Below are 57,671 nucleotides of genomic sequence, written 5' to 3'. Positions count from 1 at the left end.
GTTAAATGACCACCATGGCTTAAATTCATACCTAATACAGTATCACCATGTTCTAATGCTACTAGATAAACTGCCATATTTGCTTGTGACCCAGAGTGTGGCTGTACGTTAATGTGTTCAGCACCAAAAAGTTGTTTGGCACGTTCGATAGCTAATGTTTCAGACACATCCACGTATTCACATCCACCATAGTATCTTCTGTTCGGATAGCCCTCAGCATATTTGTTCGTTAATACTGAACCTTGCGCTTCCATAACTGCTTCCGAAACAAAATTCTCTGAAGCAATCAGCTCGATATTGTTATTTTGACGGTTAAATTCATTTTGAATCACTTCATATATTTCTTTATCTTGCTCTTGAATAAATGACATAGGTAAATCCCCCTCGTTCTGTATTAGTTATATTTTGCTCTTTCGCCACCAATTTTCTTAGGTCTTGAAGAAGCGATTGTAACAACTGCCTCACCAATCTGTTTAACACTTGTACGTTCTGGAATGGCTACATGCGCAATATGCATGCCAATTAATGTTTGACCAATATCAATACCTTTTGGCACTATTATTCGTTCAACAACCATTGGATCTTGCATATGTTGGTAAGCATAAGTTGCTAAGCTACCACCTGCATGAACATCTGGTATTACAGACACTTCTTCCATCGTAAGGGGGTTGAACTTAGACCTTTCAATTGTTATTGCTCTGTTAATATGTTCACAGCCTTGAAATACAAAAGAAACATTTGTATCATTCTCAATTTGCTTTAATGCTTCAAATATTTCTTGTGCTACATCCATAGAACCTACACTACCTATACGCTCACCAATTACTTCGGATGTAGAACAACCAATCACACATAATTCATTTGCTTTAAAGAAAGATTTAGTCTTTAATTCATTTAACAATAACTTTAGATCTTCCATTCTCCCACCCCTTTTAAAATAATGATTTTAAAAAAGTATTTAAACACCTCAATGCTATGAGACATACAAGATTAGACGATAGCAATTTTGCTATACGTATTTTATTATAACGTATTTAGCTACTCACTCATACTAATTTAACAAAATTATTACTTTAATATTTTATTTTTTAAAGTATCTATCAACAAATTTAATTCATTATATATTTTATTATAATCATATAACGATCCACCATATGGATCAGTGATTTCTCCTTCTCGTTGAACATATTCATTGATAGTAAAAATTTTCTCTGTCTCTCCATATACTTGTTGTATCGTTTCTTTGTGAGATTGTGACATTGTTAATATTAAATCTGCATTTAAATCCTCTGCTGTAAAACGTTTAGCATTACTAGGTGATGGTAAATGATGTTCATTTATAATACTTAGTGTATTCTGAGACGTAGGCTGACCATCTTGAGCAAAAACACCTCGTGATTCTATGATATATTCAGGCATTTTCGCTTTGGCAATACTTTCAGCCATCGGACTTCTACACGTATTACCAGTACAAACAAATATTATTCTCATAGTTGGTCTCCTTTAACAATAGTTTGACTTGCAGCTTTCATCATTCTATTCATAATCGCTATGGTATGGTCAGTAATATCAAAACCATAAATATATGCTGTTTTAATTTGTTCATCTTGATCAATATGATGCAATATTTTATAAAGGTTATGATTTGCCCCTTTAATATCATTTTCATTTTTACATAATTCTATAAAAATAGACTCGTCAGGCACGAAATCTCGCTTATCACTTGGAACGATAAATGCTGTTTGGCTCCAATCTTTTTCTTCTGAAGGCTTTATATTGAATGCTTGAACAATTTGTAACGGTGTATCTGGCGCATAATGTTTATATTTCATCCCTGGTGCAATTGGCTTATCGCTATCCAAAGTCTTTCTTGTAGATACACTATGAGGTAACACCGCTTCAATCATCGGTTTCGTAATTGAACCAGGTCTAGCAATTCTAAATGGAAACTGTGTGCAATCTAATACAGTGCTTTCCAACCCTTCTTCACTTTGATCACCATTTACCATACCATTAATACGACCATTTAAATCTGAATAAACGTGTTCAAATGTTGTAGGTGACGGTCTACCACTTAAATTTGCGCTCGGTGCTGCTATGGGTATATCTACGAATTGCAAAATTTGTCTGCCGATTGAATGACTTGGCATTCTAACAGCAATTGATGATAAACCACCACTTACACTTTCACACAAATATCCCTTTTTAATCGGTAATATAAAAGAAATTGGTCCAGGCCAAAAATGCTTCATCAATAATTTAATTTCGTCTGTTATATCATGTGTAAAATGCTCTATTTGTTTTAAATCATGTATATGCACAATCAACGGGTTATCTGAAGGTCTACCTTTCGCTTCATATATCTTTTTGATCGCTTCTGCATTTCTCGCATCTGCACCAAGACCATATACTGTTTCCGTTGGTATTGCAATCAAGCCTCCTTGTTCGAAGATGTGCTTGATTTCATTTATATCCGGAAATTGATTGATTTCATTTTTATACTGTCGTAAATCCCAAATCTTCGTTTCCATTTAGCCCCGCCCTTTCTTCTCATGATTTTATTTTAGAATAAAATAAAAAGTTATGCACTCTCATGATTTATCATGTTCAGTACATAACTTCTTATTACCACTCGAAAGAAATAATTCTATCGTTATTATTAATATCTTTTATAATTTGAACATCTAATGAAGGATATTTAGATTGTATTTTTTGCTTCAATGTTTGACCTTGTTTATAACCAATTTCAAAAACGACCTTTGCATTCGGCAGAAGTACTTTTGGCAATTGGTTTAATATTGCATCATAAACCTTATACCCATTATCTTCTGCAAATAATGCAGAATGTGGTTCATATTTCAATACTGTGTCATCCATCAGTACAGCCTCATTATCATCAATATAAGGCGGGTTAGAAATTAGACCATTCACTTTTATACCTCTTTCTATTAAAGGTGCTAATGCATCACCCTGCAAAAAGTTAATATCTACTTGATGGCTAAGGGCATTTTCTTGTGCTACGGCTAATACTGTAGCATATAAATCTGTAGCATAGACAGTTAATGATCGATTCATCTTTTTTAGTATAATTGGAATATTACCACTACCTGTACCAATATCAACAATTGTATCATCAGAATGAATCTCGTTATAAAAGTGTAACATGACTTCCTCAGTTTCAGGTCTAGGTATTAAACAATCTTCAGTCACCTTGAATGTCTCACCGTAAAATGATTGGCTTCCAACAATATACTGAATCGGTTCACCTTTTAACATTCTAACTTCAGCGTCGTTATATAATTCTAAATGTATGTCCGACATTACCTCATCCTTATGCATCAAATAATCCGCTTTACTCCATTGCAATAAATCTAACATTAACCATTCTGCTCGAGTCGTTTCAATATCTAGTTCAATGCATTTCATTTTTGCATTAGAAAGTCGTGTTTTATAATTCACCATTGTTAAGTTCTTTCAATTTATCAGTTTGTTCAGCTAAAGTTAATGCATCTATCACTTCGTCTAATTTTCCTTCCATAACTTGATCTAACTTCTGAATCGTTAAACCAATACGGTGGTCAGTCACTCGACTTTGAGGATAATTATACGTTCTAATACGTTCTGAACGATCACCAGAACCTACTGCTGATTTACGTTGGGCAGCATATTTTTGTTGCTCTTCTTGTAATTTCATATCAAATAAACGTGCTTTCAAAACTTTCATAGCTTTTTCACGGTTTTGAATTTGTGATTTTTCTGAAGACGTAGCAATGATTCCGGTCGGCACATGTGTGATACGTACAGCTGAATCCGTAGTATTGACATGTTGTCCACCCGCACCACTAGAGCGGTAAGTATCTACTTTAATATCTTCATTTCGCACTTCAATTTCTACATCTTCAACTTCTGGTAATACTGCAACTGTAGCAGTCGATGTATGAATACGTCCACCTGACTCGGTCTCAGGTACACGTTGTACACGATGGGCGCCATTTTCATATTTCAACTTACTGTAAGCACCTGATCCTGAAATTGAAAAACTGATTTCTTTATAACCACCATGGTCACTTTCAGCGGCTTCTACAATTTCTGTTTTATAACGTTGTGCTTCAGCGTATTTAGAATACATTCTAAATAAGTTCCCAGCAAAAATTGCAGCTTCATCTCCACCAGCAGCAGCACGTATTTCCACGATAACGTCTTTCTCATCGTTAGGATCTTTTGGAATAAGTAAAAATTTAAGATTTTCTTCTAGTTTCGGAACTTGATTGTTAAGTGATTGGTGTTCTTCTTTTAACATTTCAATTTCATCACTGTCTTTTGTTTCTTTTAACATTTCTTCTATTTCAACAATGTCTTCTTTGACTTGTTTATAATTACGGTATACTTCTACAGTTTTTTGTAGATCTGATTGTTCTTTTGAATATTTTCTTAAGTTATCTGGATCACTTACTACATCTGGATCACTTAATAATTCATTTAATTGTTCATATCTTTCTTCTACGATATCTAATTGATCAAACACTACATTTCCTCCTTCATATTATTACTTGGTGCAACAATATGATGCGCTCTGCATCTTGGTTCATAACTTTCATTTGCACCAACTAATATAACTGGATCATCTATTTTTGCTGGGTTACCATCAATCAACCTTTGTGTGCGGCTTGAAGATGCACCACAAACAGCACAAACAGCTTGTAGTTTAGTCACTTCTTCACTTACTGCTAGTAGGTGTGGTATAGGTTCAAACGGTTCCCCTCGGAAATCCATATCTAGTCCCGCTGTAATGACTCTATGGCCTTTTTTGGCTAATTGTTCAACAATATTAACTACACCTTCTTCAAAAAACTGCACTTCATCGATGCCTATAACATCTGTATCTGACAAATCGTGCTTAAGTATTTCAGCCGCTGTTGAAATATTAATTGCTTCAATAGCGTTGCCATTATGAGAAACAATCTTATCTTTATGATAGCGGTCATCTATAGCCGGTTTAAATACAACTACTTTTTGCTTAGCATAAAGGCCTCGTCTTAATCGACGAATTAACTCTTCAGATTTACCACTAAACATGCTTCCAGTAATACATTCAATCCACCCGGAATGATAAGTTTCATACATTATGCGTTCCACCTTTTTCAAAACATAATCGATTCATTATAGCATATTTTTTTAATTGAAATATGCTATTTCTTCAAGATATTGAGTTATTTTTATGTATAAAAACTATTAAAACTGTAATATTCTCAATTAGAGACTTATATTTCTAAAAACAAAAAGGCATTCTCATATAATGAGAATGCCTTATAACAACGATTACTCGTCGCTTGATTTGATTCCGAATTTTTTGTTGAAACGTTCCACACGGCCATCCGCAGCAGCGAATTTTTGGCGTCCTGTGTAGAATGGATGTGAATCAGATGAAACGTCTAAACGAATAACTGGGTATTCGTTGCCATCTTCCCATTCCATAGTCTCTTTTGAAGATTTTGTTGAACCACTTAGGAATTTAAAATTCGTAGTTGTATCTAAAAAGATTACACTGTGATATTCAGGATGAATATTTTTTCTCATTATTTTCAGCTCCTTTGCCCTGAACCATCTGGAACAGAGTTGTTTGTGAGTTTTTACCCAATACTTGATAATTATAATTGCTTTAAAACCAAAACGCAACCCTAAATCATATATTAGCTTGATAACACTTTGCTAATTTCAACTTAAATAATTGGTTTACCTGTTTTAGTGCTTTCTTTAGCAGCCTTTTGTAATTGTTCAAAAAATTCTTGGTTATTTTCTGTACGTTTTAATTTGCGTACAAATCTTTCTGTAAAATCAATTGAATCTGTAAACATATTACGTAATTGCCATAATGATTCTAAATCTTTTGGAGAAATAAGTAGTTCTTCTTTACGCGTTGAACTACGACCGATATCAATAGCTGGAAATACTCGGCGCTCTGCCAATTTACGATCTAGGTGTAATTCCATGTTACCCGTTCCTTTAAATTCTTCGTAAATCATATCGTCCATACGTGATCCTGTATCAACTAACGCTGTAGCTAGTATCGTCATACTGCCACCAGCTTCAATATTTCTTGCAGCTCCGAAAAATGCTTTTGGCTTGTGTAATGACGCAGGGTCTAAACCACCAGACAATGTGCGTCCACTTGGTGGTATGACAAGGTTGTATGCGCGAGCTAACCTTGTAATTGAATCCATTAAAATAATGACATCTTTTCCTACTTCAACAAGTCTTTTTGCACGTTCTAATAAAAGTTCTGCAACTTTAACATGGTGTTGTGGTGGCTCATCAAATGTAGAGTGCACAACTTCAGCAGATTCAACAGAACGTTCAATATCTGTTACTTCTTCTGGACGTTCTCCGACTAATAATACAAATAATTCTGCATCTGGTTTGTTGATAGCAATAGCGTTAGCAATCTCTTTTAATAGAGATGTTTTACCTGCTTTTGGTGGTGCAACAATAAGTCCACGTTGGCCCAAACCAATTGGCGTAATTAAATCCATAATACGAGTCGAAAAATTTTGCTTCGTTGTTTCTAAAACGATTCGTTCTTCAGGATATAATGGCGTTAACGCTTGAAAGTGAGGTCTTTTTTTAACTTCTTCTGCATTCTCGTCGTTAACAAAATCAACTTGTAGCAAACCATAATACTTTTCATTATCCTTTGGTTTTCTTACTTTACCAGTAACTTTATCGCCGCGTTTGATTTCAAAACGTCGTATTTGACTGGCAGAGATATAAATATCTTTTTCACCTTTTGAATAATTAACTGTTCTAAGGAAACCATAGCCATCTTGTTGGATGTCATCTAATACACCCTCCATATAATAGTTACCGTCTTTTTCCATTTGCGCTTCCATAATTGCAAGAACAAGTTCTTTTTTATTAAGTTTACTATAATTTGTTAGTTTTAGAGATTTTGCTTTTTGAGTGAGATCTTTTGTAGTGTAATTTTTGTATAATTCGTGGAACGATTCATACTGAGGTGATGTTCGTACTTTATCAGGCATTATCTTGCACCCATTTCATAAATAAGTTTTTAAATAACGCAACGTACTACGCTACTTACTTTTATAACTATAGCAAATTTCTTATTTAATTACAAAATGTATTTCAGTTTTTATAAATTATAAAAGCAAGACAGTTAAACTGCCTTGCTTTTATAATTTATTTAATTACTGCTAAACTTTATTATTTATAATAGCCAGCAATGGACTTAACTTCTAGGAATTCTTCGATACCGTAGTCGCCCCATTCGCGTCCAATACCAGATTGTTTATAACCACCAAATGGTAAGTCCGATTTACGGCCAGCTTCATTAATTTCTACTGTACCAGCTTCAATTGAACGTGCTACTTTGTGTAATGTGTCTTTATCATTACCGTATACATATCCAGCTAAGCCATATTTAGTATCATTTGCAATTTTAATTGCTTCATCTAAATCATTGTAAGTGATAATTGACATCACTGGGCCAAAAATTTCTTCTTGCGCGATTGTCATACTATTATCAACATTATTAAATATTGTTGGGCGAGCAAAGTAACCTTTTTCTAAGCCTTCAGGTTTGCCAGGTCCACCATAGAATAATTCTGCACCTTCTTCAATACCTTTATCGATATATGATTGTACTTGGTCAAATTGTTTTTTACTAATGATTGGACCAACTTGAGTGCCTTCTTCGCGTGGATCACCGACTTTAACTTGACTGAATTTTTCTTTTACAGCTGTTAAGAATTCTTCTTTTAGACTTGCTGGTACTAATGTTCTAGTACCTGCTGTACAAACTTGACCAGTATTGCTAACAACTTTACCAGTTGCTGCACTTGCTGCACCATCAATATCTGAATCATCTAAAATAATATATGGTGATTTACCGCCCAATTCAAGTGACACTTTTTTGAAATCTTCAGCTGCTTTTTTCATAATGCTTGAACCAGTTGGACCAGAGCCAGTGAACGACATCATTCTTACTTTCGGATGTTCACTTAATGGATTACCTACACCTTGTCCATCACCATTCACTAAGTTAAACACACCTTTTGGCACGCCTACCTTATCAAAAATTTCAGCCAAAATAATTGCGGCGAATGGTGTCTCTTCAGATGGTTTTAATACGACTGGACTTCCTGCTGCAAAAGCGGCAGATAATTTCAATGAAGTTTGATTCGTTGGGAAATTCCAAGGTGTGATTAAGCCAGAAACACCAATAGCTTCCTTCACAACTAAATCATCACCACGACGTTCTTCAAATTCAAAATTATCTAATGCATCACGTGCTGCTTCAAAGTGATCTAGTCCCATTTGATAATGTACTTTTTCTGATACTGATAAAGGCGCACCTAATTCGTCTGTAATTGCCTCTATAAGATCATCTTTTCTATTTTTATATTCTTGTACTATTTTATCTAATAATGTTCTTCTTTCTTCTATTGAGCTGTGTCTAAATTCTAGATACACATTTTCTGCAGCGTCTACTGCCTTATCAACATCTTCTTTATTACCTTTCGCAATTGTACCTGCTACTTCTTCTGTCGCTGGATTAATAACTTCTAGTGTTTCTCCACTAGTGCTTTCAATCCATTCTCCGTTAATATATTGTTTAGTGAAATTTCTCATCAATAATTCACTCCCTAATTTGTGTTGATAATTATATTTTAACCGAGATTCTGTATTTTTAAACATTAATGCTCACGTTATATGACGACAAACGTTGTTATTAAGCGTTTTCTAATCATTTCACATTAATAATTAGTCCCAACAAAAACCTTGAACCTCACAATTTATAAGCTAAAAAAAATATATATTTTCTTTTTTTAAAAACAAAAAAAGAAGTCTATGACATGTCATAGACTTCTTCTCTTATTATAACGCTTTAAATCTTCGTTCATAGACATTGATATTATTGATTTTCAAGTTCAATAAAATCTTGCGCCCACTTTTCCATTGGTACTAATGCTGCCGCTAGTGCATCACCTTTATCCGTAAGTTGGTATAATATGTTCATCGGGCTTGTAGATACTATTTTTTTCTCTACAAGACCCCATTCACTTAGGTCTGTTAATTTTATACTAAGTGCACGTGGTGTAATTGTTTTCAAATCACGTTTCATATCCGAAAAATGAGCAGATTTTTCTGGACACCTAGACAAATAATTAATAATTAGACCATTCCAACTTCTACCTACTATTTTAAAGGTCTCTTCAAGATAAGGGCAAACCTCCATGGTCATCACCTCATATCGTTTTTATTCTATAATCTGAGTTACTAAAATATATTTCAAGTACTTAGTATATTTAGTATACCACATTTTCTAAATTTCTTCAGTCCAAATATCTGCACCTAATGATTCTAAAGTACTCACAATATTAGTGTAGCCACGATAAATATGTTTTACGTTGTAAATTGTAGTAACACCTTCTGCTAAAAGTCCTGCAACAATAAGACATGCGCCTGCTCGTAGGTCACTCGCATATACTTCTGCTCCTGTTAATTTAGATGGCTTAATAGTTGCCGTACCATCATCTGCATTGATATTGGCACCCATGTTTTTTAATTCATCAACGTGTCTAAAACGCGCTGGGTATATTGTTTCAGTCACAAAGGATACACCATCTGCCATAAATAATAGCGGTGTAATAGGTTGTTGTAAGTCTGTAGCAAATCCAGGATAAACTAAAGTTTTAATGTCGACGCTTGCATAAGGCGCACTACGTTTAATTTTAGCACTATCATCGCCAACTTGAATATCCACGCCTAATTCTTTTAACTTTACAGTTAATGGTTCAACATGTGTTGGGATAATATTATTAATTTGAATATCCTCACCACAAGCTGCAGCTATACACATATACGTACCAGCTTCTATTCTATCTGGAATAACTTGATGATGAGAACCGTGAAGACGATCCACACCATTAATCTTAATCGTACTTGTACCTCCACCTTTTATATCTGCACCTAGACCAATTAAATACGTTGCTACGTCTACAACTTCTGGTTCTTTAGCTGCGTTTTCAATGACAGTATGCCCTTCAGCTCGTACAGCTGCAAGCATAATATTAATTGTTGCACCAACGCTCACAATATCTAAAAATATATTTGCACCAGTTAATTTGTCAGCTTCAATTTTCATAGAAGTCTCACTTGATTCATCAATCTTCGCGCCTAAAGCTTTAAAACCTTTGATATGTTGATCAATAGGTCTTGGTCCTAATGGACAACCTCCAGGTAAACCAATGACACATTTTTTAAATCTACCTAACATTGCACCCATCATATAATAAGAGGCACGTAAAGACTCGACTTTATTATTAGGTAATGGTGCATTTTCAATGTCAGTAGGGTCGACCTTTAATGTCATACCATCTAATTCTGTTTTAATATTTAAATCCCCTAATAGACTAACCAATGTTTCTACATCAGAAATTTCTGGAAGACCTTCAATTGTTACTTTATCTTCAGCCAGGATTGCTGCAGGTATAATTGCTACTGCACTGTTTTTAGCACCGTGGATATCCACTTCACCTTTAAGTGTTTGTCCACCTCTAATTTTTATCACTTCTTGAGCCATTCGCTTGTTCTCCTTTGACTTTCAATCATTATTTGCATTATAAATTACTTTTTCCAGTTTGCAAAGTACATCAGTCTACTAAAACTTTTTAAAATTAAAATTAAGTGATGCAAGTTACATATAAATTATTTACTATAGTTTTTATTTCCCATTATTTTTGTTTTAAATCATAATTATATATATTTTGTTTGAGATTTATGTAAATAGTTTGGATTTAATAATAACCTCTTTACCAAACGATAGCAATTATAACATAAAAAAATAAGACTGGGACATAATTACATGTCTCAGTCTCATTTGTAATATAGATTAAATTATTTTGCTCGGTTAGATGTACCAAACTCTTTAATTTTACCAATAACTGTTGCTTTGATTGCTTCACGTGCTGGTCCTAAATATTTACGAGGATCATATACTTCTTTATCTTTGTCTAAAGCTTCACGTACTGCTTTAGCAGAAGTGATTTGGTTTTCTGTATTAACGTTAATTTTTGCTGTGCCGAAAGGAATAGCTTTTTGGATATCTGTAGTTGGGATACCAGTACCACCGTGTAATACTAACGGTAATCCTGTAGAAGCACCAATTTCTTCCATTTCTTTAAATCCTAATTTAGGTTCACCTTTATATGGTCCGTGTACTGAACCTAATGCTGGTGCTAATGTATCAATGCCTGTTCTTTCAACAAGTTCTTGACACTCTTTAGGATCTGCATAGATAACACCTTCAGCGATAATATCGTCTTCTTGTCCGCCTACAGTACCTAATTCAGCTTCAACTGATACGCCATGTTCATGCGCATATTCAACTACTTTTGAAGTGATTTCAACGTTGTCTTCAAATGAACCATGAGAAGCATCGATCATTACTGATGTAAATCCAGCATCAATTGCTTCTTTACATTTTTCAAAGCTTGAACCGTGGTCTAAGTGGATTGCAACAGGGACAGTGATTTCTTTGTCGTGCATTAACCCTTCAACCATTTTAACTACCGTGTAGAAACCACCCATATAGCGAGCAGCACCTTCAGACACACCTAAAATAACTGGAGCATTCTCTTCTTGTGAAGCTTCTAAGATAGCTTGTGTAAATTCTAAGTTATTTAAGTTGTATTGACCAACTGCGTAACCATTTTCTTTTGCGTCTATTAACATTTCTTTCATTGAAACTAAAGGCATGAAAGTTCCTCCTTGGTGCTTTAAGCACATATTTTTACAATCTAATTATATCAAAATTAGAAACCTTTTGCATTCTTCTAAACAATTGTAAGCGTTTTTAATTGTTTTTTTCTTTTTAAAACCTTAAAAATAGACATTTTTCTTCTAATTTTTGTAAATTTGTTATACTATACATCTTATTTTACAGTAATTATAAAAATATAATTATGAAATCGTTTGAATCAAATAACACGAATTTTGAAACCTTTATAAAAAATTCAATTATCGTTAATGTATAATGACATTTAACAATTAAGGATATAAAAAAGACGCATTGCTAACTGTAACCTTTAATTACTTAGCTAACATGCGTCATTTTTATTTTATTTAGATTGTTTATTTTTTAAAGAAGCTTCAATAAACGCTTTGAAAATTGGTTGTGGACGGTTAGGTCTTGATAAAAATTCAGGATGGAATTGACAAGCTACGAAAAAGTCATTTTCAGGAATTTCCACCATTTCAATTAAGCGACCATCAGGGCTCGTACCTGAGAATACCATACCGTTTGCTTCTAATTGTTCTCTATATTCATTGTTAAATTCATAACGATGACGATGTCTTTCTTCAATATCAGTTTCATTATAAATTGAGTGTGCTAATGTACCCTCTTTAATATGGCAAGGATAAAGTCCTAAACGTAACGTACCGCCTAAATCTTCAATATCTTTTTGTTCAGGTAGTAAATCAATAATTGGATACGGCGTTTTTGGATCTAATTCTGCTGAATGTGCACCTTCAAGGTTAAGTACATTTCTAGCAAATTCAACTGTTGCTAATTGCATACCTAGACAGATACCAAAGTACGGTACGTTATTTTCACGTGCATATTTAATCGCAGAAATTTTTCCTTCACTTGCACGGAATCCAAATCCACCTGGGACTAAAATACCATCTACATCTGATAATATTTCTGACACATTATCATCTGTCACTTCACTAGAATCAATCCATCTTACTTCAATATCTTTTTTAAATGGATAACCTGCATGTTTTAATGATTCAACAACCGATAAATAAGCATCTTGAAGACTTACATATTTACCAACTAAACCAATTGTCACTTTGCCATCTAAATTATTCACTGTGTCTAGTAAATATTGCCATTCATCTAACTGTGTTTCGTATTTTGGATTAAGTTCTAAACGATCAATCACTATGTTTTCCATATCTTGTTTGCTTAACTGTAAAGGAATTTCATATAGTGATTCTGCATCACGACATTCGATTACACTTGCTTTGTCGATATCACAGAATAAAGCGATTTTATCTTTTAAATCTTGTGTTAATTCATATTCTGTACGAACCACAATCAAATCAGGCTGAATACCTAAACCGCGTAATTCTTTTACGCTATGTTGTGTTGGTTTCGTTTTCATTTCTCCAGCAGCTTTAATATACGGTAATAATGTACAGTGTACATACATTACATTTTCGCGACCTAAGTCACTGCGAATTTGTCTAATAGCTTCAATAAATGGTAATGATTCTATATCCCCTGTTGTTCCACCGATTTCAGTAATAACAACATCAGCATTTGTGCTTTCTCCTGCTAAAAGTAAACGTTCTTTAATTTCATTTGTGATATGCGGGATAACTTGTACTGTTCCTCCTAAATAATCACCACGACGTTCTTTCTTCAATACGTGAGAATACACTTTACCAGCTGTAACATTAGAATATTTATTTAAGTTAATATCTATAAATCGTTCATAGTGTCCTAAGTCTAAGTCTGTCTCTGCACCATCATCAGTAACAAAAACTTCACCATGTTGATATGGACTCATCGTTCCAGGATCTACGTTTAAATATGGATCGAATTTTTGGATTGTTACTTTTAGCCCTCTATCTTTTAATAGTCTTCCTAAAGATGCTGCTGTGATACCTTTTCCTAATGAAGAAACAACTCCACCAGTTACAAAAATAAATTTTGTCATGTTCTGCCTCCTAGTTATTAAAACAGTTTTTTCAATCAATACCGATATTGACATCGAATTTTTAAAATCAATTGCTTAATTTTTTGTGTAATAGCGTGTTTTACATATTATAATTATCATTTATTATTTTCATATGTATAAATTATTGCTCTAAGCAATTACCTAATTTCAAAGAATTCATAAATTTTTTATAGTCATTTAAATAAAAAAATCGCTCCCTCTCACATCGTTGTAAGGGGGAGCGTATAATATTTATACACGTCGTCCTAATTAAAGGAGCCCGAATAAAATTTTATCATTTTCACGAGAAAAGTCAATTAAATCTCAAATAATTATTTTTCAGTTTCTTCCTCGGCTTCTTCGTCTTCATCTTCTTCTTCGTCTTCATCATCAAAGTCTTCATCATCTTCATCAATAACAATGCCTTCTTCTTCAACTTCGTCTTCTTTTGGTTCTTCAGGATCATTCAAAGTTTCTTGGTCATCAGTTACAGCTGGGATGTCATCATCGTCATCAGTTTCATCTTCACCAAGTAATTTTAAATTTTTATCTTCTTCTGGGTCATCATCCAATATATCGAATTTTTGAATTGTTGGCGCAATTTTTTCTTCAATATCATCTACTGAATACCAATCACGTAATCCCCAGATATTTTCTCCAACGTTTAAAAAACGACCGTCAGTATTTAAGTCTGTATAGAATTGTACAATTCTATGTTCTACTTCATGGTCTTCATAATGTCCAAGTGCTTTAAATTCATCGATGATATCGTATAAATTCATAGTACTATTTTTTTCATTTAATAGCGTATAGGCCATATCGATAAATGATTTCTCATCAACCATTTCTTTTGTATAATCTTGAATTCTCATTATTTATTCTTCCTTTCAAAGGCATTTATCCAAATCCGTACTAAGTTCATCTTAAGTAATAATAACAAATGTAAATTATAAATGACAATTTGTGATTTCGCAATCTCTATTAATAATTTATATGCTTTTCAAATACTTTAAAATCATCCGCAGACTCGATTTCAACAAAGTTACTATTGATACATAACGGTTTTAATTCATTATTCTCACCATATAGTGTAATTGTCAACAGACTGACATCATCAAAATACTTTCTGATATATGTAGAAAGTTGTCTCAAAGCACTTTCCGCAATACCATTGTGTCTTTTTGATTTATTAACCTCTACAGAAGAAATATTCATACGTTGTTCATGTTTTTCTACTGCAATAAACCCTACTTTGTTTCCATCTTTAAATAAATCAATAATATGAATGTTGAACGGCACATCTTCCGTATTTGGCTTTAATTTCAATGATGATACATGGTTTGAATCTAAGTCTAAATAATATAATCTTTCTTTTCCTAGTGGTCCTTCTTCTTTAGTTGCAGTGTGCATGAAACCTGCACGTTCATAAACATTCCAAGCACTCTCATTTTCCGCATCAACGACTAAATATAAGTGGTTGAAATCTGGAAATAAAGATTGAACATATTGTGGAAGATACATCATCATTTTAGTACCATAACCATAACCTTGAAAATTTTGGTTAACAGATAGTGATCTAACATAAATCACTTGTTTTGGTGTATCGTAGCCTTCATGTTGATAATACTGATGCAAAACGAAAAATCCTACAACTTCCCCTTTTTTATTTAATGCGATGTTTGCAATTCTATCTTTATCGTGCAACGCATCTTCTAAAACATCACTCGGCAAAGATGAATAAATTTGTTGGCGTTCATTCAATTTAAAATTATAAAGTGCATCTTTATATTTATCTTCATACACTTGAACTGTAATTCCTTCAAATTGTTTTTTAATAAACATATCCTATCCCCTATTTAAAACTTAGTAATTATTTATTAATACCACTTTCTAACTAATTATAACCTATATTAAACCGTTTAGTTTAAAAAGCAATTCATGAGCCAATTCACACCAAATTGATCTTTAACTTGACCATGCATAGCATTGAAAAATGTTTTTTCAAGCGGCATATGTGGATCACCTAATTTACTCAAAGCGTTATATACTTGTTGTTGCACTTCTAAATCGTCAAAGGTCAAAATAATATTAGTATTATCATTATGCCATTCTTTTCCGTATGTACTTGATATATGTAATATCACTGTTGCATTCACATGCAATTCTGTATGCAGTCGTAGTCCATTTGTTTCGTTTAATATTTTTTCTTCTCCACCAAACGCATTTTTATAAAAATTCACAGCTTCATCAACGTCGTCTACTTTAATAAACGGACTTAATTGCATCATAAAAGAACGCTCCTTTTAATTTCATATTTGATTTTCCCCTATTTTATTATAATATTAGTTATAATGTAAATTTATTTGGGGGGAAATAGAGATGAAGATTGGCATTGATGCTGGTGGAACTCTAATTAAGATAGTTCAAGACAATAACGGGGAACGTGTATACACAACAAAATCAACTACTGAAATTGATGATGTTATCTCATGGTTAAATCAACAAGATTGTGAAAGCATTAGTTTAACTGGTGGACAAGCTGCATTAATACAAGAACACTTGACTTGTCCTTCGCGTATTTTTGTCGAATTTGATGCGACTGCAAAAGGTTTAGAAATACTTTTAGTAGAACAAGAGCACTTATTAGATGATTACATCTTTACTAACGTCGGTACCGGCACTTCATTACACTTTTCAGACGGTAATCATCAACAACGTGTAGGTGGCGTTGGCGCAGGTGGCGGAATGATTCAAGGGCTTGGATATTTATTAACTGGTATTAAAGATTATAAACAATTAACTGATACAGCTCAAAATGGAAATAGAGAGATTATTGACTTGAAAGTTAAACATATTTATAAGGACAGTGAACCACCCATCTCAGGTGACCTTACAGCAGCAAACTTTGGCCATGTCCTACATAATTTGGATGCCAATTTTACAGATGCTGATAAATTAGCATCTGTTATAGGTGTTGTTGGGGAAGTTATTACCACAATGTCTATTACTGTTGCTAGAGAAAATAATACTGAAAATGTAGCTTATATTGGTTCATCTTTTCATAATAATGATTTATTAAAAAAAGTTGTTACAGATTATACAATACTTCGTGGGTTTAAACCTTATTATATTGAACATGGTGCATTCTCTGGTGCATTAGGTGCAATTCATTTATAAATATCAACATGAAAAAAGCAGCTTTCTACGTTTTTCAGTAGAAAACTGCTTTTACTAGTAATTCAAAATACAAATGTCCCAAATTTCTATCTATAGTTTCAAAACAACTCATCATAATTAATCATTATTCAAATAATATAAAAACAAAATACTAGCGCATTGAAACGCATTTAGAAATAATTAAAATGTAAGTTGGTCAATCACTTTTTGAGCAGATACAACTGTGCCTACAACACCAGATTTCAAGTCTATTGCTACAGCTTTATCATCATCTCGTAAATTATCTAACCATTCAGCGAATACTTCACCTTCGATTTCGATAATTTCACATTCTTCAAAGTCTTCGTCCCTTACCTTTTCAGCTCTACTTTTAATGCTCCAAACAGGCATGATCTGTGGTCTTTGATGTTCATCATCACTAATCAATATAAAATGCTTTTCTTTTTGATTAGATAAACCAAAGACTGCATCCTCTTTAGCAACATCATTTACAAATTCTTTCAAACGAATATTGTCTAAATCAGACATTAACTCATTTGTAATTTCTACAATATTAATCAATTCGCCATCTGTAGTACCAGTAGCATCAATGAGTACTTCTTCGCCTTCTTCAAATAAGTTATCCATTTCGTATGTTACAAAACGGTCTATATCAATTTTCTTTATATTGCTGTGGTCAATATTAAGCTTCTTCAAAAATGTTTCCGCTTTAGATTTTTCCGACCACGCACATACTACATTTTTTCCCAATACTTCATGTCTAATTAATTCTTTTGATTTTGTAGCTACGTAAAAGACTTCATTGACTAAAATTTCTTGGAAAAATGAATTTTGTTTATAAGACATCATAGCACCTTCAATTCATTTATAATATTTAACCATACTTAAAATATAAATGACTCTTATACTCTAGTCAATTAACGTCTAATGTAATTTACTAGAGAGATTCATTATATTTGTGAGTAGTTGTTCTATTTTTCTTCTAAATCATTTAAAAATTGTTGCTCCATTTTTTCCACATATGCTTCGTTTTCCCCATGCCATATGCAACCAAACCTTGATTTAACAACTTCATTATCAAACCAATCCCCATCATAATAAGATAACGGAAATAATACACCCATATTTACATACTTCATAATTGTGTTGAAAAATTTTGAATTATCTACATGTGACAAATAACTATAAAATTTATGATACCCTTCTTGAAGAAACGGTTCTAGCAATAACATACTTGTTGAGCCATTCTGTCTAAAATTCAAATCTATCGCAAAAATGTCATCGTTGCTATCTACCAAAAGGTCAAAACCAGCTATTCCAAAATAACCTTTCGAAACGCCGACTTCCATAATCTCTTTACCCGCTTGAATTACAGCATCAGGCACATCTTGTACATTTTCGTTACCATTATAATATCCATATTTATTGGTTAACTGTTCAGAAGTCCCAATATAACGCACACCAGTATACTTCGAATATGCATATTGAACACAATAATTTGCAACTGCTTCTACTTTTTGTTCGATAATCATCGTATCTGTTTCGTTTTTAGCATTTTCAATACGCAATTTTGCTTGTTCTAAATCAGCATCATTATAACAAATCATCACACCATACCCACCTGCTGTTGGTAGGTCGTCTCCAGGTTTCAATACAAATGGATACTCCCATTTTGCTACAGCTTCTACAAAATTATCTATATCAACAACTTCTCTTGTAGGTAGATATTTATGGTTTGTCCATTCTGGTATACGTGCTTTATTATTTAAAGCTACAAAAATATCCTTATCCAACGCGTAATACTTTTTATTCAAAATATCTTCACCATGAATGTATTGAAAGTAAACTTTTTTATAATCATGTGCCAAATCTTGTATCAATTGTTCATAGCTACTTTGATCTTGAAATTTAAGCGTATTGGTTGGCATAGCTTTACCAATTGCTTCAAATAGCATTTTTAATTTATCAGTTACACTTGCTTCGTGTACGATTACAGGCATCTCATTAGCAATAATCAGCTCTCTACCAGTCAAAAAATTAGATTGATGTACTTCGGGTTCCAACCAAGGATTCGATATATAAGACGGTCTAGAAGTATAAACAATATGCGAATCGTAAAGATCACTAAGTGTTAATGTAGGTCTTAGAGAGCTTTGATTTGTCATTTTTTGTGCCCCTTTGTATATTGATATTGTTCGATGATTTCTTCAAACAATGGTTTATTTTCTATGAGTTCTTGCCCCATTAAAGCGAGAATTTTCGCACCTCTAATTAATGCTTGATCACCATGGGTACTACCTGCTGCTTCACGGAAACGATGTGTATGACCAACTAAATTTCGTGAACCAATTTTGATATGAGGATGAATCGTTGGTATACAATGACTGACATTCCCAGTATCTGTAGAACCATATCCAAAATCATCATCTATAACTGCTTCACCCATTTCAGTGGCATATTTCGCAAATAAGTCATCTAATTTAGACGTTTTAATAAATTCATTAACCCCATTTTGTATTGGTCCAAATTCAAAATCACAATCTGTTTGTAGTGCTGCACCTTTTGCTATCTGTCCAACCCGCTCAGTCAAAACATCTAGCTCTTTTCGAGACGTAGCTCTCGTATAAAAACGCGCATGTGTAAAATCAGGTATAATATTCGCTGCTTTACCACCATCAAGTATTACACCATGCACACGTTGGCGTCTTTTAATGTGTTGTCTTAATTGCGCTATCCCATTAAAATAAGAAATCATCGCATCTAAAGCATTTCTCGCTTCATCTGCGTTTTCAGATGCATGCGTACTTTTACCATAAAATTTTATATCTAAAACATCGACAGCCAATGTATCAATCGTTCGATATGTTTCATTTCCAGGGTGGACCATGAGTGCAATATCCAACTCATCTATAACACCTGCTTTAACATAAGTCGCTTTAGCACTGCCATTTTCACCGCCTTCTTCTGCAGGACATCCTAAGACAATAATTTTACCACCAATCTTATCAATCACTTGTTTCAATGCAGTACCCGCTAATACACTCGCAGTACCTATAATATTATGACCACAAGCATGTCCTAAACCTGGCAAGGCATCGTATTCTGCTAAAAATCCAATCGTGGGCCCTTCTATACCTGAGTCATATCGTGCAATAAATCCTGTTGCATGTCCTGCTATATCAGTTTCCACATCAAAATCATGTGCTATTAGATCCTCAATCAAAGTTCTCGAAGCAAAAATCTCTTCATTTCCTAATTCTGGTCTTTGGTGTATCTGATGACTTATCTCTAAGTATTTATGATTTTCATTTTCTATATAATCTAAAATAATTTGTTTTTTCTCCATCGTTTGCACTCTACCTCCTGAATTACCAAAACACTTTCAACTTCCATACACTATGCATTAAGTAATTTTATAGATAACACCACATATCATGCTAAATATTTATATCGTGTTTAATTATTATTTATTCTATCGGGTTTCTCGTCTTCTGTCATTCCTTTTCTGAATTTTAAATAAATTAGTATTTTAGCACTTTGTATTTATACCCGTTTCAGAAATTGTAAATACATTGCGGTCTTGTTACAATTAACTTACTTATAAATTAGGAGGATATGACATGCCAAAAATGAACGTTGAAAGCTTCAATTTAGATCATACGATAGTATCTGCACCATTTGTCAGACTAGCTGGTAAAATGGAGGGCGCTAACGGTGATGTTATTCATAAATATGATATCCGTTTCAAACAGCCAAACAAAGAGCATATGGAAATGCCTGGTTTACACTCTTTAGAACATTTAATGGCAGAGAATATTAGAAATCATTCAGATAAAGTAGTTGATATTAGCCCAATGGGTTGTCAAACTGGCTTCTATGTTTCATTCATTAACCATGATGATTATGAAGATGTCTTAAACATCATCGAACAAACAATCAATGATGTATTAAACGCTACAGAAGTACCTGCTTGTAACGAAGTACAATGTGGCTGGGCAGCAAGTCATTCTCTTGAAGGCGCTAAAGAAATTGCACAAACTTTCTTAGATCAAAAATCAGTATGGCAAGATGTATACGGAGAAAACAAATAATCATACTAACCAATAATTATCTTAAGATAACTGTGAGTTCATTTATTCCTAACTTAATTATATTGCATAAAAAAGTGGCTGTTAGATTTCCAATAAGGATACTAACAGCCACTTTCTTTATTTAATTGATTATAGCTTACTAATCATTTTTATCATGATAAATTGTAATGGTAAACGGCCATACAAAGCCCATTTAGGTAATTGCTTACCAGCTAGTGGTAAATTTTTACGTGCCATATAAATATTAGCTGGGAATACAGCCCATAAAAAAGCATTTATCGTTTTTTTCAAACATGTTGAAGGCTGCTTGATTAATAATAATAAACCAAACACGATTTCAAACACACCTGTGATTAAAACTGCAGCTTTTCTAAATGGTAAATATTCAGGTACAATATTTCTGAAATTTTCTTCATCTTTAAAATGAAGCACGCCAGCTACGCTAAAACCAATGCCAAATAAAATTCTAATTATTTTCTTCATTACTCAATGCCCATTTCTTTTAAATAGCTTCTTCCGTACTCTGGTAATTTCACATTAAAATTATCAGCAATCGTTGCACCTAGCGAACTAAATGTAGCATCTACCGATAATTCATGATATTCAGCAATTTTCGGACTAAACATTAAAACTGGAATATACTCTCTTGTATGATCTGTACCTTCAGCAGTTGGATCATTACCATGGTCAGCAGTGATAATTACTAAATCATCTTCTTGTAAATGCTCGATAAGTTCAGGTAAACGCTCATCAAAATCTTTAATCGCTTGTGCATAGCCTGCTTTATCACGACGATGTCCGTATAAGGCATCAAAATCCACAAGATTTAAAAAGCTTAGTCCATTAAAATCACGTTGTACTGTTTCTATTAATTTGTCCATACCGTCCATATTATCTTTTGTACGAACCGCTTCAGTCACACCTTCACCATCGAAAATGTCATTTATTTTTCCTAAGGCAATGACATCATAGCCACCATCTTGTAATTCATTCATAACTGTTCTGCCAAAAGGTTTTAAAGCATAGTCGTGTCTATTAGATGTCCTTTTAAAGGAACCTGGTTCACCAAGATAAGGTCTGGCAATAATTCTACCAATTAAATATTTTGGATCTTTGGTCAATTCTCTTACTTTTTCACAGATATCATAAAGTTCTTCTAACGGAATAATATCTTCATGGGCAGCAATTTGGAGAACTGGATCAGCTGAAGTGTAGACTATTAAGTCTCCAGTTTTCATTTGATGTTCGCCCCATTCATCTATAATTTGCGTTCCAGAAGCAGGACGATTAGCTACTACTTTACGACCAGTTATTGACTCAATTTCATCTATCAACTCTTTAGGGAACCCTTCAGGATATACTTTAAAAGGTTGCATGATATTTAAGCCCATAATTTCCCAATGCCCTGTCATTGTATCTTTACCAACAGAGGCTTCACTCATTTTAGTGTAAAAAGCTTGTGGTTTTGCTTCTTTTTCAATTACAGGTAGTGGTTCAATATTACCTAAACCTAATTTTTGAAGATTAGGTAATGACTGATTAAAATCTTCTAACGTGTGTTTTAATGTATGACTGCCTTCATCGTTAAAAGCTTTTGCATCAGGGCCTTCTCCTATGCCTACTGAGTCCATCACAATTAAGTGTACTCGTTTAAATGGTGTAGTCATTATCTCAACTCCTATTCAGTAATAATTTTATGAATCAATGTTGGTTCTGCACCTTGTTCACTTACTGTGATACTTTGGTTCAATTTCTCTATTACATCATCAACGTTTTCGCGATTACTGTGTATTGTTAATAGTGGTTCGCCTTCATCGACTCTGTCGCCTACTTTTTTATGCAGTACAAGACCAACACTTAAATCGATATCATCGTCTTTTGTTTGTCTACCTGCGCCTAACATCATCGAGGCAACGCCCATTTCATTCGCAACAATTTCAGTTACGAAACCAGATGATTCCGCTGGTAATGCTACTTGATATTTGGCTTGTGGTAATTTTGATACGTCGTCTACCACTGAGCCATCTCCATCTTGATTCTCTAAAAATGTTCTAAAACTTTCTAAAGCAGAACCATCTTGTATTGCTTTTTCTAACAATGCACGTGCTTCTTCTAAATCTTTTGCTTTGCCGCCCACTACAACCATTTGTGAACCCAAGGTCATTACAAGTTCAGTTAAGTCTTCAGGACCTTTACCTTGTAGTGTTTCAATCGCTTCTTTTACTTCTAAGGCATTACCTATAGCGTGTCCTAAAGGTTGACCCATATCTGAAATGATAGCCATTGTATTTCTACCTACATTATTACCGATGCTTACCATAGCATGTGCTAAAGCTTCAGCATCTTCAAGCGTCTTCATAAATGCGCCATTACCTGTCTTAACATCAAGCACAATTGCATCAGCACCTGCTGCAATTTTTTTACTCATAATTGATGAAGCGATAAGTGGAATAGAATTTACTGTACCAGTAACATCACGAAGACCGTACAATTTTTTATCTGCGGGTGTTAAATTACCAGTTTGTCCAATGACAGCAACTTTAGCTTCATTAACTAACTTAACGAATTTTTCTTCACTGATTTCAACATGGAAACCTTCAACTGATTCTAATTTATCAATCGTTCCGCCTGTATGTCCTAGTCCTCTTCCGCTCATTTTAGCTACAGGTACACCTACAGCTGCAACTAAAGGTGCAAGTACTAATGTAGTTGTATCTCCAACTCCACCAGTAGAATGCTTATCAACTTTAGTACCGTGAATATCTGATAAGTCAATAACGTCACCTGAATTAACCATTGCCATAGTTAACGCAGCTCTTTCTTCATCATTCATATCTTGAAAGAATACAGCCATCGCTAAACTAGAAGCTTGATAATCCGGTATTTCACCATTTGTATAACCAGTTATAAAAAATTCAATTTCCTCTTTCGTAAGTACTTGTCCGTCACGCTTTTTTTCAATAATATCTACCATTCTCATATGAGTTGGCCTCCCCTGTTTGTCTATCATACAAACTTAATAATATATCCCTTTTTTTAAGTATTAACTATTCTAGTAGTCAGAATCGCTTTCTAAGCCTTGAATTATTTGAACGCCTGCACTCGCACCGATACGCGTTGCACCAGCTTCAAGCATCTTGTTGAAATCTTCAAGATTTCTCACGCCACCAGAAGCTTTCACTTCTAAGTCATCTCCAACAGTATCTTTCATTAATTTCACGTCTTCTGGAGTTGCACCGCCACCAGCAAAACCTGTTGATGTTTTAACAAAGTTAGCACCTGCTACTTTACTTAGTTCACTTGCTTTAACTATTTCTTCGTCTGTTAATAGACATGTTTCAATAATTACTTTAACTGTTTTACCGTTCGCAGCGCCAACAACACTTTCAATGTCTTTTTGTACGTCTTCATAACGCCCGTCTTTTAATGCACCAACATTGATAACCATATCAAGTTCAGAAGCACCATTTTTCACAGCATCTTCAACTTCAAACATTTTCGTTTCTGTAGTAGACGCGCCTAAAGGGAATCCAATTACAGTGCAAACTAATACCTCTGTATCTTTAAGTTTTTCTGCTGCATATTTTACATGTGTAGGATTAAGACACACTGATTTAAAATTAAATTCTCTAGCTTCCTCGATAATTTTGTCGATTTGAGCTCTAGTCGACTCCGGTTTAAGTAATGTATGATCTATATATTTTGCATAATTCATATTAAATCCTCCTAATTTTTGTTTACAATAAACATTCATTTCACTTATTATTATAAAGCAAAATTAAATAGATATCTTTATAAACACTCTCTTATTATCTATATTACAAAAATTCGCAATAATAATAAACAAATGTTATCTTTAAATTGATAAAAGAACATAAAGGAGAAGATGATTATGACAAAATCTACACCTCATATTCAACCCAATGGAACTAAAATTGCAAAAACAGTATTAATGCCGGGAGATCCGCTTCGAGCAAAATACATAGCTGACAACTACTTAGAAAATGTTGAACAATTCAACGAAGTTAGAAATATGTTTGGATATACTGGTACTTATAACGGGAAAGAAGTATCAGTAATGGGATCAGGCATGGGCGTACCTAGTATTGGAATTTATTCTTATGAGCTTTATAATTTCTTTGATGTTGAGACAATTATCCGTATTGGATCTTGTGGTGCATTACAAGAAAACGTTAACCTTTACGATATAATTATTGCTCAAGGCGCTTCTACAAACTCTAGTTATGTAGAGCAATATAATATTCCAGGTCATTACGCACCTTTAGCTGATTTCGATTTAGTTTTAAAAGCAAAACAAAAAGCGGATGAAATTGGGGCAACTACACATGTAGGAAACATATTATCATCTGATACATTCTATAATGCTGATCCAACGTTTAATGAAAGATGGCAACGTATGGGCATCTTAGGTATAGAAATGGAATCTGCTGCATTATACTTAAATGCAACTTACGCTGGTAAAAAAGCGTTAGGTATATTCACAGTGAGTGATCATATTTTACGCGACGAAGCAACTACAGCTGAAGAACGTCAAAATTCATTTACACAAATGATGGAAGTCGCACTCGAAATGGCTGAGTAATTGATGTTTCAAATCATTATTTAAATAAAACAGGTCCTTCAAAACAACGCATGTTTTGAAGGACCTGTTTTTTAATGAAAAATGGATAAGATATAGAAATTCTGAATAAATGAATTCACTGCGATAGTGATTATATTCATGGCCTTTTGTATAATTGTTGCGATTTTTAAATAGAAAAAGAGCGAAGAAAAATCAAAATTTGATTTTTCCTCGCTCCTACAACGTTGACTGGTTATCAGACAGCTACTATGCAATCCTTCAAAGATAACAGATTGATGCTTATAAATCTAAAATTAGATTATTTTCGCACTAGCCTATTGCTCAATCAAAATATAATATTCATATATGTGACTGAATTCTCTTATTTACCTAAATAAGATTTTAACATCCAGTTATGTTTGTCTATATTTGTTTTCATACCGATGAACATATCTTCTGTTACATCATCTTCAGCAGCTGAAGCCACTTCAATTGCTTCTTCTAATTGTTTTGTAATATTTTCAAAGTCTTTAGATAGTTCTTCTACCATTTCTTCAGCTTTATAGCCTTTACCAGCTTCATCAATGATTGCAAGGTCTAAACTTTCTTTTAATGTTGCAACTGGGTTTCCACCTGCTGCTAAAATACGTTCAGCTAAATCATCGATATATTGACTTGCTTCATCATACAATTCTTCAAATTTAGTGTGTAATGAGAAGAAATTAGGTCCTTTTACATACCAATGAAAATTGTGTAATTTAGTAAATGCTACTGTCCAGTTTGCTACTTGTTCATTTAATACTTTTACTACGTCTTTATTACTGTTTGCCATGCTAAAATCTCTCCTTTAAGTTTAATTATCATTACAAAATGACAACTCGAGCTCTTGATTACATTTATTATTATATAATAATAATTATAATCTGTAAAGGGTTTGACCTATCTAAATTAGAATTGTTTTAATCTGTGTTGTCATTTCATAATCTTTCTATATTATACCCAAATTAAGGGGGTTTAATCTAGTTCTTTTCTGTATGGCATTGCACCTTGAGCACCTAATTCAGTTACAGAAAAACTACCTGCTAAATTAGCAAAATCAACAGCTTCTTCTAAAGGTTTATTTTCAATTAGTGCAACAGCTAAAGCACCATTGAATGTGTCACCAGCACCTGTAGTATCAACGACTTTCTTTTTATATCCTTTGACAAGTTGTTGAGAATCATTGTAAAACATAGCACCTGCTGCTCCCTTAGTTACAATAAGCTTACGAGGATAAGCTTTCAGTGCTTCATCTACTCCGTTTTCAAATAGTAGTTCACTTTCTGATTCATTTGGCGTAATCCAAGTCACTTTATCTATAATTTCTTTGTCAATGTTACGATATGGTGCTGGGTTTAATATTACTTTCATATCCTGTTTCACAGCATAATCTGTCACTTCTTTAATTGTATGTTCTGGTATTTCATGTTGCATCAAAATAATATCTCCTGCACCAAAGCGCTCGAGTTTTGGTAACACTTTTTCAGGCGTTACATGATTATTAGCAGCAGGCACAACGATGATTCGATTATCATCTTCAAACAGTGTAATATGCGCTGTTCCAGATGTTTCATTTTCAATTTTATCCATAAAAGTTGTATCTACATTGTTTTGTTCTAAGTTCTCAATAATCTGTTTACCATTTTCATCATCGCCTACAGCGCCTATCATATAGACCTTATTACTCAAACGAGCTGCTGCAACAGCCTGATTAGCACCTTTGCCACCAGTAGTTGTAAAAAATGAATTACCCATAACTGTTTCACCTGCTTGTGGTAAAACGTCTGTTTTCACTACTAAATCAATTGATGAACTACCTATTACAACAATGTTCTCCATATTTGCTTCCTCCGTCTATTCAATCAATAAAAAATGATTGCTCATAAGCATTAGGCTGATGCCAATGCGTTTTCCACATTTTATCCCTATTATCAGCAAACAATTGATATCCTAAATCTCTAAGTAGTTTAGGCGTCAAATGTAGCAATATACCGATCCATTTATAATTTGTCAGTGTTGTGATTAGTGTTGTGATTGCATCAGATTTATATTCGAAATGATCCCCTTCTTGCAATATAACACTGTCATATTGTTTTGTTTCAGGATAATTTTCAAATAAATTTTGTGCTGTTTCTCCTTGTAATTCAGCAAATTGATAACGTCTTGACAAACCATTTTGTATTAGCCAAATTGCATAGTTATAGCAATATACACAATTGGCATCATAATATATTATTGGCATATACTTCACCCCTAACAGTAAAATATTATATTGTCACTTCATAAGAGAATGTGATTTCTCCACACTATTATTATATCCTAAAATTATAAAATTAAATCATTATATCACTCGTTATCCTATTTTATTGTCATTTATCCTCTAATTATAACCGATGGGACGTTTTAAACTAAATCGGACTAACACTTTAAACTCCAAAAATTTAAAAGAGCACCAATCCATTGATAAAATGCAATGAATTGGTGCTTCTATTTTAAGTATGGATATATCCATAGCTTATCTTATATTATATTATTAACTTTAAATAAGTTATGAATTAAAAATTAGTCTTGATTTACTTTCACGATTCTTGTATATTTCAAAAATTGTTCAGTATATTTTTGCTTAATTTCATTTAAGTCATCATATGTGATACCCACAATATGCCAATTTGGATTAAAATGATAAAATGAATCTTTTTTTCTAGACCATTTAACCATACTACCATCTCTATTATAGCGTGGTAATGTCATTTCATAACCTTCAAGCACATTGATATATGTTTGGAATATATCAGGATTAATACGATTAAAGTTATCTATAACAAGGTAGCTTTTATCTGTACGAGGCATAAGATTCGTTATAAACCCTTCTCTGTAGTACAGTGCACCTGTTTCATTTGGTAAATACTTCCCGTACAACATATCTTCAGAAAAGTCAGGATGACCAGAAGTTATCACTGGTTTCGCATTCGTTTTTTGTAATAAATCTTCAGCTGCCTTTAAGCCTTCTCCTTTATCAACTACGAGTAAAATAAACGGTTTTAAATCTTCAGTATGTTCATCAATCATCTGACCACTTTTAACAGCTTCAAACTGTGATTTCATACCATCATTTTTACTTATTTCACGAATCGCATCGAATTGTGTTTTTGACATGCTAGCAATAGCTTGTTTTGCGTTTTCTTGAAGATAATATAAATTTTTCAATTTAGGATGTTTGTTTAATGTACCCAATGAAACAGGGTCAATTTCCTTTTCAAAATAAACCTCAATTGCAGTACTGTTTGTTCTCCCAGGTATAGGTGCTTTTTCATGTATATGCTTACTTACTTCTCCTACACCAATGACGGACTGATCTCTATTTTTATTATAAAAAATAAGTTGATCACCTATTTCAAGTTGCGTGTAAAAATGATAACCATTTCGTTTAATACCGTTATATGTGTGCGTATATATTGTATTGTATGATTTAGGTTCGAACTCTTGTTCTTCCGCTATAAAAAAGTATCGAGGAATTTTTGTTTCTCCTTTACCTAAACTAACAATTAACTCAAATTCTTCTTGTGTTATTTGATTAAATAAAGTTTCTTTCATATTTCTCATTCTAAATTCTAATTGTTCGCTTCTTTTCAAATAATCCGCAGTTAATGGTTTAAGCTGTTCTTGTAATTGAAAATGAACACGAATTTTATTTTGAGCACCTGTTTGTACACTTGTGATTTCACCCAAACCTAATAAACCAGTATCCATTTGTACTTGATAAAAGATAACACGGTCTCCTACTTTAGCTTGTTTAAATGATCGGAAACCTTGTGAAGGATTAAATTGTGCACCTGATTCAAATAATGTCGTCTGACCTACTAATAGTTCATTATGGTTCCAGCGATTATATCCGCAGTTCAACCAAAAATAACTTGTTTCCTCTGCCATTTAGATACTCCTTATCTCATATAAAAATTCTATCTAACCTATTATATGCAAAAATTTCTTTCTGAACAAACATTACAATAAGTTTATCAACTTCATCGTAATTAAACTTGAAATAATGACGACAATCCATGTTACTAACCCAAGCATTACCGGTTTCATACCTGCTTGTTTAAATTGTTTAAAATCAACACTTAATCCAATGCCAGCCATTGCCATTGTAATTAAAAACAATGAAATTTGTTGGAATACATGTATCACTGTTGGTGAAAAATTAAAAACAGTGCTTATTAAAGATGCTACGATAAACCATACAATAAACCATGGAAATATTTTAGCAATAGATGTATCAGTTTGTTTCGCTTTTTCTTTACGTATCGTTCTATATGTAAAAAAGAGTACCACCGGTATAATCATTAAAGTACGCGTTAATTTTACAACTGTCCCTGTTTCTAAGGCTGTATTGCCATAGTTTGAAGTTGCAGCAATCACACTTGAAGTATCATTAATAGCGGTTCCTCCAAAATATCCAAATGCAGTTTGCCCCATATTTAATACGTGGCCTAATGGTGGAAATACAAATACTGCTATTAAATTAAATAAAAATATCGTAGAAATAGCGAATGCTACTTCACTTTCTTTCGCTTTAATTACTGGACTTGTTGCAGCAATTGCCGATCCACCACATATTGCTGTTCCAACCCCTATTAAAATACTTAGATGTTCATTAATTTTAAATATCTTCATTAACAAAAACACAGTGATAAAGGCAGCAAGTAAAGTAATGATAATGATTGGTAACGATTTCCATCCAATTGCTCCAATAGATTGAAAGCTCAATGTAAACCCAAGCACGATAATGCTGTAATGCAAAATCTTTTTGCTACTATACTTGATACCAGCTTCATATTTTTTAGGAATTAAAATGATATTATTGATAATAATTCCTATAATAATAGCAAAAATTGCACCGCCAATGACTGGAAATTCACTTCCTAATATTGTTGCAACCATTGCAATTACCAAGGTCATCATGATACCCCGTACTTTTTGCACACTTGCCACCTCCCAATTTAGTTTCATTTTAGCATATTTCTTTTGACATAAAACTGTAAAAATAAATATTATATTTTGCAATATTTATTTAAATATTTTCAGCTAAATTCTTACAGCACACACAAATAATTAATCATAAGATACTTCGTAAAGTATATTTCAAATTGTTTTTATTCTGTTTTTTCATAAAATCACAAAAAAAGTATCTTCTACAATAATGTAAAGATACTAAACTTATTGGCTATTACGCTACGGCAAACGCAGCCATAATCGGCATGATGTTAATCATAACCCCGCCAAGCTTTAATAAACCGCTTATCTCTTTATTAGGAATTGTAATCAATGATGAAATTATCCCAATTACCCCTATCATTACTGGAAATGCCATAGAAGGAAAAATTGGTAATTTTAAAAATATGCCTGCACCTGCTAACATTCCACAAACTAATGAGATATACAAAAATTTATACATTTCAAAACACTCCATTTTTTCTATAAGTAACTAACTATTAGTTCGTAGTCTCCTTCAAATATTGTATCTAAGTCGTCTGAAGTTAGAATAAAGTTTTGTCCATGATTTAAATCATAAACTTCGCCATCAATAATCACTTGTCCCTCACCTTTAAGTACTGATACGAGAACAAACTCTCTTGGTTTCATATAATTTAGTGTACCTGAAATTTGCCATTTCACAATTGTGAAAAAATCATTAGATACGAGTTGTGTACGTTTGTGATTTTCAATGATTTCAGTATCTGTAGCGATATTGATATTTTCATTGGCTATTTCAATGACGTCTTTAGCTTTTCCTTGGTCAAGTTCACGTTTATGCCCTGAGTCATGTTCACGATCGAAATCATACACGCGATATGTTACATCTGAAGATTGCATCGTTTCATACACTAGAATACCTGCACCTATGGAATGGATTGTACCTGCAGGGATAAAATAAAATTCTCCTGGTTTAACTTTAACTTTATTAAATAAACCATTATACTCCCCGTCATTTAATTTATCTATGGCTAACTCTTTTGTTTCTGCAGAAAGCCCATAGATAATTTCTGAATCTTCTTTAGCGTCGATTATGTACCAACATTCAGACTTTCCATATTGCCCGTTCTCTTTTTCATAAGCATACGCATCATCTGGATGAACATGTACTGACAATGCTTCCTTAGCATCAACTATTTTAGTCATTAACGGGAATTCTTTGCTTGGAAAATCACCAAACAATTCTCTGTGCTCATTCCAAACTTGATCTAAAGTTTGACCTTGGTATGGTCCATTTAATATCTCACATTTGCCATTTGGGTGCGCTGATATCCCCCATGCTTCTCCAATACAATCGCTTGGTAAATCATATCCTAATTCTTTTAATCTATTGCCACCCCATATTTTTTCATGGAAAATTGGTTTTAAAAATAATGGCATTAATCACACCTCCAAATTCTTAAGTTGCTTCATCCAAATTTTAAGTCTTTCTATATAAAATACTTTTAACGGAAATTTTTATGTATAGTTTTGTATTTTTTATTTGAGCTATAAAGATTGTATCATATAACGCTGCGCGTTATAAACGACTAGTTCAACGTTCAACGATACTAAAATCACTTGTTATTATATCAATTATTTATAAAGCATAATAGATTGTTTTGTTTGACTCAATTACATTTTTCGACATTTTAATGAACAATTATATTATTGTCGTAAATTTTTTACAAAAATACTTGCCATTATATACTTAAAAATATTATAATTACTATAGAGTCACAAAAACAGACTCTATCTGTTTTACATATAAGGTAATTAAAAGTTTATTATGATGTACTTGAAAAAGCTGATTACTTTTTCAAAAATATAAAATTTGCGATAAAGCCCAAACTTCCTTAGTTTGGGCTTTTATTATTGCTCAACAACCTAAAGTAAAAAATTTATGGCTTAAACTTAATAAAATCCAAAAAATAAAAGCACTTATTTCATTTTTTAAAATTGAAATAGGTGCTTTTTTCAATAAGACTGAAACATAAATACCTGTCGCAACCATACTGTTACATTGGCAGTAGCTGTCTAAATTGAAATTACGCTTATATTAATGCTTTTACTCCTATTTTTAAGTCATCTTTACCGACCTAACTTCACACTACAAAAGCTGTTTTAAAAATTAGATAGCTGACCCACTCCCAGATGCTTTCCAAATATTATTGCTCTTTAAAATTAGCTAAAATTGTTTCTTTAACTTCTAATAAATGTGACTCCATGGCTTTAACTGCGTTGGTAGCATTTTGTTCTACGATTGCATTATAAATAATCACATGTTCTTCATGTAGTTTATTCATTTTTTTTGTTTGCTATAAATAAATATCTTTCTTGTTTCTTCCATTGAATCTTGCATTAATTCAGAAATGTTATTTAATAGCTCAACTAGCAATGAATTTTTGGCTGCTCTTGCAATTGAAAGATGAAATTGTAAATCTGCTTTTTCCCCAGATGTGCCATCGGTTACCGCTTCACCCATTTCATCCAATGCTTTCTTTAAACTCACTAAATCTGCTTCATTACGATGTATGGCAGCCTTTTCTACCGTAGCACTTTCTACGATTTCTCTTAACTCTAAAAGTTCTGTAATTTGATCTAACGACGTGAACTTATCACCTAATTCAAAAAAGGTTGGTTCTATTTGCTTAATAAATGTGCCATACCCTTGTTTCATTTCTATAATGCCAATTGTTCTTAAAGCATTTAATGCTTCTCTCACTGATGCAACACTTACACCATACTGTTGACCAAGTTTTTGTATAGAAGGTAACTTATCACCCACTTGATACTCCCCTGATTTTATACTTTCTAACAGAATGTCAGCGATTTGTTCATAGATTTTCGTGTTTGAAATTTTCATAATTACCTCCAAACGATATCTATTATTGTATCAAATTTTTGCTATTTATTTATATTATAAGCTATATATTTCAAATAAAAAAAGAACCAATTTACACTTCTATGTAAATTGGCCCTCTAAAGTCCGCTCTAAAATCGATAATTACTTATTAAAATTTGATAAAGCGGTTGAAATTTCTTCATCGCCACTAACAATTTGGAACTCAGTATTTAAGTAGTCATCTTCAGTCAATACTTTTGTTAATACAGATGCTACATCTTCACGAGGGATTGATCCTCTACCTTCAAAAAATGCACCTACTTCAATTTTATTCGTACCTGCATCATCTAATAAACCGCCCGGATGTACAATTGTATAACCTACATCTGCTTGTTTAAGATATTCATCAGCATAGTGTTTCGCAATTGTATATGGTTTTAAACCTCCACTTGCTTCGAATGACTCTCTTCTAGAATCATAAGTTGAAACCATCACATATTGTTTTACGTTATTGGCTTCACTTGCTTTAATTGATTTAATTGCGCCATCTAAATCCACACTGATTGTTTTATCTGCACCTGTGTTACCACCAGATCCAACAGAAAAGACAACTTTGTCAAATCCTTTAACCTTTTCAGTCAATGTTTTGATATCATCCGTTTCTACATCTATTAAAGTTGCATCTATGCCTTTATCTTTTAACGCGTCTACTTGTTCTTGCTTTCTTACAGCAGCTGTAAAGCTTTCACCACGTTCTTTTAATTGATTTACTAGATGTTGGCCAACGCCACCATTTGCTCCAATTACTAATATACTCATAAATTATTGCCTCCTTAAAGGTAGTTGCTACTTAAAAGTCTACCACTTATGTAAGATTTTAAAACTAAAGTGAATTATACTTTGACAATAAAGCCTCCTTATATTAATATATGAATAAATGTTCATATATTAATATAAGGAGGCTTTACGTAATGAATGAATCTTTAGATTCACAAACAATTGATAACGTGACTGAAATTTTCAAAGCATTAAGTGAAGGCAATCGTTTACGTATTATGCACTTATTATCGCATGGCGAAAATAGTGTCGGTCATATTGCTCACAAATTAGAGATGAGTCAATCAAATGTTTCTCATCAATTGCGTGTACTGAAACAAGCTCATTTAGTGAAAGCTAAACGTGATGGTCAATCTATGATATATGCCATAGATGATACGCATGTTACTACCCTATTAAAACAAGCGATACATCACGCAACACATCAATAATAAGGAAGGTGGCGTTTGACATGTCTGAATCTGAACACCATGGACACAATCATGCACATGGTCATGTGCACACAAATAACAAAAAAATATTACTTATTAGTTTTCTAATTATTGGAATCTTTATGATTGTTGAGATTATTGGCGGCTTTGTTTCTAATAGTTTGGCATTACTTTCTGATGGTCTACACATGTTTAGTGATACAATTTCTTTAGGTGTAGCGCTACTTGCTTTTATTTATGCTGAAAGACATGCTAATAAACATAAAACATTTGGTTATAAAAGATTTGAAATATTGGCTGCATTATTTAATGGAGTCACATTATTCGTTATAGGCATTATTATTATTGTTGAAGCTATTGGTCGTTTCTTTGATCCTCAAGAAGTTCAATCCACAGAAATGTTTATAATTAGTGTTACCGGACTAATAGTTAATATTATAGTTGCTTATTTAATGTTTAAGGGCGGAGACACATCACACAATATTAATATGCGTGGCGCATTTCTTCATGTAATCGGAGACTTATTAGGTTCAGTAGGTGCAATTATAGCTGCTGTGCTTATCTGGAATTTCAACTTAACAATCGCCGATCCAATTGCCAGTATCATTGTATCTGTACTTATTATTAAAAGTAGCTGGGGCATAACAAAATCTTCTCTCAATATCTTGATGGAAGGTACGCCAAGTGATGTTAATATGAATCAAGTCTTTTCTATGATTACGGAAGAAGAAAAAATTAAAAATATACATGATTGTCATGTTTGGACAATTTCCAACGAAATGAATGCTTTAAGTTGTCATGCTGTAGTGCCAAATACGATGACTATTGAAGAAGGTGAAGTGCTCTTAAACAGATTAGAACATAAATTAGAACACTTAAATATTCAACATATGACCATACAGCTAGAAACAACTGATCATCTACATGATAATAATATTTTATGTTCTGCAATTTATTCAAAACAAACAACACATCATTCACACTCACATTAAAAAAAGTGATTTTCCAAACAAAATTGGAAAATCACTTTTCATTTATGAAACCTTATATTTTTAATAGACCGTTGATAATTTAAATAAACTTATCAAAGATTAGATCTTTTGCTGGTACTTGTTTTTCAGTAAAGCCTCTTATAAATTCTTCATTATCATACGGAACTTTAATACGTTCACATGAGAATTCATTTTCATCAATTGTTATAATGCCATATACTGCATAAGCACCATTATTAAGTCCTACAGAACCAGGGTTAAAATATACAGTAGATTTGTCATCATAAAAATGCACTGTATGATTATGTCCAAAAACGATTAAATCAGCATTCTTGTCTTCAAATAATGCTTTAACGTTTTCTTCACTTGGCTCAACAATTGGACTATAAGGTTGTCCATCAATAGGTGTACTTAATTTCTCATTGGCAATTTCATAATGAATAAACAATACTTTTTTATTATTAAAAGTCTTCTCAATTACACGTGGTAATTCATCTAATTTGTCATAATAGTCTTCATCTAAATGACTTTCAATCCATTGATGATGTTCATAGAATTTATCCTTTAAGTCTTCTGGATAAGGAGTATCATTTACGATCGACATAACCGCTTCATCATGATTACCTGCAATGATTTCCATATCATCTCTATCGAAAATTTCATCAAGCACTTTATTTGTTTCATGCCCTACTCCGATATTATCGCCTAGATTAAATATTTTATTGATTCCTTCTCTTCTATCAATATCATCCAAAACGGTTTCCAATGCATCAAAGTTTCCATGTACATCAGTAATAATTGCAAATTTCATGATGATATCTCCTTTCAACTTTTTCTCATTAGGATATTCTAACATTTTATAGCCAATTTGTTACCTATTAATTTTAAAATCTTCAATTTTTTGATATCGTATTGTTATCACTAAAAAGGAGTGCTTAAAATTTGTTTAAATATCATAAACTAGCTTTGCAAAATATAAAACCCCAAAATGCTAAAACAATACTGTTTTCAATTGTAAGTTTTATCATATTATTTGCTTTAACAATTTTATCGTTTATACCAGTTCAACCTGCAATTTATAAATTCGCAATGTCGATGGCAATGCAACAACCAATCGGTGGTTCAATATTTATGTTGATACTAACAATTCTGATTCCACTATTGATTTTTGTATTAATCGGTTACCCATTAATAGCTGGAACTATATACACTATAGACAAAGCATTAAATAAAGACAAGGTTAAATTAAAAGATTTATTCTCAGTCTTTAAAAAAGGTAAATATCTTAAAAGTTTAAAATTAGCTTTATTCACTTTATTATTCATTCTAATTTTATTCGCGCTCAATTTACTCGTATCTAAAGTACTTAATTTAGGTATCATGCAATTATTCACTGCACTACAAGGTCCATTAAGTAGTTCTGATCATGCACTTGGTCTTTCACTAACTTTCCAAATTATTGCAGCAACAATTACCGTCTTTATTCAATCATTTATTTATTGGTTCTTTGCTATTGTAATTATTAACTTTACTGTAGCATTTGTTAAAGATCCTAGTGTTGGTGCTTGGGCAGCTGTTAAACGTGGATTCAAGGGCGTTAAAAATGGTAAGAAAACTTGGTTTAAATTCTACCTTGGTATATTACTATTAAACTTAATCGTAATTATCCTTGCAAATCCTGTTAGTCAATTAATTTCAATTTCAACAGGCGGTATTTCACAAACTGTCGCAATGATTTTAATTTACATTATATCTATTATCGTTATTATTGTAAGATTAGCCATTTACTATATGAATATATTAGCGATTATTCAATATTATAACCGTAATGGTGAAAGTATAGATAAAGCTGAAATTAAAAAAGATAAAAAGAACTCTAAAAAACAATCAAACAATGATTCAAAAATAGAAAACAGTGTAAATAATACTACTGAAAAAACGAAGTCTAATCTAAGTGATAAAAGTGACAATATACAAGAAAATGCAAAAGATAACTTAAACGATAAAAGTAATAATATTCAAGATACTACAAAAGATAAAACTTCAGATTTAAAAGATCAAATTAACAAAACAGATAAATAATATATATCAGAAACACGAATTGCCAATGTAGCATTTTAAATGTCTACATTGGCAATTTTTATATTTCGATACATTTATACCGCTTATTTATCCGTCGAGTTTTAAACCCCTATTATGTGCATTCTATCTACATCGTGTATTATAAAGTTCTTGAACATATTAAAAAACTGATAGATAATCTTTTTCAAGAAAACCTATCAGTTTTATGTTTATTATTTTATGAAATGTTCTTTTAGATATGCTGCCGCACCATTTTCTTCATTCGTTAAAGATGTTACATCTTTTGCTAAAGCCTGAATTTCAGGTCTCGCATTTCTCATAGCAACAGTATAATGTCCAAATTCAAACATCGCTCTATCATTATCACTATCACCAATGACTAAAGTTTCTTCCTGATTAATACCAAAGTGTTCAATCATCTCTTTAATGCCTGTGCCTTTGTCTGTATTAAACGCCATAGTCTCTGCATTAAAGCGTGATGAATTTGATACACTGATTTGTAATGCTGCACTATCTTCGATTAATTGATTACGGAAATTAGTGATTTTCTCATATTCAGGTGAGAATAAATAAATTTTTGAAAATGACGTATCAGGAATAGTATCTTCCCAATCTACTTTGCCTTTTAAAGACTCTCTTCTAGAAGTCCATTCACTTTCTCCTACTTTGCCTGGTGGTGTTGCTGGTTCAAATAAAGCCTTCGCCCATGCTTCATCTTCTTTAAGTACGACACGATCACTGCCAAATGGGAAGATTTCATAATATATTGCTTCTTGTTTTGCACGTTTAATAACTTCACTTACTGTATTATATGAAAGACCATGTTTAAAAATAGTCTCTTTTTCCACTACACCTAACGTTCCATTCGAACTTATAATGCCATCTACTTCAAAAGTTTCGGGCACCAAATAATGAATTTCGTCATGTGCTCTACCAGTTGCTAAGAACACTTTATAACCAAGGTTTCTTAATTGTTGAATCACTTCAGTTGTTTCCGTATCTACCCGGTTATCTTTATGTAAAATCGTACCATCCATATCTAAAAATATTGCTCTCACATTATCCATTTAAGTAATCCTCCATCACATGTTATCGTATTAAATTATGGCATTATATTTCCTTTTCCGCAACGCGTTATCGTCTTAAAAATAGTGAGTAGCGTTGATTTTGATAAACCACACTCACATCTCTATTGAAAAAATCACTTAAAGTGTCACTATTTAATACAGACTGTAGTTCTCCTTGCTTATAACATGTACCATCCTTCAATAAAAAGCCGCGTTGAATATTTTGTGTAATTTCTTCAACAAAATGTGTAACATAAATCACCGCAAGTTTTGGATTTTGTTTATATAATTTATCAAGTGCACTGAGCAAATCTTCACGTGCTATAAAGTCTAATCCTGAAGCAGGTTCATCTAAAATCATTAATTTAGGATCACCCATTAATGCTCTAGCAATCAATACTTTTTGTCTTTCACCCGTTGATAAATAACCATAATATTGATTTTCAAATTGACGCATACCCATTTGCTCTAAATATCGTTTAGCCATTTCAATATGACTCGCTTTCACTTCTTTATAAACGCCTATTGATTTAAAAATACCACTGATGACTACATCTAATACAATTTCGCCATCTTGAAATCGATTCATTAAACTGCTTGAAACAAACCCTATTTGATCACGTACATTATCTGCAGAATAACCTTTGTTCCCAGGCTGCATACCAAACAATGATAGCGTCCCTGATGTATGTGGTTCATAAGCATTTAAGATGTTGAGTAATGTTGTTTTACCTGCACCATTTAAGCCGTATAACATCCATTTTTCGCCTTCGCTTATTTGCCAACTTACATTTTCAATTATTTCTTTTCCTTGTTTTCTTCTTGCAACATTTTTCAACTCAACAAGCATGAAATCACCCCTATTCTTTACACTTCAACTGATTTTAAACACTTACTTAAATTATTTTATGATTGAGCGTCTCTAAATATTTTTTCCAAAGTTTTGCCTTTAGCTAGTTCATCAATCATTTTATCTAAGTATCTAATTTCTTTCATAACTGACGGCTCCATATTTTCAACTCGAATACCACATATGACACCTGTAATTTTAGTTCTATTAGGATTTAACTCTGGTGCTTGTAAAATAAATGTTTCATAATCCGTTCCGTCATCAATAAGTTTATCTATTTGTGTTTGCGTATATCCTGTCATCCAACAAATAACTTCATCTGCTTCAGCTTTAGTTCTTGCTTTCTTTTCAACTTTTTTAATCAGATGCGGGTATACAGAGCCGAAAGCCATCGTATATATTTTCGGTTTCGTCATTTTAAAAATCCTCTCTTAGTTTCTCTTAACAATTTTTATAATAATCTTAGCATAATAGAACAATTTATAATTTGAAAATAATATGAATACTATATACCTTTCAAAATCAAAAATAAAAGGCGGGTTTGCAAAAGCAACCAGCCTTTTATGAAAGTAATACATATACAGCAATAAACTTTCTTTAATTATCAACAGTATGTCAGTATAGAATTAAACTTATATCATTTATTTAATGTTTCAATAAAACAGTGAAATATTATTCACCTACGACCCCATCATTATCTCGATCGTCCATATGTGCATATAACCAATGATCACTATTTATTGGCATGCTAAACCCTGCAGCTTCAGCTTCTGCAATTGTCACTTGTCCATTACCATCAGAATCAACGTCCGCAACTGTTTCATCATCCCCCGTTGAAGTTACTGGCTCAGACTCTGGTTCCTTATTACCAGTTAACCCAAGTGACTCATTTAGTTCATCAGGGTTCACATTATCAAATGAATCTGTTACTTCATTTCCATTTATAGTATAAGTATATTGATAGCTAGAAGGAATTTGTGTTTCGGTATCGGGATAAGTTATATTAGCTTCAAAATTAGTAGCTCCGCCCGCTTCTCGGATAGTCTTTTCGAGATAAGCTTGATCACCATGTCGGTTTAGCGTACTATCTTGTGGAGTAATATTATAAGCATTCGACACGCCACCAAGTGAGTCAGCAATAATGTGTCCTTCGTCTAAGTCATCACTTTCAACACCAGGTACCTTTGCCTCATCAGCATAATATCTACCTGACGATAACACATCCTCTGTCTCATCATCTTGTATTTTAATTTCATCTGCCATAACTCGTGTCAATTGCCCGTGTTCGTTAGTGAACGCCCAATATTTTCGATCACCATAACCGATATCTACAACGACGTTCGCGTCACGGTTCCCAGACATATCACCACCATCGACTTCAATTTTTTCATAGCCTGGAAACGTATCATCACTAGCTTCAGTTGTCGTTTCACCTTCTACTTGAGGTTCCTCTGATTTGTTTTCATTCTTTACCTTGGTAGCTGTTTCTTCTTTTTCATTTTTTAAATCTGTGACTACCTTTGCATCCGTATCTTTATCGGCAGAAGATGTATCTTCTCCGTTGGCACAACCAACAATAAAAACAGTCATTAAAAGTAAAACTAAATATTTTATTTTCTTCATTTTAGTACGCTCCTATTATGTTACTTGTTAATCATTCAAAACCCTCAAAATTATAATCTCGGACATTATAGTACTTACAACTTTTTATGTATTTTTGTATGATATTATTTATTTCCTATTATACAGGAATAACATTACTTTTGTTTTAGTTATGCAACAATTGTTTATAATTATTTTATGCCTAATTTTTTTTAGTAAAATCAATGTATTTCACTAAATTTAATACATAATAAAAAGGCTGAATCATTAATGGATTCAGCCTTTTGTTATATAAACAATAAGTTATAATTTAATCTTTATTTATTCTACTGTAACTGATTTTGCTAAGTTACGTGGTTTGTCTACGTCTAAATCTCTGTGTAGTGATGCGTAATAAGAAATGAGTTGCATCGTTACTACAGAAACTAATGGTGTTAATAGTTCATGTACTTTTGGAATTACGTAAGTATCGCCTTCTTTGTTTAGACCGTCCATTGAAATGATACATGGGTTTGCACCACGCGCTGCAACTTCTTTCACATTACCGCGGATTGATAAGTTAACTTTTTCTTGTGTTGCTAATGCAATCACAGGTGTGCCTTCTTCAATTAACGCAATCGTACCATGTTTTAACTCTCCACCAGCAAATCCTTCTGCTTGGATATATGAAATCTCTTTAAGTTTTAAAGCACCTTCTAGACTCACATTATAGTCTACTGTACGACCGATAAAGAATGCATTACGAGTAGTTCTTAAGAAATCTGTTGCAATTTGTTCCATAACATCAGCGTCATCTACAATCGCTTCGATTGCAGTTGTTACCTTAGCTAGTTCACGTAATAAACTTACATCTACTTCTTTACCACGTTCTCTCGCTACGATTTTTGCAAAAATAGAAAGTACTGCAATTTGCGCTGTGTATGCTTTTGTTGAAGCAACAGCTATTTCCGGGCCTGCATGTAATAGTAATGTATGGTTAGATTCACGTGATAACGTTGATCCTGCAACATTCGTAACCGTTAACGATTTGTGACCTAATCTGTTCATTTCAACTAATACCGCACGACTGTCTGCTGTTTCACCCGATTGTGAAATATAAATAAATAATGGTTTTTCAGAAAGTAATGGCGTGTTATACACAAATTCTGAAGAAACATGAACTTCAGTAGGAATACCAGCCCACTTTTCGATAAATTCTTTACCTACTAAACCTGCATGATAACTTGTACCTGCAGCAATAATATAAATACGATCCGCTGCTGCAACATCTTTGATAATGTCTTCATCCATTTTCAAGTTACCTTCTTCATCTTGGTATTCTTGAATAATACGACGCATTACTGCTGGTTGTTCATGAATTTCTTTTAGCATGTAGTGGTCATAAACACCTTTTTCAGTATCAGCTGCATCAATTTGTGCTGTATAAGCTTCTCTTTCTTGAACAGTGCCATCTTGATCTTTAATAATAACTTCATCACGTTTAACGATAACAATTTCATGATCGTGAATTTCTTTATATTGGTTCGTAACTTGTAACATAGCCATTGCATCAGATGCAATCACATTGAAATCATCGCCTACGCCAATTAATAATGGTGATTTATTTTTAGCTACATAAATTTTATCTTTATCTTCACTATCGATTAAACCAAGTGCGTAAGAACCCTCTAATAAAGAAACTACTTTTGTAAATGAAGCTTCAGTGGCAAGGCCTGTATTTGAGAAATATTCTACTAATTGTACAATCACTTCTGTATCTGTTTCTGAGATAAATGAAACATCTTTTAAGTATGCGTTTTTAAGTTCTTCATAATTTTCAATTACACCGTTATGCACAAGTGTAAATCGTTCTGATGTTGATTGATGCGGATGTGAGTTTTCATGATTCGGCACACCATGTGTCGCCCAACGTGTATGTCCGATACCTACATTACCATCAGTATCATCACTACCTGCAACTTTTCTAAGCTCAGCAATGCGTCCTTTAGATTTAAATACTGAATTACCTTTGTCATTCACTACTGCAACACCGGCAGAGTCATAACCTCTGTATTCTAATTTTTCTAAACCTTTTAATAACAATTCTTTGGCATTATCATGCCCAATATATCCAACAATTCCACACATTTAATTTTCCTCCAATGTAATGGCGATGGGCAACGAACGTTCAGCGTGTACGAACCTGTTCAATTGCTTATAAGCCATCATAGACGGACTGGTGCCTTTGTTTATTTAAAAGCGAATCCATGTCTAAGATAGGCATATTAGTCCCATACACCTTATAATATTATTTTTATTTTATTTTTGGCTATCTTATTAACTTTGTGCACTAGGTTGCCCTAATGTTTTCCTTAATAAGTTCACGAATGAGCCACATCCGGGATAGCATCCGCCGATGGTTCGATAACTATCCTCCTCGTCTACAAGTACTGATATCATGTCTATTAAGATTTCTGTTATAAACCTTAAATATTTAACATTTATCACTTCACTTGCACAGGCGCTATAATTGAACTAAACGATTTAACTGTCCTCCTTTCCCTCAATAATTCTTATTGTACAATGTAAACAATGTTTATTGCAAATCATTTATTAACATTATTTTTACAACCACTTAAAATTTTATTTATATGTTGTCACACTACGTAATTTTCTTTCTTTTTTATATTAGATAACTGTCGTAAAGTTGTCAAAAACTCTATGACAAAATTGAAATTACTTTAAGTTGTTTATTAATGTAAACAGCCATACAATGAACTTATAAATAAAAAGAGAAAAAGAGGTGCAATTTATGTCACAAACAGAGACTAAAGAAAACAAAGGTATTGGGCGCAAAGTCCAGGCATTTGGCTCGTTTCTTAGTAGTATGATCATGCCAAACATTGGTGCATTTATCGCATGGGGTTTTATCGCTGCTATTTTCATTGATGGTGGTTGGTGGCCAAATAAAGAGTTAAGTGAATTATCTGGACCAATGATTTCATACTTGATTCCATTACTTATTGCTTATAGTGGTGGACGTTTAATTCATGAAATGCGTGGCGGTATTATTGCTGCTGTAGCAACAATGGGGGTTATCGTTGCTTTACCAGATACACCAATGTTACTTGGTGCAATGATTATGGGACCTCTCGTTGGTTGGTTAATGAAAAAAACTGACGAATTTATTCAACCGAGAACACCACAAGGCTTTGAAATGTTATTCAATAACTTCTCTGCTGGTATTTTAGGTTTTATAATGACTATCCTAGGTTTCAAACTTTTAGCACCAATTATGGAATTCATTATGTACATCCTTTCATTAGCAGTTGAAACGTTAGTACATGCTCATTTACTTCCATTAGTAAGTATTATAGTAGAACCTGCAAAAATCGTATTCTTAAATAATGCAATCAACCATGGCGTGTTTACGCCTCTTGGTGCCGATCAGGCAGCTTCTGCTGGTCAATCCATTTTATATACAATTGAATCTAACCCTGGACCTGGTTTAGGTATTTTAGTTGCTTATATGATTTTTGGTACTGGAACTGCAAGAGCAACATCTTACGGTGCTGGTATTATCCACTTCTTAGGTGGTATTCATGAAATTTACTTCCCTTACGTATTAATGCGTCCGTTACTATTCGTAGCTGTAATTTTAGGAGGTATGACAGGCGTTGCTACTTATTCACTATTTGACTTTGGATTCAAGAGCCCAGCTTCACCTGGCTCCTTTATCGTTTATGTTCTGAACGCGCCTAAGGGTGAATTTTTACACATGCTTATCGGTGTAGTACTCGCAGCCTTAGTTTCATTCATCGTTGCTGCCATCATCTTGAAGTTCACAAAAGAACCTGATGAAGATTTAGAAGCTGCAACAGAAAAAATGGAATCTACTAAAGGTAAAAAATCAAGTGTATCTTCTAAACTAACAGGGAATAAAGATAATAATACTGTTGGAACGACTGGTGCTGCAGCTACATCTTCAGATACTGAAAGTAGTGAAGCACAATCTGAAGAAGACTTATTAGATAATTATGATACAGAAAATGTACATGCGCATGATTATAGTAAAGTAAACCATGCTATATTCGCTTGTGATGCTGGTATGGGCTCAAGTGCTATGGGAGCAAGTATGTTACGTAATAAATTTAAAAAAGCAGGTATCCAAGATGTGGATGTTTCAAATACCGCAATCAATCAATTAACTGAGGATGCACAACTTGTTATTACACAGAAAAAACTTACCGATAGAGCAATTAAACAAGCACCTAATGCAATTCATATTTCAGTAGACAATTTCTTAAATTCACCTAGATATGATGAATTACTTGAAAATCTTAAGCAAGACGAAAATTAATTAAAAATTATATAGAATAATACTGGAGGGTATGACTATGTTTTTGAGTACACGTGAAAAAGAAATTATCGAAATGTTAATTAAGTATCACGGTCAATATGTCACGATTTATGACATTGCTCAACATCTAGCTGTATCCTCTCGTACTATTCATAGAGAGTTAAAATCCATTGAGTCATTCATAAATACGTTTAATATTAAATTAGAACGTGTGACTAAAAAAGGAATACAACTCGATGCAGATGAGCATGCAGTGACCTCACTGAAAAATGTACTGTCACAACAAAATACAATCGATTTATCTCAAGAAGAACAAAAAGTTATTATTTTATATGCTTTGATTCAAGCTAAAGAACCTATCAAGCAATATGGCTTAGCACATGAAATTGGTGTATCTACACAGACGTTAACCAAACTTTTGGATGAATTAGACATTGAACTTGATCAATATCAATTAAAATTACAGAAAAAACGCGGCGAAGGTATTCATTTAAGTGGCGCTGAATCAAAAAAACGTGAATTATTAAGTCAACTTATGGTCAATAATTTAAATAGTACGAGTGTCTATTCAGTAATTGAAAATCATTTTGTCTATCAATCCATTAACCAATCTCAACTGGCGATGGTAGATATGGATAAAATTTTCCAAGTAGAACGCATACTTATGGATCATTTAGATCAACTCCCCTATTCATTGACTGAATCTAGTTACCTCACATTGACTGTGCATATTGTATTAAGTATCGATCGCATGCTTAATGGTGAATACGTTGCGCTAAATAATGATATCTATAATAATGTTAAAGATTCATTTGAACACAAAGTAGCTGCTGCACTCGCCTTACATTTAGAACATATTTATGGCGTGCAGTTCAATCAAGCAGAAGTAACCTTTATTACTATTCATTTGCGTGGTGCGAAACGTAAGGAATCCGTTGAAGTGTTTAAAGATAATAAGGATGAAGCTCGTATCGATCAACTTATTCACTTTGTTGCTAAATATTCACAACAAGACTTTAAAGATTGGGATACACTGAGTGAAGGTTTGAAATTGCACCTTATTCCTGCAATTAATCGATTGAACGCAAATATTGAGACATATAATCCATTAACAGAAATGATTAAACATAAATACCCTAGACTTTTTGAAAGTGTACATCGAGGTTTATCACATATTTGGCCAGATTTTAATTTTCCAGATAGTGAAATTGCATTTATTGTGTTGCATTTTGGTGGCGCTATTCAAAATCAAGGAAGTCCATTTTATAGCGTCTTAGTTGTTTGTAGTAGCGGTATTGGCACAAGTCGCTTACTAGCTACACGATTACAGCAAACATTCAGTGAGATTCAAAAAACGACACAAGCTTCTGTTGGAGATTTAAATGAATTAGATTCAACACAATTTGATGCGATTATCACGACCGTAGATTTAGATATTACAACACCTTATATCACTGTAAATCCATTACTGCCTGATTCAGATATTAATCATGTTGCTGCATTTCTAAACATGCAAAAAGACGTACAACCAAGCGACACATTAGATTATACACATCAAAATATACCAGATCCTGAAGCTAAACTATCTTATATCAGAAAAGGTTTAGAACTTATTGATTCAGTATATATTGATTATATAAGCGTTTCTAATTGGACTAACTATTTAACTGAAACATTATTATCTCACCAAATTATTACAGATGGTCAGTCATTCGCTGAACTCATTAAGCATCATATGGACACTCAAGGATTTGTCTTGGAACCATATCCGATAGCCATACCTCATTTAAAGAATCAAATAATTCAAAAGCCTTTTATTTTAATTACGATTTTAAATGAGCCTATCATGCTTAAAAATAATCAAAATGACGATTTATCAGTAAATTATTTATTAAATATGTTTGTACCGCATGATGATACGATGTCACAACTTGTCAGTGACATATCAGGAAAAATGGTTGAACATTTAGACAATATTGATGAATTTATGCAACATCCAGAACAATTGTTAGATATTTTAAAACAGAGTTATCTTATACAATTACAAAATCTATTAAACTTGGAGTGAAGAAAATGAGCGAATTATTCAGTAACGAAAACATTTTTATTAACCAATCAATGAAAGACCAAAACGAAGCAATCGAAAAAGCGGGACAAGCCTTAGTTTCAAGTGGTGCCGTGACAGAAGCATATATTCAAGCAATGAAAGACCGTGAACAAGTTGTTACGACTTTCATGGGTAACGGCTTATCAATTCCACATGGTACTGACGAAGCTAAAACAAGTGTCTTAAAATCAGGATTAACATTAATTCAAATCCCTGAAGGTGTCGATTGGGACGGTGAAGAAGTTAAAGTCGTTGTCGGAATTGCAGGTAAAGACGGTGAACATTTAGATTTACTTTCTAAAATTGCAATTACGTTTAGTGAAGAAGAAAATGTTGAGCGTATTGTTAAAGCTTCATCTGCAGAAGAAATTAAACAGGTCTTTGAGGAGGCTGACGCATAATGAAAGCATTACACTTTGGTGCAGGTAACATAGGCAGAGGTTTTATCGGTTACATCTTAGCTGATAATGACGTTAAAGTAACATTTGCAGATGTGAACGCTGATATTATCAATGCTTTAGATGAAAAACAAGAATATGATGTCATTTTAGCTGATGAAGCTCAAACAACAACACGCGTGCATAACGTTGATGCAATTGATTCAGGTTCTCTTTCTGAAAGTTTGAAAGAAGCAGTATTAGAAGCAGACTTAATTACCACTGCAGTTGGTGTTAATATCTTACCAATTATTGCTAAATCATTTGCGCCCTATTTAAAAGAAAAAGAAACACCTGTAAATATTGTGGCATGTGAAAATGCTATTATGGCTACGAACACTTTGAAAAAAGCGATTCTAGATATAACTGGTCCTTTAGATGACCATATCCATTTTGCTAATTCAGCAGTCGATAGAATCGTGCCAATGCAAAAGAATGAAAATATTTTAGATGTCGTGGTTGAACCATTTTATGAGTGGGTTATAGAAAAAGATAATTGGTTCGGCCCAGAATTAAATCACATTAAATATGTAGATAACTTAACACCATATATTGAAAGAAAACTACTAACTGTGAATACTGGTCATGCTTACCTAGCTTATGCAGGTCGATACTTTAATCAACCTACAGTATTAGATGCTATTAATGATGAGAATATTAAACATGATTTAGATAAAGTGCTTAAAGAAACTAGCCAGTATATTACAAGTCAATTTGATTTTACAGAAAATGAACAAGCACAGTATGTTGAAAAAATTATAGGTCGTTTTAAAAATCCTAACTTATCGGACGAAGTTACACGTGTCGGTCGTGGCACAATTCGTAAAATAGGACCTCAAGATCGTATCATTAAGCCATTAAATTATTTATATCAAAATAATTTAGCGCATGACGGTTTAGTTAAAGCAGCTGCATTGTTGTTAAAATATGATGACTCTAACGATCCCGAAACAGTAGAGAAAAATGATTATATTAAATCCAACAGCGTTGAAGCATTCTTAAAAAATTATGCTAAAATCGATGAACAATTAACTAAAGAAATTGTTCAAGCATATAACGTACTATAATATTTTAAAATTGCTGTCAAATAGTAATAAAAAACTGGGAACAAGTGTTTTAACCTTGTTCCCAGTTTTTTTATTTTATCAAAAATGGAATTTGTTTATTCGTCTAATCCCATTTTATCTTGTACCACGTCTGCAATTGTTTGCGCGAAACGTTGTGCATCTTCATCAGTTGAAGCTTCAACCATTACACGAACAAGTGGTTCAGTACCTGAAGGTCTTACTAATATACGACCTTCCCCGTTCATTTCTACTTCTACTCTTGTCATTACTTCTTGAACATCAATATTTTCTTCTACACGATATTTATCTGTAACTCGTACATTGACTAATGATTGAGGATATTTTTTCATTTGGCCTGCAAGTTGACTTAGACTTTTACCAGTCATTTTAATAATACTTGCTAATTGTACACCTGTTAATAATCCGTCACCTGTCGTATTATAATCCATAAGAACGATATGACCCGACTGTTCGCCACCTAAATTATAATTGCCTCTTCTCATTTCTTCAACAACATAACGGTCTCCAACTTTAGTTTTGTTTGATTGAATACCTTCATTTTCTAAAGCTTTATAAAATCCTAAATTACTCATCACTGTTGAAACAATCATATTGTTATTAAGCTCACGATTCTTAGACATCGCTTGCCCGATAATAAACATAATCTGATCACCATCAACGATTTCTCCATTTTCATCAATAGCGATAAGTCTATCTCCATCACCATCAAAAGCAAGTCCAAAGTCACATTCAGATTCTACAACTTCCTTAGCTAATGTTTCAGGATGTGTTGAACCAACTTCTTTATTTATATTATAACCATCTGGATTACATCCAACTGTCACAGTATCTGCTTCTAAATCTCCGAATAAAAATGGCGCTAATGATGAAGTAGAACCATTCGCTCCATCTAAGCCAATTTTCATGCCGTCTAGATTTACATCTACTGTTGATTTTAAATAACTGATATATTTTTGACTACCTTCAAAATAGTCAGAGTAATGAACGATATCTTCTCCAATTGGTCTAGGTAAGTCAGGATTATCTTGATCTAAAAGAGTTTCTATTTCTTGTTCTTGGTCATCTGACAATTTAAAACCGTCTGAACCAAAGAATTTGATACCATTATCTGGAACTGGATTATGAGAAGCAGAAATCATGACGCCTAAATCAGCTTCCATTGCACGAGTTAAATAAGCAACTCCGGGCGTTGATATAACACCTAAACGCATTACCTCTGCACCAATTGAAATAAGTCCAGCAATTAAAGCAGATTCTAACATTTCTCCAGAAACACGCGTATCTCTACCAACGAGTACTTTAGGGTGCTTTTCCCCTTCATTATGTGCTAATACGTAACCACCGTAGCGTCCTAATTTAAATGCAAGTTCAGGGGTAAGTTCTTTATTAGCTACGCCCCTTACGCCGTCTGTTCCAAAATATTTTGCCATTATATATATCTCCTTTATTTTAAAAAAATCTATTTGACTGTAATTGTTGCAGTTGTATCTTTAGGACTTACTTTAGTAACCTTATCAGGTACTTCAAACGTAATATCTTTTTCAGTAGAACCTGCCACATCATCCAAATCAATATTGGCTGTAATTTCATCAATATCTTCTAGATCTTCTTTATTACCATAAATTTCAACTTCCTCATTATCTAATTCGATATTATCTACTTCACGACCGTTTGATAATGAGCCTACTGTTTTAGTTTTTACTTTCACTTTTTTACTATAGTCTTCTACTTTCACACTTAGATTGACTTCATTTGGTTGAACCATCACATCAATTTTATTTAAGTTTCTATCAAATGCAGTAATTTGTGCAACATCTGTTGTGTCTTTAGAAATTTTACTTTTATTTTTATATGTTGCTTTTAAATAAGCAATTTTATCAATTTGATTTTTACCGCCAGTCACTTTAACAGTTTCTGGTGACACGCTCTGTTCACTCACTTTATATTCCGGATCCAAATCATTATTACTTACATCTGGTTCTACTTTTAATGTTTTACTTACTTTCTCTTCCAGATTTATGGTTGTTTCTTTCGGTTTCACATTATAATCAATATCTTTATTTAACCCATTCACTTGGAATTGTGTAGTATGCTTACCTGCTTTTTCTTCACTCAAGTCTAATACGGCTTTAATACTTTCACCATTTTCAGCCTTTAGTACTTGTGATTGTGGTCCGGATATTTCTACATCTACTTTATTTGGAACTTCACTAGCATACAATGATGTGTTGTCATACTTCACTTGAACTGGTACATCTTCAATTGTTTCTGAAGATTTCTGTCCTAAGTTATCAGCATTAAAAATATTGCCAAACATATTATTAACTGATAAGAAAAATATTAACGCTAATACAAGTGCTATTAACCTTAATCCCCACTTACTTTCTAGCATATTATTTCACACCTTTCTTGTTAAAGTGTGTGCCAAACCAATGTTCAGCCAATAATTCTTCAAAAGCTTCGTTAGAAATATCTTTTCTTAATTTACCATCAAATGTAACGGAAATTGACCCTGTTTCTTCAGAGACAATAACTGTAAAAGCATCAGACACTTCAGAAATACCAACTGCTGCTCTATGTCTTGTACCTAAGCTTTTAGCAATCTTGGCACTATCTGATAATGGTAAATAACTTGCAGCACTTGCAATTTTGTTTTCCTGTATGATCATCGCACCGTCATGTAAAGGTGTGTTAGGCACGAACACGTTTGTTAAAAGTTCTTGTGATATTTCCGAGTTCATGGCAATACCAGTTTCGATATAATCTTGTAACCCTGTTTCATTTTCAAAAACAATCAATGCACCAATACGTCGTTTTGCCATATACTGCACTGCTTTGGATACAGAGGATATAAGTTTTCCTTCATCACTATTTAAATTAGTTGAATAGCGTTTAAATAGACTTCCACGACCAAGTTGTTCTAATGCGCGTCTAATTTCTGGTTGGAATATTACGATTAAAGCTAACACACCCCATTGAATAACTAAATCAAACAATTTGGCTGTGGCTGTTAAATTTAACATTTTACTCACTTGTTGACCAATAACTATTACGACAATTCCCTTTAATAGTTGAATGGCTTTGGTACCTTTAAAAACTGTAATGAGAAGATAAAGTACATACCATACTATGAGCAAATCGAGTACACTTGCAATTATTTTCACTGTACTCCAGTCATCAAAAAAGTTGGATAAATCCATAACATCTCCTCCGGTTATCTGTTCCCATGATATATATTATACCAATCATAAAGCCAACTGTCATATTTAGTATTTAATTTTATTGTAAAAATTAAAAAAACTGATATAGATTTAATCCACATCAGTTTCATTACTAATTATAGAAGCGTTTCTCCAAAGAAACTACCTACTAAACCAACAGCTTGTTTAGCTGTATCATTGGTGTGATCTATTAATGGATTAACTTCAACTATATCCATAGAAGTTACACACTTTGAGTTATGTAATAACTCTAACGCAAAATGACTTTCTCTATATGTCAAACCACCTAAGACTCTAGTGCCTGTTCCTGGTGTTTCAACAGGATCCAACGCATCGACATCTAATGATAAGTGTATACCGTCTGTTTTAGCTTCTAGATACTCTATAGTTTCATCCATTACTTGTTTAATACCATATCGATCAACTTCCGCCATAGTATAAGTTTTAATATTATTTTCTTTTATGTAACGGCGCTCGCCATCGTCTAAGTCTCTCATTCCTATAAGAACGATATTTTCTGGCTTTACTTTAGGTGTATAATTTGAAATGTTAACTAAACGATCATCCCCGTCTCCAGCAAGCACACGTAATGGCATCCCATGTATATTCCCTGATGGTGATTCTTCAGGTACATTCAAATCCCCATGTGCATCATACCAAATAACGCCTAAATTATCATAGTGTTTACTTACGCCAGATATTGAACCTATAGCAATGGAATGATCTCCTCCAAGAATTAATGGGAAGTTATTTTTCTCAATACTATTCGATACAGCTTCACTTAAGTTGTTAGAAACAGTAATAATTTCATCTAAATTTCGTAAGCCCTCTTGCTCTGAATTAAACTTATCTAAATCGATTGCTGGTACTTCAATATTACCAGAATCTTCAACGGATAAACCTATCGCTCTAATACGATCAACAATACCTGCATATCGTATAGCATCTGGACCAAAGTTAACCCCTAATTTCCTTTGACCATATGTTGATGGTGCTCCAATTATTTCTATTTTTTTATTCATGTTAAAAACCCCTTTGCTTTCATCTGTTACTAGAATAATCGAAAGCGCTTTATGTTTCAAGTTAATGTAATATCATAATTTTTTTATAAAATCGACATTTTACATATAAAACCAGTATAATGATTTATAATTCATAAAAAGGCCTTATATTAGCTTTTACATACTATTCTAATCATAAAAATGTATATAAATTATTTTGAATTTTCTTTATTATATTATCATTTAAAATTTTTTAGTAATTTTAATTTTCAACACAAAAAAAGCATTTCTCATAAGAGAAATGCTATAGAGTGAGCCATAGTGGGCTCGAACCACTGACCCTCTGATTAAAAGTCAGATGCTCTACCAACTGAGCTAATGGCTCTAAATGGCTGGGCTAGCTGGATTCGAACCAACGAGTGACGGAGTCAAAGTCCGTTGCCTTACCGCTTGGCTATAGCCCATTAATGGTGGAGGGGGGCAGATTCGAACTGCCGAACCCGAAGGAGCGGATTTACAGTCCGCCGCGTTTAGCCACTTCGCTACCCCTCCGCTATTAAATTAAAAATGGTGGAGGATGACGGGTTCGAACCGCCGACCCTCTGCTTGTAAGGCAGATGCTCTCCCAGCTGAGCTAATCCTCCAATATGTATGACCCCGACGGGACTCGAACCCGTGTTACCGCCGTGAAAGGGCGGTGTCTTAACCGCTTGACCACGGGGCCATATGGCTCCACAGGTAGGACTCGAACCTACGACCGATCGGTTAACAGCCGATAGCTCTACCACTGAGCTACTGTGGAATAATGAAATTGCCTGGCAACGTCCTACTCTTGCGGAACGTAAGTCCGACTACCATCGGCGCTAAGGAGCTTAACTACTGTGTTCGGCATGGGAACAGGTGTGACCTCCTTGCCATTGTCACCAGACAATGAACTGTATAAAAAATTATACATTCAAAACTAGATAGTAAGTAAAATTTGATAATGCCAAACAAAACACTTTTTAAATTTGATTAAGTCTTCGATCGATTAGTATTCGTCAGCTCCACATATCGCTATGCTTCCACCTCGAACCTATTAACCTCATCATCTTTGAGGGATCTTATAACCGAAGTTGGGAAATCTCATCTTGAGGGGGGCTTCATGCTTAGATGCTTTCAGCACTTATCCCGTCCATACATAGCTACCCAGCGATGCCGTTGGCACGACAACTGGTACACCAGAGGTATGTCCATCCCGGTCCTCTCGTACTAAGGACAGCTCCTCTCAAATTTCCTGCGCCCACGACGGATAGGGACCGAACTGTCCTCACGACGTTTCTGAACCCAGCTCGCGTACCGCTTTAATGGGCGAACAGCCCAACCCTTGGGACCGACTACAGCCCCAGGATGCGATGAGCCGACATCGAGGTGCCAAACCTCCCCGTCGATGTGAACTCTTGGGGGAGATAAGCCTGGTTATCCCCGGGGTAGCTTTTATCCGTTGAGCGATGGCCCTTCCATGCGGAACCACCGGATCACTAAGTCCGTCTTTCGACCCTGCTCGACTTGTAAGTCTCGCAGTCAAGCTTCCTTATGCCTTTACACTCTATGAATGATTTCCAACCATTCTGAGGAAACCTTTGAGCGCCTCCGTTACTCTTTAGGAGGCGACCGCCCCAGTCAAACTGTCCATCTGACACTGTCTCCCACCATGATAAATGGTGCGGGTTAGAAATCCAACACAGCAAGGGTAGTATCCCACCAACGCCTCGACGTAAGCTGGCGCTCACGTTTCAAAGGCTCCTACCTATCCTGTACAAGTTGTACCGAATTTCAATATCAGACTACAGTAAAGCTCCACGGGGTCTTTCCGTCCTGTCGCGGGTAACCTGCATCTTCACAGGTACTATGATTTCACCGAGTCTCTCGTTGAGACAGTGCCCAAATCGTTACGCCTTTCGTGCGGGTCGGAACTTACCCGACAAGGAATTTCGCTACCTTAGGACCGTTATAGTTACGGCCGCCGTTTACTGGGGCTTCGATTCGTAGCTTCGCCGAAGCTAACCACTCCTCTTAACCTTCCAGCACCGGGCAGGCGTCAGCCCCTATACATCACCTTACGGTTTAGCAGAGACCTGTGTTTTTGATAAACAGTCGCTTGGGCCTATTCACTGCGGCTCTCCTGGGCGTTAACCCTAAAGAGCACCCCTTCTCCCGAAGTTACGGGGTCATTTTGCCGAGTTCCTTAACGAGAGTTCGCTCGCTCACCTTAGAATTCTCATCTTGACTACCTGTGTCGGTTTGCGGTACGGGCACCAAAATTCTAGCTAGAGGCTTTTCTTGGCAGTGTGAAATCAACGACTCGAGGAAACAATTTCCTCTCCCCATCACAACTTGACCTTAAGAGTGCCGGATTTGCCTAACACTCAGTCTCATTGCTTGGACGTACAATCCAATAGTACGCTTCGCCTATCCTACTGCGTCCCCCCATCGCTTAAAACGAAATTTGGTGGTACAGGAATATCAACCTGTTATCCATCGCCTACGCCTATCGGCCTCAGCTTAGGACCCGACTAACCCAGAGCGGACGAGCCTTCCTCTGGAAACCTTAGTCAATCGGTGGACGGGATTCTCACCCGTCTTTCGCTACTCACACCGGCATTCTCACTTCTAAGCGCTCCACATGTCCTTGCGATCATGCTTCAACGCCCTTAGAACGCTCTCCTACCACTGTCCTTACGGACAATCCACAGCTTCGGTAATATGTTTAGCCCCGGTACATTTTCGGCGCAGTGTCACTCGACTAGTGAGCTATTACGCACTCTTTAAATGATGGCTGCTTCTAAGCCAACATACTAGTTGTCTGGGCAACGCCACATCCTTTTCCACTTAACATATATTTTGGGACCTTAGCTGGTGGTCTGGGCTGTTTCCCTTTCGAACACGGACCTTATCACCCGCGTTCTAACTCCTAAGATAAAATTGATTGGCATTCGGAGTTTGTCTGAATTCGGTAACCCGATAAGGGCCCCTCGTCCAAACAGTGCTCTACCTCCAATAATCATTACTTAAGGCTAGCCCTAAAGCTATTTCGGAGAGAACCAGCTATCTCCAGGTTCGATTGGAATTTCTCCGCTACCCACAACTCATCCGCTCACTTTTCAACGTAAGTCGGTTCGGCCCTCCATTCAGTGTTACCTGAACTTCAGCCTGGTCATGGGTAGATCACCTGGTTTCGGGTCTACGACCAAATACTCAACGCCCTATTCAGACTCGCTTTCGCTACGGCTCCACATTAACTGCTTAACCTTGCATCAAATCGTAACTCGCCGGTTCATTCTACAAAAGGCACGCCATCACCCATTAACGGGCTCTGACTACTTGTAAGCACACGGTTTCAAGTTCTATTTCACTCCCCTTCCGGGGTACTTTTCACCTTTCCCTCACGGTACTGGTTCACTATCGGTCACTAGAGAGTATTTAGCCTTGGGAGATGGTCCTCCCGGATTCCGACGGAATTTCTCGTGTTCCGTCGTACTCAGGATCCACTCAAGAGTGAACAAACTTTCGACTACAGGATTATTACCTTCTTTGATTCATCTTTCCAGATGATTCGTCTAATTTGTTCTTTTGTAACTCCGTATAGAGTGTCCTACAACCCCAACAAGCAAGCTCGTTGGTTTGGGCTCTTCCCGTTTCGCTCGCCGCTACTCAGGGAATCGATTTTTCTTTCTCTTCCTGCGGGTACTAAGATGTTTCAGTTCCCCGCGTCTGCCTTCAGATATGCTATGTATTCACATATCGATAACACGACATAACTCGTGTTGGGTTTCCCCATTCGGAAATCTCTGGATCAAAGCTTACTTACAGCTCCCCAAAGCATATCGTCGTTAGTAACGTCCTTCGTAGGCTTCTAGTGCCAAGGCATCCACCGTGCGCCCTTAATAACTTAATCTTTTCGACCTTCAACACGATAAAATCGGTTGAAAACCTAAAATGTTATTAATCTGTGAGTGTTCTTTCGAACACTAGCGATTATTTCTATTTTTTGAATTCAAGCTTTTTAAAACTCTAATTCACTCGGTTTTGCTTGGTAAAATCATAAATTTTACTTACATATCTAGTTTTCAATGTACAAAA

At 34.0% G+C, this 57,671-nt stretch carries 52 protein-coding genes, 6 tRNA genes, 2 rRNA genes and 1 pseudogene (1 of these 61 running past the window's edge); 10 read left to right on the top strand and 51 right to left on the bottom strand.

Features of this window, described 5'->3' with window-relative positions:
• The 17 genes from glyA to SOJ_RS05280 all read right to left on the bottom strand — a co-directional run.
• Window positions 1-371: the 5' portion of a serine hydroxymethyltransferase gene (gene glyA, locus SOJ_RS05360; protein ID WP_002507071.1), read on the bottom strand. It extends 868 nt beyond the left edge of the window; 371 of the gene's 1,239 nt are visible here — the first part of the coding sequence; the start codon lies at window positions 369-371; its stop codon lies off the left edge, out of view.
• A gap of 23 nt (window positions 372-394) precedes the next feature.
• Window positions 395-919, bottom strand: coding sequence for a TIGR01440 family protein (locus SOJ_RS05355; protein WP_002507070.1), 525 nt, complete (start codon window positions 917-919; stop codon window positions 395-397).
• Window positions 920-1,068: 149 nt separating this feature from the next.
• Window positions 1,069-1,491 (bottom strand): low molecular weight protein arginine phosphatase, encoded by a 423-nt coding sequence (locus SOJ_RS05350; protein ID WP_002507069.1) that lies wholly within the window; start codon window positions 1,489-1,491, stop codon window positions 1,069-1,071.
• Complete coding sequence (locus tag SOJ_RS05345) at window positions 1,488-2,531, bottom strand: L-threonylcarbamoyladenylate synthase (RefSeq protein ID WP_002507068.1); 1,044 nt, start codon at window positions 2,529-2,531, stop codon at window positions 1,488-1,490. Before SOJ_RS05345 ends, SOJ_RS05350 begins: the two co-directional genes overlap by 4 nt.
• A gap of 94 nt (window positions 2,532-2,625) precedes the next feature.
• On the bottom strand, window positions 2,626-3,462 hold the full coding sequence (gene prmC / locus SOJ_RS05340) for a peptide chain release factor N(5)-glutamine methyltransferase (protein ID WP_037539467.1): 837 nt from the start codon (window positions 3,460-3,462) through the stop codon (window positions 2,626-2,628).
• Window positions 3,449-4,525: a peptide chain release factor 1 gene (prfA, locus tag SOJ_RS05335; protein ID WP_002507066.1), complete on the bottom strand. Its 1,077-nt coding sequence runs from the start codon at window positions 4,523-4,525 to the stop codon at window positions 3,449-3,451. Before prfA ends, prmC begins: the two co-directional genes overlap by 14 nt.
• Window positions 4,525-5,124: a thymidine kinase gene (locus SOJ_RS05330; protein WP_002507065.1), complete on the bottom strand. Its 600-nt coding sequence runs from the start codon at window positions 5,122-5,124 to the stop codon at window positions 4,525-4,527. The genes prfA and SOJ_RS05330 overlap by 1 nt, the downstream gene beginning before the upstream one ends.
• A 195-nt stretch (window positions 5,125-5,319) precedes the next feature.
• Complete coding sequence (locus SOJ_RS05325; protein ID WP_002507064.1) at window positions 5,320-5,577, bottom strand: type B 50S ribosomal protein L31; 258 nt, start codon at window positions 5,575-5,577, stop codon at window positions 5,320-5,322.
• A 143-nt stretch (window positions 5,578-5,720) separates the two neighbouring features.
• Entirely contained in the window at window positions 5,721-7,037 is a 1,317-nt protein-coding gene (rho, locus tag SOJ_RS05320; protein ID WP_002507063.1) for a transcription termination factor Rho, read from the bottom strand.
• Between the two features lie 181 nt (window positions 7,038-7,218).
• Window positions 7,219-8,646, bottom strand: coding sequence for an aldehyde dehydrogenase family protein (locus tag SOJ_RS05315; RefSeq protein WP_002507062.1), 1,428 nt, complete (start codon window positions 8,644-8,646; stop codon window positions 7,219-7,221).
• Between the two features lie 283 nt (window positions 8,647-8,929).
• Complete coding sequence (locus SOJ_RS05310) at window positions 8,930-9,253, bottom strand: winged helix-turn-helix transcriptional regulator (protein WP_002511426.1); 324 nt, start codon at window positions 9,251-9,253, stop codon at window positions 8,930-8,932.
• 87 nt (window positions 9,254-9,340) lie between these two features.
• Window positions 9,341-10,600 carry a UDP-N-acetylglucosamine 1-carboxyvinyltransferase gene (locus tag SOJ_RS05305; RefSeq protein WP_002507060.1) on the bottom strand — a complete coding sequence of 420 codons (1,260 nt, stop codon included), beginning with the start codon at window positions 10,598-10,600 and terminating at the stop codon, window positions 9,341-9,343.
• Window positions 10,601-10,914: 314 nt separating this feature from the next.
• Entirely contained in the window at window positions 10,915-11,775 is an 861-nt protein-coding gene (gene fdaB, locus SOJ_RS05300) for a class IIb fructose-bisphosphate aldolase FdaB (RefSeq protein ID WP_002507059.1), read from the bottom strand.
• Window positions 11,776-12,137: 362 nt separating this feature from the next.
• A complete protein-coding gene (locus tag SOJ_RS05295) occupies window positions 12,138-13,748 on the bottom strand; it encodes a CTP synthase (RefSeq protein ID WP_002507058.1) in 1,611 nt (536 codons plus the stop codon).
• 332 nt (window positions 13,749-14,080) lie between these two features.
• Window positions 14,081-14,620 (bottom strand): DNA-directed RNA polymerase subunit delta, encoded by a 540-nt coding sequence (gene rpoE / locus SOJ_RS05290; RefSeq protein WP_002507057.1) that lies wholly within the window; start codon window positions 14,618-14,620, stop codon window positions 14,081-14,083.
• 109 nt (window positions 14,621-14,729) lie between these two features.
• The gene (locus SOJ_RS05285; RefSeq protein ID WP_002507056.1) at window positions 14,730-15,590 is read right to left on the bottom strand and encodes a GNAT family N-acetyltransferase; all 861 of its coding nucleotides are present in this window, start codon (window positions 15,588-15,590) and stop codon (window positions 14,730-14,732) included.
• A gap of 77 nt (window positions 15,591-15,667) precedes the next feature.
• Entirely contained in the window at window positions 15,668-16,036 is a 369-nt protein-coding gene (locus SOJ_RS05280) for a VOC family protein (RefSeq protein ID WP_002507055.1), read from the bottom strand.
• A 91-nt stretch (window positions 16,037-16,127) separates the two neighbouring features.
• Between SOJ_RS05280 and coaW the strand changes: the two genes are divergently transcribed.
• Entirely contained in the window at window positions 16,128-16,925 is a 798-nt protein-coding gene (gene coaW, locus SOJ_RS05275; RefSeq protein WP_002507054.1) for a type II pantothenate kinase, read from the top strand.
• 180 nt (window positions 16,926-17,105) lie between these two features.
• On the opposite strand, the gene SOJ_RS05270 is transcribed toward coaW, so the two are convergent.
• The 3 genes from SOJ_RS05270 to SOJ_RS05260 form a co-directional block, all read right to left on the bottom strand.
• Window positions 17,106-17,771 carry a DUF2750 domain-containing protein gene (locus SOJ_RS05270; RefSeq protein WP_002507053.1) on the bottom strand — a complete coding sequence of 222 codons (666 nt, stop codon included), beginning with the start codon at window positions 17,769-17,771 and terminating at the stop codon, window positions 17,106-17,108.
• 125 nt (window positions 17,772-17,896) lie between these two features.
• The gene (ldmS, locus tag SOJ_RS05265) at window positions 17,897-19,090 is read right to left on the bottom strand and encodes an L-aspartate--L-methionine ligase LdmS (protein WP_002507052.1); all 1,194 of its coding nucleotides are present in this window, start codon (window positions 19,088-19,090) and stop codon (window positions 17,897-17,899) included.
• A complete protein-coding gene (locus SOJ_RS05260) occupies window positions 19,087-20,271 on the bottom strand; it encodes a M20 family metallopeptidase (RefSeq protein WP_002511430.1) in 1,185 nt (394 codons plus the stop codon). The genes ldmS and SOJ_RS05260 overlap by 4 nt, the downstream gene beginning before the upstream one ends.
• Before the next feature lie 274 nt (window positions 20,272-20,545).
• Here SOJ_RS05260 and SOJ_RS05255 point away from each other — a divergent pair, with 274 nt between their 5' ends.
• Window positions 20,546-21,016: an S-ribosylhomocysteine lyase gene (locus SOJ_RS05255; protein ID WP_002507050.1), complete on the top strand. Its 471-nt coding sequence runs from the start codon at window positions 20,546-20,548 to the stop codon at window positions 21,014-21,016.
• Between the two features lie 129 nt (window positions 21,017-21,145).
• Here the strand turns inward: SOJ_RS05255 and SOJ_RS05250 are convergent, their stop codons facing one another.
• From SOJ_RS05250 to deoC, 4 genes are all read right to left on the bottom strand, one after another.
• Window positions 21,146-21,499, bottom strand: coding sequence for a DoxX family protein (locus tag SOJ_RS05250; RefSeq protein WP_002507049.1), 354 nt, complete (start codon window positions 21,497-21,499; stop codon window positions 21,146-21,148).
• On the bottom strand, window positions 21,499-22,683 hold the full coding sequence (gene deoB, locus SOJ_RS05245; protein ID WP_002507048.1) for a phosphopentomutase: 1,185 nt from the start codon (window positions 22,681-22,683) through the stop codon (window positions 21,499-21,501). Before deoB ends, SOJ_RS05250 begins: the two co-directional genes overlap by 1 nt.
• A gap of 11 nt (window positions 22,684-22,694) precedes the next feature.
• Entirely contained in the window at window positions 22,695-23,996 is a 1,302-nt protein-coding gene (locus SOJ_RS05240) for a pyrimidine-nucleoside phosphorylase (RefSeq protein ID WP_002507047.1), read from the bottom strand.
• A 72-nt stretch (window positions 23,997-24,068) separates the two neighbouring features.
• A complete protein-coding gene (deoC, locus tag SOJ_RS05235) occupies window positions 24,069-24,731 on the bottom strand; it encodes a deoxyribose-phosphate aldolase (protein ID WP_002507046.1) in 663 nt (220 codons plus the stop codon).
• A 177-nt stretch (window positions 24,732-24,908) separates the two neighbouring features.
• Here deoC and deoD point away from each other — a divergent pair, with 177 nt between their 5' ends.
• On the top strand, window positions 24,909-25,619 hold the full coding sequence (deoD, locus tag SOJ_RS05230) for a purine-nucleoside phosphorylase (RefSeq protein ID WP_002507045.1): 711 nt from the start codon (window positions 24,909-24,911) through the stop codon (window positions 25,617-25,619).
• 361 nt (window positions 25,620-25,980) lie between these two features.
• Here the strand turns inward: deoD and SOJ_RS05225 are convergent, their stop codons facing one another.
• The 9 genes and pseudogenes from SOJ_RS05225 to SOJ_RS05185 all read right to left on the bottom strand — a co-directional run bounded on the left by SOJ_RS05225 (window position 25,981) and on the right by SOJ_RS05185 (window position 34,314).
• Window positions 25,981-26,430, bottom strand: a complete 450-nt coding sequence (locus SOJ_RS05225; RefSeq protein WP_002507044.1) for a Dps family protein — start codon at window positions 26,428-26,430, stop codon at window positions 25,981-25,983.
• Between the two features lie 182 nt (window positions 26,431-26,612).
• Window positions 26,613-27,476, bottom strand: a complete 864-nt coding sequence (rbsK, locus tag SOJ_RS05220) for a ribokinase (RefSeq protein ID WP_002507043.1) — start codon at window positions 27,474-27,476, stop codon at window positions 26,613-26,615.
• 19 nt (window positions 27,477-27,495) lie between these two features.
• Complete coding sequence (locus SOJ_RS05215; protein ID WP_002507042.1) at window positions 27,496-27,879, bottom strand: thiol-disulfide oxidoreductase DCC family protein; 384 nt, start codon at window positions 27,877-27,879, stop codon at window positions 27,496-27,498.
• A 320-nt stretch (window positions 27,880-28,199) separates the two neighbouring features.
• A complete protein-coding gene (locus tag SOJ_RS05210) occupies window positions 28,200-29,567 on the bottom strand; it encodes an EVE domain-containing protein (RefSeq protein ID WP_002507041.1) in 1,368 nt (455 codons plus the stop codon).
• Between the two features lie 72 nt (window positions 29,568-29,639).
• Window positions 29,640-30,620, bottom strand: a complete 981-nt coding sequence (locus SOJ_RS05205) for a YeiH family protein (protein ID WP_002507040.1) — start codon at window positions 30,618-30,620, stop codon at window positions 29,640-29,642.
• A 244-nt stretch (window positions 30,621-30,864) separates the two neighbouring features.
• Window positions 30,865-31,092 (bottom strand): hypothetical protein, encoded by a 228-nt coding sequence (locus SOJ_RS05200; protein WP_002507039.1) that lies wholly within the window; start codon window positions 31,090-31,092, stop codon window positions 30,865-30,867.
• A 20-nt stretch (window positions 31,093-31,112) separates the two neighbouring features.
• Window positions 31,113-32,051, bottom strand: coding sequence for a mannose-6-phosphate isomerase, class I (manA, locus tag SOJ_RS05195; RefSeq protein ID WP_002507038.1), 939 nt, complete (start codon window positions 32,049-32,051; stop codon window positions 31,113-31,115).
• Between the two features lie 767 nt (window positions 32,052-32,818).
• A pseudogene (locus tag SOJ_RS05190) lies at window positions 32,819-33,516 on the bottom strand (FadR/GntR family transcriptional regulator).
• A gap of 141 nt (window positions 33,517-33,657) precedes the next feature.
• Window positions 33,658-34,314 carry an NAD(P)-binding oxidoreductase gene (locus tag SOJ_RS05185; protein ID WP_002507034.1) on the bottom strand — a complete coding sequence of 219 codons (657 nt, stop codon included), beginning with the start codon at window positions 34,312-34,314 and terminating at the stop codon, window positions 33,658-33,660.
• A gap of 152 nt (window positions 34,315-34,466) precedes the next feature.
• Between SOJ_RS05185 and SOJ_RS05180 the strand changes: the two genes are divergently transcribed.
• Window positions 34,467-34,763 (top strand): ArsR/SmtB family transcription factor, encoded by a 297-nt coding sequence (locus SOJ_RS05180; protein ID WP_002507033.1) that lies wholly within the window; start codon window positions 34,467-34,469, stop codon window positions 34,761-34,763.
• A 20-nt stretch (window positions 34,764-34,783) separates the two neighbouring features.
• Window positions 34,784-35,755, top strand: coding sequence for a CDF family zinc efflux transporter CzrB (gene czrB, locus SOJ_RS05175; RefSeq protein WP_002507032.1), 972 nt, complete (start codon window positions 34,784-34,786; stop codon window positions 35,753-35,755).
• Window positions 35,756-35,834: 79 nt separating this feature from the next.
• Here czrB and SOJ_RS05170 read toward each other — a convergent pair whose 3' ends face one another.
• On the bottom strand, window positions 35,835-36,566 hold the full coding sequence (locus tag SOJ_RS05170) for a metallophosphoesterase family protein (protein WP_002507031.1): 732 nt from the start codon (window positions 36,564-36,566) through the stop codon (window positions 35,835-35,837).
• A gap of 131 nt (window positions 36,567-36,697) precedes the next feature.
• Here SOJ_RS05170 and SOJ_RS05165 point away from each other — a divergent pair, with 131 nt between their 5' ends.
• Window positions 36,698-37,837, top strand: coding sequence for a hypothetical protein (locus tag SOJ_RS05165; protein WP_002507030.1), 1,140 nt, complete (start codon window positions 36,698-36,700; stop codon window positions 37,835-37,837).
• A gap of 212 nt (window positions 37,838-38,049) precedes the next feature.
• On the opposite strand, the gene SOJ_RS05160 is transcribed toward SOJ_RS05165, so the two are convergent.
• The 5 genes from SOJ_RS05160 to glmS form a co-directional block, all read right to left on the bottom strand.
• Window positions 38,050-38,904 carry an HAD family hydrolase gene (locus SOJ_RS05160; protein WP_002507029.1) on the bottom strand — a complete coding sequence of 285 codons (855 nt, stop codon included), beginning with the start codon at window positions 38,902-38,904 and terminating at the stop codon, window positions 38,050-38,052.
• 67 nt (window positions 38,905-38,971) lie between these two features.
• Window positions 38,972-39,754 carry an ABC transporter ATP-binding protein gene (locus SOJ_RS05155; protein ID WP_002507028.1) on the bottom strand — a complete coding sequence of 261 codons (783 nt, stop codon included), beginning with the start codon at window positions 39,752-39,754 and terminating at the stop codon, window positions 38,972-38,974.
• 56 nt (window positions 39,755-39,810) lie between these two features.
• On the bottom strand, window positions 39,811-40,170 hold the full coding sequence (locus tag SOJ_RS05150; RefSeq protein WP_002507027.1) for a DUF2200 domain-containing protein: 360 nt from the start codon (window positions 40,168-40,170) through the stop codon (window positions 39,811-39,813).
• A 256-nt stretch (window positions 40,171-40,426) separates the two neighbouring features.
• Window positions 40,427-41,377, bottom strand: a complete 951-nt coding sequence (locus SOJ_RS05145) for a DNA/RNA non-specific endonuclease (protein WP_002507026.1) — start codon at window positions 41,375-41,377, stop codon at window positions 40,427-40,429.
• A 300-nt stretch (window positions 41,378-41,677) separates the two neighbouring features.
• Window positions 41,678-43,483: a glutamine--fructose-6-phosphate transaminase (isomerizing) gene (gene glmS / locus SOJ_RS05140; protein WP_002507025.1), complete on the bottom strand. Its 1,806-nt coding sequence runs from the start codon at window positions 43,481-43,483 to the stop codon at window positions 41,678-41,680.
• 664 nt (window positions 43,484-44,147) lie between these two features.
• On the opposite strand from glmS, the gene SOJ_RS05135 reads away from it, so the two are divergent.
• Genes SOJ_RS05135 through SOJ_RS05120 form a run of 4 tightly spaced genes read left to right on the top strand, consistent with a single transcriptional unit; the run spans window position 44,148 to window position 49,306 of the window.
• Complete coding sequence (locus SOJ_RS05135; RefSeq protein ID WP_002507024.1) at window positions 44,148-45,695, top strand: PTS mannitol transporter subunit IICB; 1,548 nt, start codon at window positions 44,148-44,150, stop codon at window positions 45,693-45,695.
• Window positions 45,696-45,732: 37 nt separating this feature from the next.
• Entirely contained in the window at window positions 45,733-47,763 is a 2,031-nt protein-coding gene (locus SOJ_RS05130) for a BglG family transcription antiterminator (protein WP_002507023.1), read from the top strand.
• Window positions 47,764-47,768: 5 nt separating this feature from the next.
• Window positions 47,769-48,203 carry a PTS sugar transporter subunit IIA gene (locus tag SOJ_RS05125; RefSeq protein WP_002507022.1) on the top strand — a complete coding sequence of 145 codons (435 nt, stop codon included), beginning with the start codon at window positions 47,769-47,771 and terminating at the stop codon, window positions 48,201-48,203.
• Window positions 48,203-49,306 carry a mannitol-1-phosphate 5-dehydrogenase gene (locus SOJ_RS05120; RefSeq protein ID WP_002507021.1) on the top strand — a complete coding sequence of 368 codons (1,104 nt, stop codon included), beginning with the start codon at window positions 48,203-48,205 and terminating at the stop codon, window positions 49,304-49,306. Before SOJ_RS05125 ends, SOJ_RS05120 begins: the two co-directional genes overlap by 1 nt.
• A gap of 95 nt (window positions 49,307-49,401) precedes the next feature.
• On the opposite strand, the gene glmM is transcribed toward SOJ_RS05120, so the two are convergent.
• The 12 genes from glmM to SOJ_RS05060 all read right to left on the bottom strand — a co-directional run bounded on the left by glmM (window position 49,402) and on the right by SOJ_RS05060 (window position 57,486).
• Entirely contained in the window at window positions 49,402-50,757 is a 1,356-nt protein-coding gene (gene glmM / locus SOJ_RS05115) for a phosphoglucosamine mutase (protein WP_002507020.1), read from the bottom strand.
• Window positions 50,758-50,786: 29 nt separating this feature from the next.
• Window positions 50,787-51,719 carry a CdaR family protein gene (locus SOJ_RS05110; protein ID WP_002507019.1) on the bottom strand — a complete coding sequence of 311 codons (933 nt, stop codon included), beginning with the start codon at window positions 51,717-51,719 and terminating at the stop codon, window positions 50,787-50,789.
• Between the two features lies 1 nt (window position 51,720).
• Window positions 51,721-52,527, bottom strand: a complete 807-nt coding sequence (cdaA, locus tag SOJ_RS05105) for a diadenylate cyclase CdaA (protein WP_002507018.1) — start codon at window positions 52,525-52,527, stop codon at window positions 51,721-51,723.
• A gap of 137 nt (window positions 52,528-52,664) precedes the next feature.
• Complete coding sequence (gene rocF / locus SOJ_RS05100) at window positions 52,665-53,570, bottom strand: arginase (protein ID WP_002507017.1); 906 nt, start codon at window positions 53,568-53,570, stop codon at window positions 52,665-52,667.
• A 291-nt stretch (window positions 53,571-53,861) separates the two neighbouring features.
• Window positions 53,862-53,934, bottom strand: a tRNA-Lys gene (locus SOJ_RS05095).
• Window positions 53,935-53,938: 4 nt separating this feature from the next.
• Window positions 53,939-54,013, bottom strand: a tRNA-Gln gene (locus tag SOJ_RS05090).
• Window positions 54,014-54,017: 4 nt separating this feature from the next.
• A tRNA-Tyr gene (locus tag SOJ_RS05085) sits at window positions 54,018-54,101 on the bottom strand.
• A gap of 16 nt (window positions 54,102-54,117) precedes the next feature.
• A tRNA-Val gene (locus SOJ_RS05080) sits at window positions 54,118-54,193 on the bottom strand.
• Between the two features lie 8 nt (window positions 54,194-54,201).
• Window positions 54,202-54,273 (bottom strand) — tRNA-Glu (locus tag SOJ_RS05075).
• A 3-nt stretch (window positions 54,274-54,276) separates the two neighbouring features.
• A tRNA-Asn gene (locus SOJ_RS05070) sits at window positions 54,277-54,351 on the bottom strand.
• Window positions 54,352-54,362: 11 nt separating this feature from the next.
• Window positions 54,363-54,477 (bottom strand): 5S ribosomal RNA (gene rrf / locus SOJ_RS05065).
• An 82-nt stretch (window positions 54,478-54,559) separates the two neighbouring features.
• Window positions 54,560-57,486 (bottom strand): 23S ribosomal RNA (locus SOJ_RS05060).
• Window positions 57,487-57,671: the final 185 nt, after the last annotated feature.

The organism is Staphylococcus sp. OJ82 (assembly GCF_000294465.1).
Lineage (GTDB): Bacteria > Bacillota > Bacilli > Staphylococcales > Staphylococcaceae > Staphylococcus > Staphylococcus equorum.
The sequence above is the reverse complement of the archived record's forward strand: the minus strand, read 5'-3'. Positions and strand labels throughout refer to the sequence as shown.

Excerpts from the sequence above, each read along its gene's own strand:
- SOJ_RS05355 (WP_002507070.1), bottom strand. The coding sequence starts at position 919 with ATGGAAGATCTAAAGTTATTGTTAAATGAATTAAAGACTAAATCTTTC.
- SOJ_RS05350 (WP_002507069.1), bottom strand. The coding sequence starts at position 1,491 with ATGAGAATAATATTTGTTTGTACTGGTAATACGTGTAGAAGTCCGATG.
- SOJ_RS05345 (WP_002507068.1), bottom strand. The coding sequence starts at position 2,531 with ATGGAAACGAAGATTTGGGATTTACGACAGTATAAAAATGAAATCAAT.
- prmC (WP_037539467.1), bottom strand. The coding sequence starts at position 3,462 with ATGGTGAATTATAAAACACGACTTTCTAATGCAAAAATGAAATGCATT.
- SOJ_RS05330 (WP_002507065.1), bottom strand. The coding sequence starts at position 5,124 with ATGTATGAAACTTATCATTCCGGGTGGATTGAATGTATTACTGGAAGC.
- SOJ_RS05325 (WP_002507064.1), bottom strand. The coding sequence starts at position 5,577 with ATGAGAAAAAATATTCATCCTGAATATCACAGTGTAATCTTTTTAGAT.
- rho (WP_002507063.1), bottom strand. The coding sequence starts at position 7,037 with ATGCCTGATAAAGTACGAACATCACCTCAGTATGAATCGTTCCACGAA.
- SOJ_RS05315 (WP_002507062.1), bottom strand. The coding sequence starts at position 8,646 with ATGAGAAATTTCACTAAACAATATATTAACGGAGAATGGATTGAAAGC.
- SOJ_RS05310 (WP_002511426.1), bottom strand. The coding sequence starts at position 9,253 with ATGGAGGTTTGCCCTTATCTTGAAGAGACCTTTAAAATAGTAGGTAGA.
- SOJ_RS05305 (WP_002507060.1), bottom strand. The coding sequence starts at position 10,600 with ATGGCTCAAGAAGTGATAAAAATTAGAGGTGGACAAACACTTAAAGGT.
- fdaB (WP_002507059.1), bottom strand. The coding sequence starts at position 11,775 with ATGCCTTTAGTTTCAATGAAAGAAATGTTAATAGACGCAAAAGAAAAT.
- SOJ_RS05295 (WP_002507058.1), bottom strand. The coding sequence starts at position 13,748 with ATGACAAAATTTATTTTTGTAACTGGTGGAGTTGTTTCTTCATTAGGA.
- rpoE (WP_002507057.1), bottom strand. The coding sequence starts at position 14,620 with ATGAGAATTCAAGATTATACAAAAGAAATGGTTGATGAGAAATCATTT.
- SOJ_RS05285 (WP_002507056.1), bottom strand. The coding sequence starts at position 15,590 with ATGTTTATTAAAAAACAATTTGAAGGAATTACAGTTCAAGTGTATGAA.
- SOJ_RS05280 (WP_002507055.1), bottom strand. The coding sequence starts at position 16,036 with ATGATGCAATTAAGTCCGTTTATTAAAGTAGACGACGTTGATGAAGCT.
- coaW (WP_002507054.1), top strand. The coding sequence starts at position 16,128 with ATGAAGATTGGCATTGATGCTGGTGGAACTCTAATTAAGATAGTTCAA.
- SOJ_RS05270 (WP_002507053.1), bottom strand. The coding sequence starts at position 17,771 with ATGTCTTATAAACAAAATTCATTTTTCCAAGAAATTTTAGTCAATGAA.
- ldmS (WP_002507052.1), bottom strand. The coding sequence starts at position 19,090 with ATGACAAATCAAAGCTCTCTAAGACCTACATTAACACTTAGTGATCTT.
- SOJ_RS05260 (WP_002511430.1), bottom strand. The coding sequence starts at position 20,271 with ATGGAGAAAAAACAAATTATTTTAGATTATATAGAAAATGAAAATCAT.
- SOJ_RS05255 (WP_002507050.1), top strand. The coding sequence starts at position 20,546 with ATGCCAAAAATGAACGTTGAAAGCTTCAATTTAGATCATACGATAGTA.
- SOJ_RS05250 (WP_002507049.1), bottom strand. The coding sequence starts at position 21,499 with ATGAAGAAAATAATTAGAATTTTATTTGGCATTGGTTTTAGCGTAGCT.
- deoB (WP_002507048.1), bottom strand. The coding sequence starts at position 22,683 with ATGACTACACCATTTAAACGAGTACACTTAATTGTGATGGACTCAGTA.
- SOJ_RS05240 (WP_002507047.1), bottom strand. The coding sequence starts at position 23,996 with ATGAGAATGGTAGATATTATTGAAAAAAAGCGTGACGGACAAGTACTT.
- deoC (WP_002507046.1), bottom strand. The coding sequence starts at position 24,731 with ATGAATTATGCAAAATATATAGATCATACATTACTTAAACCGGAGTCG.
- deoD (WP_002507045.1), top strand. The coding sequence starts at position 24,909 with ATGACAAAATCTACACCTCATATTCAACCCAATGGAACTAAAATTGCA.
- SOJ_RS05225 (WP_002507044.1), bottom strand. The coding sequence starts at position 26,430 with ATGGCAAACAGTAATAAAGACGTAGTAAAAGTATTAAATGAACAAGTA.
- rbsK (WP_002507043.1), bottom strand. The coding sequence starts at position 27,476 with ATGGAGAACATTGTTGTAATAGGTAGTTCATCAATTGATTTAGTAGTG.
- SOJ_RS05215 (WP_002507042.1), bottom strand. The coding sequence starts at position 27,879 with ATGCCAATAATATATTATGATGCCAATTGTGTATATTGCTATAACTAT.
- SOJ_RS05210 (WP_002507041.1), bottom strand. The coding sequence starts at position 29,567 with ATGGCAGAGGAAACAAGTTATTTTTGGTTGAACTGCGGATATAATCGC.
- SOJ_RS05200 (WP_002507039.1), bottom strand. The coding sequence starts at position 31,092 with ATGTATAAATTTTTGTATATCTCATTAGTTTGTGGAATGTTAGCAGGT.
- manA (WP_002507038.1), bottom strand. The coding sequence starts at position 32,051 with ATGCCATTATTTTTAAAACCAATTTTCCATGAAAAAATATGGGGTGGC.
- SOJ_RS05185 (WP_002507034.1), bottom strand. The coding sequence starts at position 34,314 with ATGAGTATATTAGTAATTGGAGCAAATGGTGGCGTTGGCCAACATCTA.
- SOJ_RS05180 (WP_002507033.1), top strand. The coding sequence starts at position 34,467 with ATGAATGAATCTTTAGATTCACAAACAATTGATAACGTGACTGAAATT.
- czrB (WP_002507032.1), top strand. The coding sequence starts at position 34,784 with ATGTCTGAATCTGAACACCATGGACACAATCATGCACATGGTCATGTG.
- SOJ_RS05170 (WP_002507031.1), bottom strand. The coding sequence starts at position 36,566 with ATGAAATTTGCAATTATTACTGATGTACATGGAAACTTTGATGCATTG.
- SOJ_RS05160 (WP_002507029.1), bottom strand. The coding sequence starts at position 38,904 with ATGGATAATGTGAGAGCAATATTTTTAGATATGGATGGTACGATTTTA.
- SOJ_RS05155 (WP_002507028.1), bottom strand. The coding sequence starts at position 39,754 with ATGCTTGTTGAGTTGAAAAATGTTGCAAGAAGAAAACAAGGAAAAGAA.
- SOJ_RS05150 (WP_002507027.1), bottom strand. The coding sequence starts at position 40,170 with ATGACGAAACCGAAAATATATACGATGGCTTTCGGCTCTGTATACCCG.
- SOJ_RS05145 (WP_002507026.1), bottom strand. The coding sequence starts at position 41,377 with ATGAAGAAAATAAAATATTTAGTTTTACTTTTAATGACTGTTTTTATT.
- glmS (WP_002507025.1), bottom strand. The coding sequence starts at position 43,483 with ATGTGTGGAATTGTTGGATATATTGGGCATGATAATGCCAAAGAATTG.
- SOJ_RS05135 (WP_002507024.1), top strand. The coding sequence starts at position 44,148 with ATGTCACAAACAGAGACTAAAGAAAACAAAGGTATTGGGCGCAAAGTC.
- SOJ_RS05130 (WP_002507023.1), top strand. The coding sequence starts at position 45,733 with ATGTTTTTGAGTACACGTGAAAAAGAAATTATCGAAATGTTAATTAAG.
- SOJ_RS05125 (WP_002507022.1), top strand. The coding sequence starts at position 47,769 with ATGAGCGAATTATTCAGTAACGAAAACATTTTTATTAACCAATCAATG.
- SOJ_RS05120 (WP_002507021.1), top strand. The coding sequence starts at position 48,203 with ATGAAAGCATTACACTTTGGTGCAGGTAACATAGGCAGAGGTTTTATC.
- glmM (WP_002507020.1), bottom strand. The coding sequence starts at position 50,757 with ATGGCAAAATATTTTGGAACAGACGGCGTAAGGGGCGTAGCTAATAAA.
- SOJ_RS05110 (WP_002507019.1), bottom strand. The coding sequence starts at position 51,719 with ATGCTAGAAAGTAAGTGGGGATTAAGGTTAATAGCACTTGTATTAGCG.
- cdaA (WP_002507018.1), bottom strand. The coding sequence starts at position 52,527 with ATGGATTTATCCAACTTTTTTGATGACTGGAGTACAGTGAAAATAATT.
- rocF (WP_002507017.1), bottom strand. The coding sequence starts at position 53,570 with ATGAATAAAAAAATAGAAATAATTGGAGCACCATCAACATATGGTCAA.